At 46.9% G+C, this 57,671-nt stretch carries 50 protein-coding genes and 2 tRNA genes (1 of these 52 running past the window's edge); 26 read left to right on the forward strand and 26 right to left on the reverse strand.

Translation table 11 applies throughout. The annotated features are described in order from the left end of the window. The 7 genes from ACLHG7_RS01690 to ACLHG7_RS01720 form a co-directional block, all read right to left on the reverse strand. On the reverse strand, nucleotides 1-2,454 hold a 2,454-nt coding region (locus ACLHG7_RS01690), incomplete at its 3' end, for an ESPR-type extended signal peptide-containing protein (RefSeq protein ID WP_410209354.1). A gap of 508 nt (nucleotides 2,455-2,962) precedes the next feature. Continuing rightward, on the reverse strand, nucleotides 2,963-3,643 hold the full coding sequence (locus tag ACLHG7_RS01695) for a tetratricopeptide repeat protein (protein ID WP_410209355.1): 681 nt from the start codon (nucleotides 3,641-3,643) through the stop codon (nucleotides 2,963-2,965). A 55-nt stretch (nucleotides 3,644-3,698) separates the two neighbouring features. Continuing rightward, the gene (locus ACLHG7_RS01700; protein ID WP_410209356.1) at nucleotides 3,699-4,124 is read right to left on the reverse strand and encodes a hypothetical protein; all 426 of its coding nucleotides are present in this window, start codon (nucleotides 4,122-4,124) and stop codon (nucleotides 3,699-3,701) included. Nucleotides 4,125-4,150: 26 nt separating this feature from the next. After that, on the reverse strand, nucleotides 4,151-4,984 hold the full coding sequence (locus ACLHG7_RS01705; RefSeq protein WP_114899511.1) for a ParA family protein: 834 nt from the start codon (nucleotides 4,982-4,984) through the stop codon (nucleotides 4,151-4,153). A 68-nt stretch (nucleotides 4,985-5,052) separates the two neighbouring features. Then, nucleotides 5,053-5,517 (reverse strand): SirB2 family protein, encoded by a 465-nt coding sequence (locus tag ACLHG7_RS01710; protein WP_410209357.1) that lies wholly within the window; start codon nucleotides 5,515-5,517, stop codon nucleotides 5,053-5,055. A gap of 105 nt (nucleotides 5,518-5,622) precedes the next feature. Beyond that, entirely contained in the window at nucleotides 5,623-5,940 is a 318-nt protein-coding gene (locus tag ACLHG7_RS01715; protein WP_410209358.1) for a BolA family protein, read from the reverse strand. Beyond that, nucleotides 5,933-6,742, reverse strand: coding sequence for a M48 family metallopeptidase (locus tag ACLHG7_RS01720; protein WP_410209672.1), 810 nt, complete (start codon nucleotides 6,740-6,742; stop codon nucleotides 5,933-5,935). The genes ACLHG7_RS01715 and ACLHG7_RS01720 overlap by 8 nt, the downstream gene beginning before the upstream one ends. Nucleotides 6,743-7,097: 355 nt before the next feature. Between ACLHG7_RS01720 and ACLHG7_RS01725 the strand changes: the two genes are divergently transcribed. The 8 genes from ACLHG7_RS01725 (at nucleotide 7,098) to ACLHG7_RS01760 (ending at nucleotide 13,048) form a co-directional block, all read left to right on the forward strand. Continuing rightward, nucleotides 7,098-7,173: transfer RNA gene (locus tag ACLHG7_RS01725), tRNA-Gly, on the forward strand. A 344-nt stretch (nucleotides 7,174-7,517) separates the two neighbouring features. Then, nucleotides 7,518-8,435 (forward strand): 4-hydroxy-tetrahydrodipicolinate synthase, encoded by a 918-nt coding sequence (gene dapA, locus ACLHG7_RS01730; RefSeq protein WP_410209359.1) that lies wholly within the window; start codon nucleotides 7,518-7,520, stop codon nucleotides 8,433-8,435. 64 nt (nucleotides 8,436-8,499) lie between these two features. Next, entirely contained in the window at nucleotides 8,500-9,144 is a 645-nt protein-coding gene (locus ACLHG7_RS01735; protein WP_410209360.1) for a lipoprotein-34 precursor (NlpB), read from the forward strand. 117 nt (nucleotides 9,145-9,261) lie between these two features. Next, entirely contained in the window at nucleotides 9,262-9,981 is a 720-nt protein-coding gene (purC, locus tag ACLHG7_RS01740; RefSeq protein WP_410209361.1) for a phosphoribosylaminoimidazolesuccinocarboxamide synthase, read from the forward strand. A gap of 97 nt (nucleotides 9,982-10,078) precedes the next feature. Continuing rightward, nucleotides 10,079-10,169: transfer RNA gene (locus ACLHG7_RS01745), tRNA-Ser, on the forward strand. Between the two features lie 355 nt (nucleotides 10,170-10,524). Continuing rightward, nucleotides 10,525-11,250, forward strand: coding sequence for an FKBP-type peptidyl-prolyl cis-trans isomerase (locus ACLHG7_RS01750; protein ID WP_410209362.1), 726 nt, complete (start codon nucleotides 10,525-10,527; stop codon nucleotides 11,248-11,250). Nucleotides 11,251-11,465: 215 nt separating this feature from the next. Beyond that, nucleotides 11,466-12,311, forward strand: a complete 846-nt coding sequence (locus ACLHG7_RS01755) for a metal-dependent hydrolase (RefSeq protein WP_410209363.1) — start codon at nucleotides 11,466-11,468, stop codon at nucleotides 12,309-12,311. 50 nt (nucleotides 12,312-12,361) lie between these two features. Beyond that, nucleotides 12,362-13,048: a hypothetical protein gene (locus ACLHG7_RS01760; RefSeq protein ID WP_410209364.1), complete on the forward strand. Its 687-nt coding sequence runs from the start codon at nucleotides 12,362-12,364 to the stop codon at nucleotides 13,046-13,048. Nucleotides 13,049-13,064: 16 nt separating this feature from the next. On the opposite strand, the gene ACLHG7_RS01765 is transcribed toward ACLHG7_RS01760, so the two are convergent. Then, a complete protein-coding gene (locus tag ACLHG7_RS01765) occupies nucleotides 13,065-14,099 on the reverse strand; it encodes an NAD(P)H-dependent flavin oxidoreductase (protein ID WP_410209365.1) in 1,035 nt (344 codons plus the stop codon). A 262-nt stretch (nucleotides 14,100-14,361) separates the two neighbouring features. On the opposite strand from ACLHG7_RS01765, the gene ACLHG7_RS01770 reads away from it, so the two are divergent. Next, nucleotides 14,362-15,234, forward strand: coding sequence for a class I SAM-dependent methyltransferase (locus ACLHG7_RS01770; RefSeq protein WP_410209366.1), 873 nt, complete (start codon nucleotides 14,362-14,364; stop codon nucleotides 15,232-15,234). Nucleotides 15,235-15,256: 22 nt separating this feature from the next. Here ACLHG7_RS01770 and ACLHG7_RS01775 read toward each other — a convergent pair whose 3' ends face one another. Beyond that, entirely contained in the window at nucleotides 15,257-16,021 is a 765-nt protein-coding gene (locus ACLHG7_RS01775; protein ID WP_410209367.1) for an AraC family transcriptional regulator, read from the reverse strand. A 145-nt stretch (nucleotides 16,022-16,166) separates the two neighbouring features. Here ACLHG7_RS01775 and ACLHG7_RS01780 point away from each other — a divergent pair, with 145 nt between their 5' ends. The 5 genes from ACLHG7_RS01780 to ACLHG7_RS01800 all read left to right on the forward strand — a co-directional run bounded on the left by ACLHG7_RS01780 (nucleotide 16,167) and on the right by ACLHG7_RS01800 (nucleotide 24,227). Continuing rightward, nucleotides 16,167-17,372 carry an MFS transporter gene (locus ACLHG7_RS01780; RefSeq protein WP_410209368.1) on the forward strand — a complete coding sequence of 402 codons (1,206 nt, stop codon included), beginning with the start codon at nucleotides 16,167-16,169 and terminating at the stop codon, nucleotides 17,370-17,372. Nucleotides 17,373-17,526: 154 nt separating this feature from the next. Then, entirely contained in the window at nucleotides 17,527-18,768 is a 1,242-nt protein-coding gene (locus ACLHG7_RS01785; protein WP_410209369.1) for an MFS transporter, read from the forward strand. Nucleotides 18,769-19,002: 234 nt separating this feature from the next. Then, nucleotides 19,003-19,650, forward strand: a complete 648-nt coding sequence (locus ACLHG7_RS01790) for a TetR/AcrR family transcriptional regulator (RefSeq protein ID WP_410209370.1) — start codon at nucleotides 19,003-19,005, stop codon at nucleotides 19,648-19,650. A gap of 148 nt (nucleotides 19,651-19,798) precedes the next feature. After that, entirely contained in the window at nucleotides 19,799-23,047 is a 3,249-nt protein-coding gene (locus tag ACLHG7_RS01795) for an efflux RND transporter permease subunit (RefSeq protein WP_410209371.1), read from the forward strand. After that, nucleotides 23,040-24,227, forward strand: a complete 1,188-nt coding sequence (locus ACLHG7_RS01800; RefSeq protein ID WP_410209372.1) for an efflux RND transporter periplasmic adaptor subunit — start codon at nucleotides 23,040-23,042, stop codon at nucleotides 24,225-24,227. Before ACLHG7_RS01795 ends, ACLHG7_RS01800 begins: the two co-directional genes overlap by 8 nt. Before the next feature lie 77 nt (nucleotides 24,228-24,304). Here ACLHG7_RS01800 and ACLHG7_RS01805 read toward each other — a convergent pair whose 3' ends face one another. From ACLHG7_RS01805 to ACLHG7_RS01815, 3 genes are all read right to left on the reverse strand, one after another. Beyond that, complete coding sequence (locus ACLHG7_RS01805) at nucleotides 24,305-25,804, reverse strand: flavin-containing monooxygenase (RefSeq protein ID WP_410209373.1); 1,500 nt, start codon at nucleotides 25,802-25,804, stop codon at nucleotides 24,305-24,307. A 203-nt stretch (nucleotides 25,805-26,007) separates the two neighbouring features. Next, on the reverse strand, nucleotides 26,008-27,183 hold the full coding sequence (locus tag ACLHG7_RS01810) for a benzoate/H(+) symporter BenE family transporter (RefSeq protein WP_410209374.1): 1,176 nt from the start codon (nucleotides 27,181-27,183) through the stop codon (nucleotides 26,008-26,010). Between the two features lie 36 nt (nucleotides 27,184-27,219). Next, nucleotides 27,220-27,462: a DUF2917 domain-containing protein gene (locus tag ACLHG7_RS01815; protein ID WP_410209375.1), complete on the reverse strand. Its 243-nt coding sequence runs from the start codon at nucleotides 27,460-27,462 to the stop codon at nucleotides 27,220-27,222. A 168-nt stretch (nucleotides 27,463-27,630) separates the two neighbouring features. Between ACLHG7_RS01815 and ACLHG7_RS01820 the strand changes: the two genes are divergently transcribed. Continuing rightward, on the forward strand, nucleotides 27,631-29,127 hold the full coding sequence (locus ACLHG7_RS01820; RefSeq protein WP_410209376.1) for a PLP-dependent aminotransferase family protein: 1,497 nt from the start codon (nucleotides 27,631-27,633) through the stop codon (nucleotides 29,125-29,127). 10 nt (nucleotides 29,128-29,137) lie between these two features. Here the strand turns inward: ACLHG7_RS01820 and ACLHG7_RS01825 are convergent, their stop codons facing one another. After that, nucleotides 29,138-29,911 (reverse strand): TetR/AcrR family transcriptional regulator, encoded by a 774-nt coding sequence (locus ACLHG7_RS01825; RefSeq protein ID WP_410209377.1) that lies wholly within the window; start codon nucleotides 29,909-29,911, stop codon nucleotides 29,138-29,140. Between the two features lie 207 nt (nucleotides 29,912-30,118). On the opposite strand from ACLHG7_RS01825, the gene ACLHG7_RS01830 reads away from it, so the two are divergent. Both ACLHG7_RS01830 and ACLHG7_RS01835 read left to right on the forward strand, forming a co-directional pair. Next, complete coding sequence (locus tag ACLHG7_RS01830; RefSeq protein WP_410209378.1) at nucleotides 30,119-30,994, forward strand: SDR family NAD(P)-dependent oxidoreductase; 876 nt, start codon at nucleotides 30,119-30,121, stop codon at nucleotides 30,992-30,994. A 159-nt stretch (nucleotides 30,995-31,153) separates the two neighbouring features. Beyond that, complete coding sequence (locus ACLHG7_RS01835) at nucleotides 31,154-31,855, forward strand: fatty acid desaturase CarF family protein (protein ID WP_410209379.1); 702 nt, start codon at nucleotides 31,154-31,156, stop codon at nucleotides 31,853-31,855. Between the two features lie 223 nt (nucleotides 31,856-32,078). Here ACLHG7_RS01835 and ACLHG7_RS01840 read toward each other — a convergent pair whose 3' ends face one another. From ACLHG7_RS01840 to grpE, 3 genes are all read right to left on the reverse strand, one after another. Continuing rightward, entirely contained in the window at nucleotides 32,079-33,320 is a 1,242-nt protein-coding gene (locus ACLHG7_RS01840) for an MFS transporter (protein WP_410209380.1), read from the reverse strand. A gap of 169 nt (nucleotides 33,321-33,489) precedes the next feature. Continuing rightward, nucleotides 33,490-35,406: a molecular chaperone DnaK gene (gene dnaK, locus ACLHG7_RS01845; protein WP_410209381.1), complete on the reverse strand. Its 1,917-nt coding sequence runs from the start codon at nucleotides 35,404-35,406 to the stop codon at nucleotides 33,490-33,492. 236 nt (nucleotides 35,407-35,642) lie between these two features. Beyond that, entirely contained in the window at nucleotides 35,643-36,176 is a 534-nt protein-coding gene (grpE, locus tag ACLHG7_RS01850) for a nucleotide exchange factor GrpE (RefSeq protein ID WP_410209382.1), read from the reverse strand. 297 nt (nucleotides 36,177-36,473) lie between these two features. On the opposite strand from grpE, the gene ACLHG7_RS01855 reads away from it, so the two are divergent. After that, the gene (locus ACLHG7_RS01855; RefSeq protein WP_410209383.1) at nucleotides 36,474-37,550 is read left to right on the forward strand and encodes an alpha/beta hydrolase; all 1,077 of its coding nucleotides are present in this window, start codon (nucleotides 36,474-36,476) and stop codon (nucleotides 37,548-37,550) included. A gap of 89 nt (nucleotides 37,551-37,639) precedes the next feature. On the opposite strand, the gene ACLHG7_RS01860 is transcribed toward ACLHG7_RS01855, so the two are convergent. From ACLHG7_RS01860 to ACLHG7_RS01870, 3 genes are read right to left on the reverse strand one after another with little or no spacing between them, the layout of a single operon-like run. Further along, on the reverse strand, nucleotides 37,640-38,959 hold the full coding sequence (locus ACLHG7_RS01860) for a c-type cytochrome (protein WP_410209384.1): 1,320 nt from the start codon (nucleotides 38,957-38,959) through the stop codon (nucleotides 37,640-37,642). Between the two features lie 2 nt (nucleotides 38,960-38,961). Continuing rightward, nucleotides 38,962-40,572, reverse strand: a complete 1,611-nt coding sequence (locus tag ACLHG7_RS01865; protein ID WP_410209385.1) for a GMC family oxidoreductase — start codon at nucleotides 40,570-40,572, stop codon at nucleotides 38,962-38,964. A gap of 2 nt (nucleotides 40,573-40,574) precedes the next feature. Beyond that, on the reverse strand, nucleotides 40,575-41,096 hold the full coding sequence (locus tag ACLHG7_RS01870) for a sugar dehydrogenase complex small subunit (protein WP_410209386.1): 522 nt from the start codon (nucleotides 41,094-41,096) through the stop codon (nucleotides 40,575-40,577). A 303-nt stretch (nucleotides 41,097-41,399) separates the two neighbouring features. On the opposite strand from ACLHG7_RS01870, the gene ACLHG7_RS01875 reads away from it, so the two are divergent. Then, on the forward strand, nucleotides 41,400-42,713 hold the full coding sequence (locus ACLHG7_RS01875) for a carbohydrate porin (protein WP_410209387.1): 1,314 nt from the start codon (nucleotides 41,400-41,402) through the stop codon (nucleotides 42,711-42,713). A 64-nt stretch (nucleotides 42,714-42,777) separates the two neighbouring features. Here ACLHG7_RS01875 and ACLHG7_RS01880 read toward each other — a convergent pair whose 3' ends face one another. The 4 genes from ACLHG7_RS01880 to ACLHG7_RS01895 form a co-directional block, all read right to left on the reverse strand. Continuing rightward, nucleotides 42,778-44,403, reverse strand: a complete 1,626-nt coding sequence (locus ACLHG7_RS01880; protein ID WP_410209388.1) for an acyl-CoA synthetase — start codon at nucleotides 44,401-44,403, stop codon at nucleotides 42,778-42,780. A 177-nt stretch (nucleotides 44,404-44,580) separates the two neighbouring features. Beyond that, nucleotides 44,581-45,165 (reverse strand): L-threonylcarbamoyladenylate synthase, encoded by a 585-nt coding sequence (locus ACLHG7_RS01885; protein ID WP_410209389.1) that lies wholly within the window; start codon nucleotides 45,163-45,165, stop codon nucleotides 44,581-44,583. Further along, nucleotides 45,162-46,391, reverse strand: coding sequence for a DNA-processing protein DprA (gene dprA, locus ACLHG7_RS01890; RefSeq protein WP_410209390.1), 1,230 nt, complete (start codon nucleotides 46,389-46,391; stop codon nucleotides 45,162-45,164). The genes ACLHG7_RS01885 and dprA overlap by 4 nt, the downstream gene beginning before the upstream one ends. A 41-nt stretch (nucleotides 46,392-46,432) precedes the next feature. Then, on the reverse strand, nucleotides 46,433-47,668 hold the full coding sequence (locus tag ACLHG7_RS01895; RefSeq protein ID WP_410209391.1) for a LysM peptidoglycan-binding domain-containing protein: 1,236 nt from the start codon (nucleotides 47,666-47,668) through the stop codon (nucleotides 46,433-46,435). A 303-nt stretch (nucleotides 47,669-47,971) separates the two neighbouring features. On the opposite strand from ACLHG7_RS01895, the gene def reads away from it, so the two are divergent. From def to ACLHG7_RS01930, 7 genes are all read left to right on the forward strand, one after another. Next, on the forward strand, nucleotides 47,972-48,487 hold the full coding sequence (def, locus tag ACLHG7_RS01900; RefSeq protein ID WP_410209392.1) for a peptide deformylase: 516 nt from the start codon (nucleotides 47,972-47,974) through the stop codon (nucleotides 48,485-48,487). Between the two features lie 115 nt (nucleotides 48,488-48,602). After that, the gene (locus tag ACLHG7_RS01905) at nucleotides 48,603-49,037 is read left to right on the forward strand and encodes a hypothetical protein (RefSeq protein WP_410209393.1); all 435 of its coding nucleotides are present in this window, start codon (nucleotides 48,603-48,605) and stop codon (nucleotides 49,035-49,037) included. A gap of 95 nt (nucleotides 49,038-49,132) precedes the next feature. Beyond that, nucleotides 49,133-49,777 carry a carbonate dehydratase gene (gene can / locus ACLHG7_RS01910; RefSeq protein ID WP_410209394.1) on the forward strand — a complete coding sequence of 215 codons (645 nt, stop codon included), beginning with the start codon at nucleotides 49,133-49,135 and terminating at the stop codon, nucleotides 49,775-49,777. Between the two features lie 295 nt (nucleotides 49,778-50,072). Continuing rightward, a complete protein-coding gene (locus ACLHG7_RS01915; protein WP_410209395.1) occupies nucleotides 50,073-51,242 on the forward strand; it encodes a type III PLP-dependent enzyme in 1,170 nt (389 codons plus the stop codon). A 174-nt stretch (nucleotides 51,243-51,416) separates the two neighbouring features. Next, a complete protein-coding gene (locus ACLHG7_RS01920; RefSeq protein WP_410209396.1) occupies nucleotides 51,417-52,052 on the forward strand; it encodes an AAA family ATPase in 636 nt (211 codons plus the stop codon). Nucleotides 52,053-52,163: 111 nt separating this feature from the next. After that, nucleotides 52,164-52,691 carry a DUF4334 domain-containing protein gene (locus ACLHG7_RS01925; protein ID WP_410209397.1) on the forward strand — a complete coding sequence of 176 codons (528 nt, stop codon included), beginning with the start codon at nucleotides 52,164-52,166 and terminating at the stop codon, nucleotides 52,689-52,691. A gap of 172 nt (nucleotides 52,692-52,863) precedes the next feature. After that, nucleotides 52,864-54,498 carry a GMC family oxidoreductase gene (locus ACLHG7_RS01930; RefSeq protein ID WP_410209398.1) on the forward strand — a complete coding sequence of 545 codons (1,635 nt, stop codon included), beginning with the start codon at nucleotides 52,864-52,866 and terminating at the stop codon, nucleotides 54,496-54,498. A gap of 66 nt (nucleotides 54,499-54,564) precedes the next feature. Here ACLHG7_RS01930 and ACLHG7_RS01935 read toward each other — a convergent pair whose 3' ends face one another. The 3 genes from ACLHG7_RS01935 to bioB form a co-directional block, all read right to left on the reverse strand. Continuing rightward, the gene (locus ACLHG7_RS01935; RefSeq protein ID WP_410209399.1) at nucleotides 54,565-55,449 is read right to left on the reverse strand and encodes a LysR family transcriptional regulator; all 885 of its coding nucleotides are present in this window, start codon (nucleotides 55,447-55,449) and stop codon (nucleotides 54,565-54,567) included. Between the two features lie 13 nt (nucleotides 55,450-55,462). Next, nucleotides 55,463-56,608 carry an aminotransferase class I/II-fold pyridoxal phosphate-dependent enzyme gene (locus ACLHG7_RS01940; RefSeq protein ID WP_410209400.1) on the reverse strand — a complete coding sequence of 382 codons (1,146 nt, stop codon included), beginning with the start codon at nucleotides 56,606-56,608 and terminating at the stop codon, nucleotides 55,463-55,465. Nucleotides 56,609-56,722: 114 nt separating this feature from the next. Continuing rightward, a protein-coding gene (gene bioB / locus ACLHG7_RS01945) for a biotin synthase BioB (protein ID WP_410209401.1) crosses the window boundary here: on the reverse strand, nucleotides 56,723-57,671 show its 3' portion. The gene runs 41 nt beyond the window's last position; the window shows 949 of its 990 coding nt (coding positions 42-990); its start codon lies beyond the right edge, outside the window; its stop codon occupies nucleotides 56,723-56,725.

Below are 57,671 nucleotides of genomic sequence, written 5' to 3' on the forward strand. Positions count from 1 at the left end.
GTTTGTGTTGCTTAAGCCACTTGATACTGAAGATACCGCGCTAGTTGTATCTGACAGACCACTGCTAATCGCAGACACCGAGCTGTTTGTGTTGCTTAAGCCACTTGATACTGAAGATACCGCGCTAGTTGTATCTGACAGGCCACTGCTGATCGCAGACACCGAGCTGTTCGTGTTACTTAAGCCACTTGATACTGAAGATACAGCGCTAGTCGTATCTGACAGACCACTGCTAATCGCAGAGACTGAACTATTGGTGTTACTTAAGCCACTTGATACTGAAGATACCGCACTGGTGGTATCTGACAGACCGCTGCTGATTGAAGACACTGAACTGTTCGTGTTGCTTAAGCCACTAGAGACTGAAGATACCGCACTGGTGGTATCTGACAGACCACTGCTAATCGCAGACACCGAACTATTGGTGTTGCTCAAGCCACTTGATACTGAAGATACAGCGCTAGTCGTATCTGACAGACCGCTGCTGATCGCAGACACCGAGCTGTTGGTATTGCTCAAGCCTGTTGAAACGTTGCTTAAGCCTGAAGATACGCTAGAGACCGCGCTTGTTGTATTGCTTAAGCCTGAAGACACGCTAGAGACTGCACTGGTCGTGTTGCTCAAGCCTGTTGAGACATTGCTCAGACCACTGCTAATTGCAGACACCGAGCTGTTGGTATTGCTCAAGCCTGTTGAAACGTTGCTCAAGCCTGAAGATACGCTAGAGACCGCGCTTGTTGTATTGCTTAAGCCTGAAGACACGCTAGAGACTGCACTGGTCGTGTTGCTTAAGCCTGTTGAGACATTGCTCAAGCCACTGCTGATTGCAGACACCGAGCTGTTGGTATTGCTCAAGCCTGTTGAGACATTGCTCAAGCCACTGCTGATTGCAGACACCGAGCTGTTTGTATTGCTCAAGCCTGTTGAAACATTGCTCAAGCCACTGCTGATTGCAGACACCGAGCTGTTGGTATTGCTCAAGCCCGTTGAAACGTTGCTCAAGCCACTGCTGATTGCAGACACCGAGCTGTTGGTATTACTCAAGCCTGTTGAAACGTTGCTCAAGCCTGAAGATACTGAAGAGACTGCACTTGTTGTATTGCTTAAGCCTGAAGACACGCTAGAGACTGCACTTGTCGTGTTGCTTAAGCCTGTTGAGACATTACTCAAGCCTGATGATACTGAAGATACTGCACTTGTCGTATTGCTCAAGCCAGTCGACACATTGCTTAAACCGCTAGAAACACTGGATACTGCGCTGGTTGTTGTGCTGAGACCGCTGCTAACCGCAGAAACTGAACTAGCGACAGTAGAAAGCTGTTGCACGTTTACCGCGTCAGTTAACTGGGTTCCGCCTGCAAGTCCTGTAATCTGACGAAGTGTAGTACCGCCCGCACTTACATCCACATTACCAGTTGTCGTTCGACTAACACCAGAGAACAACTCAGTTATCGTGCCGCCGGCTCGACTAGCAGATGAACCAGTTCCTAGTCCCACACCACCAACAACACTAGTAGCGGCTCCCATACCAATCGCCACACCGTTCGTAGCAGCGGCTGTAGCCGAGGACTTACCACCCAGAGCAATAGAGTCAGTACCTAATGCTTGAGCACCTAACGTTGTAGCTGAAGATGTCTCTGCCGCACCAGAATATCCACCCAATGCCAAACCACCTGTCGCAGCTTGTGTTCCCGTTCCAACTGCTACACCATTAGTAGCAGTTGCACCAACGTAAGCATTACGACCAACCGCAATTGAACGATCTGCTAACCCTTGTGCCGAACTCTGACTAGTTGCAGTTCCGGCATTGCTATTCCCCGCATTGTTACCACCCCCAATCGCAACTGAAGACAGTCCATTTGCAAACGTATCATTACCAATCGCCGTTGCACCTTGCGCCGCGGGGATATAAGTAATACTTGCTCCACTACCATACCCTGTCGCACCAGCGTGAGCGCCAGAACCCATCGCAATAGCACCATTAGCACCAACATGAGAGTCCTGACCAAAAGCTTGGTTGAAGCCAGATGTACCATTTGCGCCAGGAGCAGATCCGGAACCAAATGCTGTCGCATTGCCACCAATCGCAATCGTATTGCTATCCGCATTATTGGTATTACCGGAAGTAGTCGTTCCGCCGGTTCCGTTACCGATTGCAATAGCACCCGTACCGTTTGCCGTAATGTTACCCGAACTACCAGTGTTAGCATTACCTACAGCATATGCCGCAAAAGCCGAATTCCCCTGCAGGAATACTACACTCACCGCAATAGCAATCAACGATCGCTTTAAAAGTCCGCCTGAAGTGTGATTTTGTTCTTGTTCTCCACCTTCGATACGACTGACACTACTTACCGAAGAATGGCTATTTTTTCCTTGAGCCTTTGTAATTTCGGATACTGCGACCCATGTATTATGCGCCTTGCTCCAAATAACACGATAAATCTTATTCATAAGAAAAAATCCACAAAAAAGTCATAGGGTCGGATCGCGACCAAGGCAAAATTAAGGCAAAAATGGATAAACAAAATCGGGTTCGGTTCAAACTCGACTCTTGCTCAGTCCAAAAAATAAAAAACTATAAAAAAAATACAAAAACCAAACAGTAAAACTTCTCAAGCTTCGGCAAATGACGACAAAAAGAGACTCAATTCACAGTTTGGCATAATTCCATAAGGCGAACTTACAGTCAACATGACATTTCTGACATCTGACCAACGGTTAAAAATCAAGATAATCAAACTAATAATATGATTAATAACGTATTTAATGAATAAAACCGATGTTACATAACACCAACGTATTGAAAATAAATTTTCTTTATCTCTTTTTTATATTAAATTTCATATAGTCGGTCTCAAAAGATCAAATTTTCTTGAAAAATTTATGCAAAAAAAAAGCGCACCGATCAGGTGCGCTTTTTTTGATATTATTAAAAAATATTTCAAATTCGAAGAAAAACTTACTCTGTTTTTTTAGCCAACAGATTGCTTTTATTCAACTTATTAAGCAAAGCAAGATTAGATAATGTGTTTTCATCGTCCGCTTGGCGTTCACTGGCTATGTTTAGCCAATGCTGAGCCTGAATCAAATCTCCTTTCATCAAATACGCGCCGCCAAGATTATTCGGTAAATCCAATATGCTGGGCTCTAACGCCCAGGCTTTAAGCAATGCTTCTATAGCATCCAATCGTAGTGCCAAACGACAACTGCCAAGCAGAAACCAAGCTCCGGCCTCATCGGGTCGTTGTTGACTCCAAAACTCAGCAATCGGCATTGCAAGTTGGTACTGAGCAAAAATAAGAACCATCGCATGGCACCAGCCCAAAGAATCTCCCAATACAGGATGGAGATTAAATGCACGGGCATAGCTGACGATTGCATCTGCCACTTGACCCCGAGCACGAAGCACATACGCCATCTGATAATGGGCCGGAGCAAAATTTGGTGACAAACTGAGTGCATGCTGTACGGATGATAATGCGTAGCTAAGTCGCTTCATTTCTAAAAAAACGCGGCTTTGCATGACCCAGTGTTCAGCCGAAGAAGCGTTTTGATCTAAAGCGATCTGAATTTCATCCAGCGCGGCATTCCATTGCTTCGCCTCAATCAAACCACCTACTTTTTCGCTAAACTCAGACATGCACCACATCCGTAAAATTTAAAATCCGTGATCGTAATAACACATCAGTCATGCACTAAGAAGCAGGGGGTGTTGGCGCCCGCAATATAATGGGGCAACCTTTAAACGTTGCTTGCTGAGCAATCGCATCTCTCTGGCCTAAAAGCTGAGCATAGACAGTTCGAGGACTTGAGGAAGATTGACCCGCACTATAGGACACACTTGGGCTCCATCCCCAGCCATAGCGCCCACCGCCAAATGCACCTAAGCCAAAATTAAATCCAGACCAGATGCTCTTTGGCACCTCGACACCATTGCGTAAGTAAGTATCAACACGGATATATTCAGCATTCAGTTGATTACAGTTCATCGACTGGTAGTTAGTTGGAGATACATAAAGCGGCCGAACAGGTCCAGTTTCACAGCCTGTTATAGCCATGACGACACAGCCTATCGCTATAGCGATCACGCCCCGAGTGCGTTTATTAATAGATTGGCTCATCGTCCGTCATCCTTTCTCAATAATGTCTACCGTGTCACCATTTCATCATATAACTGATTGAAAGCCAATGTCAGTTTATGATCGGGTACCAAATGAATAAGCGGTTGGTTTTTCTGATGAGACTCTTTCATAATCACAGAACTCGGCAACATGCTCGCAAACACTGGTAATCCTTGATCTTTTAGTTCCTGTACAACCTGCTGAGGCAATGACGCACGACTTTGGTACTGATTAACCACAATACCCTCTACTTCAAGGCTCGCATTATGGTCACTCTGTGACTCTGCAACATTCTCAAGCAAGGTCATCAGAGCACGGCTTGAAAACACGTCACAGTCAAAAGGGATCACCACACGCTCAACAGCAATCAGTGCTGACAATGTAAAAAAGTTAAATGCCGGCGGGGTATCGATGAAAACTTCATCAAACTGGCCATCGAGCGCTCGGAGTGCATCGCGTAGCTTAAAAATTTTATGCTTACTTTGCAGCGCATGCTCCATGGCACCAAGCTCAGGGCTTGCTGGAATAACTAATAACCGTTCAAAATTAGATGGATGAATAAAAGCATCAAGACCTTTTTCTTTCTGTTTGAGCAGATTTCCTAGGCCACCCATCAATCCTTTATTAGGTGTTGCAGACAAGATTTCTTCGAAGAAGTTACCAATATTCGGCTCTAAAACAGGGTTATTTTGACCATGCGTTGCCTTCTCACCCAGTAAATACTGGCTGGAGTTGCACTGTGGATCAAGATCAATCACGAGTGTACGTTTACCCCGTGCAGCAGCAATCGCAGCTAAATTTACGGTAATACTCGACTTACCGACCCCACCTTTTTGATTAAAGATCACCCGACGCATCACACACTCCCTGACTGATACCGCATAAATGAGAAATTACAAATACATAAGAGATCAAAACAACGAATACTTTAATGAGTCGACTGGATTTCAGTGCTCGCACTACCCACTATAGGTTGATTAATACCGCTCGTGAGCACATATCCCCACGGCTTCATCACCACGAGATAGATAATCAAACCATAGCAAATTGCCGCCCCTGCTAAACCTACATTCTGCAGCGTAACAGAGCTTTTAGCTCGAAAAGCAAGGACAGAAAAAACAATCGCGAAGACAAAGACTGCTATTTTGACCAATAACCAATGCGGATAAAATGACGGAAGTTGTGAAAGCAACCACAGCCCCGTAATAATCAAAACCGTCCATGTCACATGCCCAAGTATCTTGATCAATTTTCCAAGACCCGTGACATTAGTCACCACATCGGCCTCCGCACGACCGGCGATACTGCGTCTTTTAAGTAGCAACATCGCCTGAATCAGAAACAACAATATGGTCAGCGATGCGGCTGTCATATGAATAATTTTGATCAGCACTTCAAAGTCCTCCTCACATCGTGAATGATTGAACCACCTCAATCACATCCCGTGTGAAACATGGGTGTTATAACATGATTATTTAAGGACTTATGAATCCTTTGTTTAATTGTGTGCACAATTCGGACTATCTACAGACTGTCCCTCCCACTCATCAGGCGCATAGGCATGAATTGCTAAAGCATGAATCTTGCCAACCGACAAAAGATCTCCTGCTGCAGCATAGACCTTTTGATGGCGCTGTACTGCACGTAGCCCATCAAAGATAGGACTGACGATGGTTAGCTTAAAGTGACTTTCTTTCCCGGGGTAATAACCGCCATGACCTTGTGATTCATTGACGACATCAAGGAGCAATGGCGTAAGCGTGCCCATACGCTCTTTTAATAATTGCTGCACGGGTGCATCGATGACATCAACCATAACGGCGTCCTGGATTTAATGTAGCTTGATATAAAGGCATAACACGCGGTAACAAGGCCTGAATATGCGCATAGCGCTCTGCTGTCGGGGGGTGAGTGCTTAGGAATTTTGGCGGAGCACTAGTACTTGCCGCACCCATCTTTTGCCACAGTGATAATGCACTTTGAGGATTATACCCTGCGCGTGCCATAAGCTCTAAACCTAAAGTATCCGCTTCCGCTTCTTGCGCACGACTATGCGGTAAATCTAGCCCCACTTGTGCGGCCATGCCCACTGCTTGTGTTGCACCATCAGACAAACCGACAGCAGCAGCCAGAATACCCAAGCCTAAGCCTTGGGCCATATCCCGTGAAGCTTGCTCCCGTCCGTGCTCGCGCAGTGCATGTGACATTTCGTGCCCCATGATCGCTGCAATCTCATCATCCGTTAAATTCAAGCGATTAATAATGCCTGTATAAAACAGAATTTTCCCACCAGGCATACAACTCGCATTGAGTTGATCACTATTGACCAGATGGACTTCCCATTGCCAATTTTTAACATCTGGACGAAAGCGCGGGGTCTGGGCTATCAATCGATTAGCGATATTTCGCAGACGTTGGACCTGTGCAGCATTGGTATCCAGCACACCCTTTTGACGTGCCTCAGCGATGATTTGCTGATACTGCTGACTTGAAGCGGCATTGATTTCATCACTAGAAACCAGCATAAACTGACGACGATCAACACCCGTAGCACCTAACTGTGTCGTACTCGAACAGCCAGTTAAACCCGCTAAACACAGCGCCAAGGTCATATGCATAAGCGTACGATGCTTCGAGTGCTTTTCTTTTGGTGGCAAAAATTTTGTTGGTCGCAACAACATCTATCTCTCCGAAAAACCACATTGGATTGAAAATTTTAATCGACACCAGTATGAGTCGTTGTATTTTCTATATTGCAATGCCCCGATTCTACAGCAAAGCAAACCACACGCGGAATGTCTTAGAACATCAATCAAACAGTATGTTTTAAATCATGAAACTAAAAGACTGAAGAGATTTTGCTTAAAATCCATGCACCCCAACCCTATGCTGATCATTTTTTGAAACATTAGCGCAAGCAAATGTTAACTTTTCTTGACACCGCCTGATTAATCGCTAGAATAGCCACACTTCGCGGGAATAGCTCAGTTGGTAGAGCACAACCTTGCCAAGGTTGGGGTCGAGAGTTCGAGTCTCTTTTCCCGCTCCAAATTATGTAATTTATTGTTTTGTTGTTAAATTAATATATTTTAATAGCAATTCAAAAAAATGATTCATCAAAAAAAGCCAGACTCATGTTCTGGCTTTTTTTGTTTTATTCCGTCGTTTTTAATTAAAAACTATTTTTAAAAATTGCGTATAATCCCGTACCTAATTGCGAATAGACCCCTCGGGTCATATCGTGTCGTGATGGCCATCAACGACATCACTCGCTAAACAAGATAGATCATCGTTATATCGTTTGATATTGCAGCTTTATCTGGCTGCTATTCACCGCATAAAACCGATGAGGCTACAAATCCGTTTTAATTATCAAAATGCAGGAGTGGTGACATGTCATCGCAAGGTAATACATCACGAATTCAAGGCTCAATTGTCGCCATTGTTACACCTATGCACGAAGACGGATCACTCGACTTTGACTCACTGACACGTTTGGTTGAATGGCATATTGCCGAAGGAACAGATGGTATCGTCGCAGTAGGCACAACCGGTGAATCGGCAACACTTGATGTCGTCGAACATGCCAGCGTGATTGAACATGTGATTAAAGTTGCCGCTGGTCGCATCGCGATTATCGCAGGGACTGGCGCGAACTCAACGCGTGAAGCGATTGAACTGACCCAGACTGCAAAGAAATTAGGCGCAGATGCCGCCCTCCTCGTCACTCCTTATTACAACAAACCTACACAAGAAGGCCTCTATCAGCATTATCGCACAATCGCTGAAGCCGTTGATTTACCACAAATGCTTTACAATGTTCCCGGTCGTACTGGCGTTGACATGCATAATGATACGGCGATTCGCTTGGCGACCGTAGATGGCATATTTGCGATCAAAGACGCCACGGGTGATTTAGTGCGCGGGCAAGATCTTATTACCCGTTTGAAAGCACTTCCCAATGGTGGCATTGATGTATTTTCTGGTGATGATGCAACAGCTTGGCGTTTAATTGGCATGGGCGCAAAGGGTAATGTTTCTGTGACAGCCAATGTTGCGCCACGCATCATGCACGAAATTTGTAGCGCTGCATTGACGGGTAATGCCGCGCTTGCAGAGCAGTTGAATGCCCAAATTGCCATTCTTCATCAAGTTTTATTCTGTGAATCCAACCCGATTCCTGTGAAATGGGCGCTCACTGACATGGGTAAAATTCCGCTGGGATTACGTTTACCATTGACCGTTCTAGCAAATGAATTTCAGCCTCGCGTTCACGCAGCACTGCTTGAATCTGGCGTTTTGTCTCGCTAGGATTGCAGTTTGATCGGATCCAAGACGGAACGATCAATCCCACATATATATGAGAGACGCTATTATGCTGCAACGTGGTCTAGGTTTGAATAACAAGTCGAATCGCTTCGCAAAGCTGCTGGCTGTATCAGGTATGGTTGCCATCGCCTGTGCAGGTTGTAGCCGCCTCAGTGTCAGCAATGGTTCGATGGATTACAAAAGTGCACATAGCATTCCACCGATCCAAGTTCCTGCGGCCATTCAAACCAGGCAAATCGCCCCACTCTATCCTGTCCCTGCGATTCCAGAAAACGCTGCATCAGAGAAGCTGGTGCTGAGCAATGCGAAAGGAAATCGTTTTGCATTGCCTAAGCCACAGCCTCTAGACCCAAGTAGCATCCCACCAGATCAACTCGGCGTCGGTGCACCTTCAGCACCAGTATTGGTTGTCGATGGTAACGGCTTCCCGATTCTAAAGATTGAGGGTGATGCACCCAAAATCTGGGACGTCATGAACCGTACCTTGAGTGTGGCAAATGTGAATGTTGCGAACCGTAATACTGCTGCAAATCGTTTTGATGTTGTGATCGACAATACCACCTATCAATTACGTTTAGGTCGGATTGGTAATACCACGACAGTGACACTGCAAAAACCTGATGACTCTCTAGCTGACAAAGCAATTGCTACTGATCTTCTGGACAAAATCACTCAAAATTGGGCAGGATAATCCTTCTGCTCAGTTGATCACTTGAAACTGGTCGGAAAATGAATGTTCGATTTATTTCTTTGATTTAAAATACCGTTACACTACTTCTTAAAACCCGCTTCTATTGGATCATGATTCATGCAAAAACAAGCACTACTGTACACAGGGAAAGCCAAATCCGTCTATGAATCAGCTGACGCTGATCGCTTGATTTTGGTGTTTCGTGACGACACGTCAGCCTTTGATGGCAAACGTGTTGAACAACTAGCACGCAAAGGCCGCGTCAATAACCTGTTCAATGCATTTATTATGCAAAAGCTTGCGGATGCAGGAATTCCGACCCATTTTGAAAAACTGTTAACACCGGACGAAGTTCTGGTAAAGCGCTTGGACATGATTCCGGTCGAATGCGTGATTCGTAACTATGCAGCGGGTAGTCTTTGCCGTCGCCTCGGCATCGAAGAAGGTCGCGAACTCACCCCACCAACTTTCGAATTGTTCTATAAAGATGACTCTTTGGGTGATCCTATTGTTAATGAATCGGTTGCCATTACTTTGGGTTGGGCGACTGCAGAACAGCTTGCTAAGATGAAAGAATTGACCTACCAAGTTAATGAAGTACTCAAAGCACTGTTTGATCAAGGCAATATGATGCTGGTCGACTTCAAACTTGAATTTGGCGTGTTTCATGGTCAGATCGTATTGGGCGATGAGTTCAGTCCCGATGGTTGCCGCCTGTGGGACAAAGACAGCAAGAAGAAACTCGACAAAGATCGCTTCCGCCAAGGTCTAGGCGATGTTGTTGAAGCTTATGAAGAAGTCGCGCAGCGTATTGGTGTTGATTTAAGCGGCATCTAAGCCGCAGCGCTATTCTTTGTTTTCTTAGACTATTCAAATCACCTGTATGGGAATAGTCTTGTGTTTGTGCATTTGGCAGAATAGAATGCACGCCGTCGGAGAGGTGGCAGAGTGGTTGAATGTACCGGACTCGAAATTCGGCGTAGGGTTCGCCCCTACCGAGGGTTCGAATCCCTCCCTCTCCGCCAATAAATTCTAAAATACACAAATATTTGAAAGTACCCTCAAGCCTCCACTGATCGTGGGGGCTTTTTTACATGTAATCGCACAGTTACAACAACCCTTTATTAGATTTGACACAAATCATCACTATACTCGACAGGCTGAACTGCACGACTATACGCCATGCACGTTCAATCGTACGGGCTTAAGGACTACGCCTGTACGACAAGTAGCAGACCCATCAAGCCATGCTTAGGTATCCTTGCTGCGTCACCCCCGAACGACACAGCAAGATCACGTCGTTTTTAATCAATATTCCTACTGCGCACGTCACCGTCTACTTAAGATGGCGCCACGCTAAACTATGCTATGAGATCCATAATGCAAAAGAAAATCGTTGCTCTAACCACACTCACCACTGCCCTATTTCTGACCGCCTGTAATGACAAGAAGCCAGCGACGCTGGATACCGACAACGCAAAATTTAGCTATGCCGTCGGAACTCAGTTGGGCGAAAAGATGACCACAACCAAAACCCATATTGATCTGAATGCGCTTAACGCCGGGATTGACGATGCCTTTAACGGTAAGCCACAAAAACTGGATGAGGCAGCTAAGCAGGCGATCTTTACCAAAGTGATGCAGCAAATTTCACAAGAACAAGTTGCCGATCAACAAAAGAAATCGGAAAAAAATAAAACCGATGGTACGGCTTTCCTCGCTGACAATGCAAAAAAACCAGGTGTGAAAGTCACGGCAAGTGGTTTGCAATATCTTGTTGAAAAAGAAGGGACTGGAGCCCACCCGACCGCGAATGATGAAGTCACCATCAACTATCGTGGTTCATTGATCGATGGTACCGAATTCGACAGCTCATACGCACGTCATGAACCAGCCACATTCCCTGTGGGCAGTGTGATTCCTGGCTTCTCTGAAGGACTCAAACTCATGACACCGGGCGCGAAGTACAAGTTCTTTATCCCTTCATCCATTGCTTATGGTGAAGCGGGTGCAGGTCCAAAAGTAGGTCCAGATTCAACGTTGATTTTTGAAGTAGAGTTGATCTCTGCTAAACCTGCTGGCGCACAGGCATTGCCGCCGCACTAAGTGAGTCTCTCTGCTCTCACTTGGGCGACATAGAGATGCGTACGAAAACATAAAGCCGAGCCTAAGACTCGGCTTTATGTTTTTCATCACAAGCTCATCAAGCGTGGACTGGCAAAAATGACAAGTGCTTTTGATACATACTGACAACGTATTATGTCAGTTTTTAGGTATGATAAAGCATATGCATCTCAACGATGCACAAGGAGGATCTGGTCGTGAATACTGTCGTACATGATATTACTGTCAGACATCAAAAATTTTCTTTTGATGGACTCAAGAAATACTACTTTAGCAAGAATCCCTTCTTGACCCATTATCTCTCTGTGCTATCACTCACCTTTCCTGAAGGCGAACGAATGTTTGTTCATAGCGTACGTGCTGTCCGCGATCGCATCACCGATCCAATCTTACAAAAAGAAGTCTCTGCGTTTATCGGACAAGAGGCGATTCACGGCAATGTGCATGAAGCCTTTAACACTTATGTCCAGAAAAATCTGGGTGTAAAAACCCAAAAATATCAGAAAGAGATCTTTAACCAGATTAAACAGGCTAAAGAAAAAATTCCGAAAAAGCACCTTCTGGCCATGACCTGTGGCTTTGAACATTTAACTGCAATTCTGGGCGAGCATATGCTGGCTCATCCCGAAGAGTTTGATGATCTAGATCCTATTGTTCGCCCGATGTGGTTTTGGCATGCGCTTGAAGAAACGGAGCATAAGGCTGTCGCTTTTGATGTCTACCAGCACGTCTATCATGATGAAGAAACTCGCCTGCGTATGATGAAAATCATTACCCGTATTTTCATTGTTCGTATCCTGATGATGACCGTCATGATTTCACTCAAAGACAAGAATGCCCGCTTTAATGTGCGTAAGAATGCCATTGCCCTGAAACGTTTAGGCAGTATTGTTCGCAGCATCACGCCGGCCTATAAAGCTTATTTCGCACCCACGTTTCACCCCAATGATCGTGATACGACGGCCTTGACTAAAGCATGGCGGGCGCGCTTATTTCCGAGTGGCAATGAGCAAATGACTGCGATCTATGACAGAGCCTCATAAGATGCTTAAGCGACAACGATCTACCCCAAACGAACGACTATTGAGCTACTATGAGTATTGCCCCACCATTTTTTGCTAGCGCACTCCAAGCCCGAATTCCCTTGGAGCTCGAAATCCTGTATCAATCTTCAAGAACTGGGGTTACTGATGCCGATAAGCTGTTAGGGATTGAGCTGTTAATCGAAGCCTATTGTGATCTGATTGATACGTGCTTTGTGGGTTTGATTAATGAGATCCAGCGTCACCATGACTCCAAAGACTTAAACGAAGCGCATCGTATTCTGGATGAGATTAAAGACAAAGCTCGCCATTATTTACGCTGGATTGCAGCGTTTATTGCGAAAGACCGCCTGCCTCCTGTGATCAAACATTTTTATCAATTGATGCATCAATTGGATATCAATGGCTCGAAACAAGCGTTTATGGCATTCAACTTGACGCCCAGCTTAGCCGCAGAGATTAAACAGGTCGTCGCTGCGCTTGAGGATGACAGCGCAACTGATTTTAACAATGCAATAGAAATGTTGATTCGCGTCATTGACGAGGCTCTAATCCCACTGGTGATCGAACCTAAAAATCTGATGAAATTTAACTTCATCGTGAATAAAACACTCGATGGCGTGATCGCTCTGGTCCGTGCGCTCTTTAAACGCATGCTGCGTAAATTGGCTCCCAAATTGCCACAACAGTTATATCCGCAGATTGCGACTCATTTAAAAACTTTTTTAATCGTTTAATAAAGTTTTAAAGCGATTATAGATTCAGGCGCCCGATGGCTTCCCACCCTGCCCGTGCATCGGATACAGTTCGTTCGATCAAAGCACTTACCGTAGGCATATCATGAATCAGACCTTGTGACTGCCCAATAAACTGCATACCTTGGTTAAGATTACCTTGCTGAGTGGCGGCCTTTAACCGAGGTACCGCAGCACCAAAGCATGCCAGTAAGCGGATCTGCTTGGGTTCCATGATTAAACCTGCAAAGATCTTCCACAAGGAAATATTCAATTGCAACGCCGCCCGGCATGCTTGCCATGCCGTCATCACAAAGGGCATCGGACTTTTCGTCAATCGCTCAGCAGTCGACGTTTGCATATAGCGCGCTGGTAGGCCATCAAAATGTGGGGAATAAATCGTGTCATGCTGATCGCGCTCCAGCACCGCTTGTTTGGTCGCCGCATGCAAAGGACTTTCCTGACAGGTTGCAAAGCGGGAACCCATAGCAATCGCATCCGCCCCTAAAGCCAAAGCGGCAAGTAAACCTCGATGATCGGCAAAACCACCACAGCCAATCAGCGGAATTTTGATCTGATCGGCTAATGCAGGAATGAGTACCAATGTACTCACCGCACCACCATGTGCCGCAGCTTCATGCCCTGTCACGAGTAAGGCATCTACCCCTTGCGCCTCTGCCGCTAATGCATGCTTGGCCGTGGTCACGGTCGCAATCACTTTTCCCCCATAGGCATGACAGCGCTCAATGAGCCAATCACCTTTCCCTAATGAAAAATTAATCACTGGTACCTTAAGTTCGACCGCAACCTTGGCATTATCCGTCGCACCGGGCATCAGTAATGCACAGTTCACCCCAAAAGGCTTATCAGTCAACTCGCGCACCCGCTGTATGGCCTGCCGTGTTTCTTCAACTGACAATGAACCCAAGGCCAGGATGCCCAAGCCTCCCGCATTGCTCACAGCAGCGACAAGCTCGGGAGTTGAAATCCAGCTCATTCCAGGCAGAATAATGGGATAGCGAATATTGAGTAATGTCGTAATGCGTGTATTCATAAATATTTGCCAAGGTTAAAAGTATTGACGATACGAAAGGTCGGTGGCACCCGGTTCTTGACTGAGCAGAATGATGTAACCATAACGCTATTCTCATCGATATCCATTTGCAGATTGCATCAATTGACACCTTCTTTTGTTGCAAGATGCACTGTACAACGCGCAATCCCTCCTGTAAAACAAAGCAGCCATTAAGCAATTGATATTTCAAATATCGATTGCCTATTCACAAACAGCCAAATGATGATAAGAGTGTATCGCGATGAAAGCAGGACAACGCAGTCGAACAGCAGATGGCGCCGCCGCTTTGCGCGCCAGCCATACCTTATATGCCAAAGAGCCCTTATTTTCTGATCCTTATGCGCTAGCGCTCACAAGCTCGGGCTGGCAAAAAATTATTCGCCACCCACTCCTGCACCGCTTCACTTTACCTCGTCGCTTAAACCCTGTAGGCCTTCTGATTGGACAAGTCGTGGGACGTGCACGTTTTGCCGAGGATCAACTGGAACTCGCGATTAAACACGGTGTAAAGCAGTTTGTTCTCGTCGGTGCAGGCTTGGATTCTTTTGTACTGCGTAAGGGGCATGACTTCCCCGAACTACAGGTTTTTGAAGTCGATCACCCTGATACGCAAGCAGGTAAGAAATCCCAATTGGCAAAGCTGGGTGATATTCCCAATAATGTAGAGTTTGTACCAATTAACTTTGAGCAGGAGTCGATTGCGCATGCTTTAAATCGAAGTACGTATCAGCGCGATCAGATTGGATTTTTTTCTTGGCTAGGAACGACACACTACCTCGAACCACAAACAACGCTCAATACCCTCAAAGCCATCGCCGAATATGCTGCTGCGGGTAGTGAAGTGGTGTTTGATTACTCAATCCCCTATCAACGCCTTAAAGGCTTTGAAAGATTGGGGAGTTATGCGCTGTCTCATTTCACCGACTCCATGAGCGAACCCTTGATCGGGCAGTTTATTCCTGAAATCCTGCACCAGACTCTAGACTTAATGGGCTTTGAAGTATTGGAAGACCTATCTGGAAGTGAACAGGATGCACGTTACTTTCAGCAGCGCACCGACTATGTCCGGGCAACGGCGGCGACCCATCTCATTCACATCCGCCTCAGAGCTTAAAAATAAATAGTTGGGGACTGTATCAATCAAAGAACTGACTGGGCGGCATGCCAAATTGCCGCTTAAACATCGCCGCGAAAGCACTCTGACTGCTATAGCCGAGTCCCAAAGCCACCGTCAGCACTTTTTCACCTTGTGCTAAGCGCTCCAGTGCAGCAAGCAAACGAATTTGCTGGCGCCATTGCCCAAATGTCATACCGGTTTCTTTGCTAAATAATCGGTGGATGGTTTTTGGGGTGATATGCAAACGTTCCGCCCAGATTTCGACTGTTGTCGCATCATCGGGGTTCAGGGTCAGCGCCGTCGTTATAACTTTCAGCCTAGTATCATGTGGATTAGGCAGTTGTAGTGTCAGCGATTGAACATCTTTAATCTCATCAAGCAATAACTGCATCAGATGCCCAGCACGAGAGTCTGGCTCATAAGGCAAAGACACCTCAATCGCGCTCAACAATAACTCGCGTAACAAAGGTGATATTCCCACCACCTTACAAGCACCAAACAAGTCCGGTGCAGCATCTGGACGGATATATGCGGTACGCATCTGCACTTCACCGATCATCCGCACCCAATGCTCGACATGCGGTGGCATCCATACGCCTCGGGTAGGTGGCACAATCCATTGTCCCTGATCAGTTCCGATCAACATCACGCCACGCACAGCATGGATAAGCTGTGCATGGGGATGATGGTGACGGTGAGTCATATAGCCATGGGGATAATCCATAGCCATCGCAGTAACCGGCAGACTGCTTTGATGAAATAATTTATATCGCTCATTGATCACTGATGACTCCAGACACCCAATAGTTTTGTAACCAGTAGTTCGATTTTATGTATAAATAAAGTAATATCTTTATTGTTGGCATGGATTCCTAAAATTAAGTCTAACGGATATTTCTGATTAATCCGATGCTACTGATTGAGATTCTATGAAAGTTGTTGACGGTGTACCTACCGTATCTAATAAGCACAAAAGCTTTCCCTTTCAAATTCTTGGTGTAGTCTGTACAGCTCACTTTATTAATGATGTTCTTCAATCCCTATTATTGGCAATCTACCCGGTTTTGAAGGGAACCTTTCATTTGAGCTTCGCACAAATGGGGTGGCTAACGCTCATTCACCAAATGACGACTTCACTGCTTCAACCCATGGTCGGCATCTATACCGATAAGCACCCAAAACAATATGCAATGGCATTTGGTCTTGCAATTACGATTATCGGTATCTGTGTCTTATCTGTTGCCAATAGCTATGACCTGTTGATTATTGCCGCAGTATTGATGGCGATGGGTTCATCGATTCTACATCCTATTGCCGCTCATGCAGCGTCGTTGGCATCTGGAAAAAGACAAGGTCTGGCTCACTCTGTTTTCCAAGTTGGCGGTAATATTGGAACCGCAATAGGCCCCTTATTTGCCGCTGCGATTATTGTCAGCCATGGCCAAACCAGCCTCATATGGTTTGGGCTCATAGCGGTGCTGATCCTGCCGCTCTTACTCAAAGTCGGTTCATGGTATAAAGAAACTCAGCTCTTTCATACCACCAAGCCGCCTGTAATTAACAAAGTATCCGGATTACCAAAACGCTCCGTACAGATCGGATTATTTATTTTAGTGTTAATGATCTTTTCAAAGTTCTTTTATATCAGTAGTTTTACCAGTTACTACACCTTCTATCTGATAGCCAAATTTCAGATTCCTGTTGCACTCTCGCAGGTCTATCTGTTTGCCTTTTTATTTGCTGTCGCCATTGGCATTCTCTGTGGTGGACCTCTCGGTGATAAAATTGGCCGCAAAAACCTCATTTGTTTATCGATCTTAGGCGCAGGTCCCTTTACCTTGATGCTGCCTTATGCCAGCCTCTTTTGGACAGGCATTTTAAGTGTCATCATCGGTTTTACCATCTCCTGTGCATTCCCGACGATTATTGCTTTTGCACAAGAATTGGTTCCCAATAAAACAGGTGCGGTACTGGGCATCATGTATGGACTTGCATTTGGGATGGGGGGTGTCAGCGCGGCGCTTTTAGGTGAACTCGCCGATCATTGCGGCATTATTTATGTCTACTCCCTCTGCTCATTTCTCCCCATACTCGGGTTATTTGCACTCAGACTCCCAGACCTCAAAAATCGATAACCCAGCCATCGCTAGCAGAACGCTAAAGTGATAACCAAGAATCCCCTTATATTACTGCATTAAACCATGTCACTTTCTCGATATATATAGCCATATTCTCTCAAGAATGGCGAAGACTGGCAGCGTATGATTCAGTCACGAATCCATTACTGCCTTGTTTAAAGCTATTGAGATGTTTATGAACATGATGAACACCGCACAGAGTCAGCCTCAAACCGCGAATCAGACGGGATTTCGCGTGCTGGGTGCTATCAGTTTTACCCACTTTCTCAATGATATGTTGCAATCCTTGTTGCTTGCGATTTATCCAATTTTGAAGGGGTCATTTCATCTCAGCTTTGCCCAAATTGGTCTGGTGACCTTTACCTATCAGATTACCGCATCCCTGCTGCAACCGATTGTGGGTGCCTATACGGATAAACATCCAAAGCCATATTCTCTGGCTTTCGGGATGACCTCAACCATGACTGGCATTCTGCTCTTGGCCTTTGCCCAGAACTTTGCCATGTTGCTGGTTGCGGCGGTTTTTATGGGAACGGGTTCTTCGATTTTCCACCCCGAGTCTTCACGCGTTGCACGTCTGGCTTCGGGTGGTCAGCATGGTTTGGCGCAGTCAATCTTTCAAGTCGGTGGTAACGTCGGTAGTGCGGTCGGTCCACTGTTAGCTGCTCTGTTGGTCGTTCCTCATGGGCAAAGCAGTGTCGGCTGGTTTGCGTTTGCTGCACTTACAGGCATAGCCATCTTGTGGAAAATCGGTGATTGGTACAAAGAAAAACAGCGCGTGCTTGCCTCTAAGCCAAAAGCGATTGCCCCTGTATCGACGCTACCCAAACGCACAGTCATGATTGCTATGACTACTCTAATGTTCTTGGTATTTTCTAAATACTTTTACTTAAGCAGCTTAACCAGTTATTACACCTTCTACTTGATTGAGAAGTTTCATTTGTCTGTCCAGAGTGCTCAGATCTATCTGTTTGTGTTCTTAGGTGCGGTCGCTGCTGGAACTATTCTGGGTGGTCCAATTGGGGATCGGATTGGACGCAAGCAGGTTATTTGGGTCTCCATTCTTGGCGTTGCGCCCTTTACGATGATGCTGCCTTATGCAGACTTGATGTGGACAGGTATCCTGAGTGTAATTATCGGATTTACACTAGCTTCTGCTTTCCCCGCCATTATTGTTTATGCCCAAGAGCTGATGCCCAATAAAGTTGGACTGGTCTCAGGACTATTCTTTGGCTTTGCCTTTGGCATGGGTGGGATCAGTGCGGCGGTATTAGGCAAGTTTGCAGACCTTTACGGCATTGAATATGTCTATCGCCTGTGTGCGTTCTTGCCTTTCATTGGCTTACTCGCGATTTTCTTGCCCAATATGCATCGCACAAGATCAAAAGCTTAATAGATAAGCTAGCACTCTTGCTTGTGCAAATTTGCACAGCAAGGGTGAAAGATTGGGGAGTTTAAAAGCCCCTTTAAATCCTCTAGTCTTACGAATAATTTTTGGCGCTATATCACTTTGAATCAAACTGATAGCTAATCTACTTGGTTCAGAATTGAATGTTTTTGTGATTTTTTGTAATACGACTGATTCGTGATATTGTACCTACTAGTATGTATGCTAGAGTATTTTTTGATGAAATCCACAGTATCTGATCACCCCGCAAAACCTGATTTAAATAGTAAAGAAGGTGATTCCCGCGAGCGCCTGATTGCCAGTACACGAGAACTGCTCTGGAGTCGCGGTTATATCGGAACGAGCCCAAGCGCGATTCAAGAGCGCTCAGGTGTAGGTCAAGGCAGTATGTACCATCATTTCAAAGGGAAACCTGAGCTAGCGCTTGCGGCTATTGAACGAAATGTTGAAGAATTGATGCATGTTGCCGAATCGCGATTTGCAAGTCAGGGAACTGCCATTGAACGGATTAGCGCTTATCTCCATGCACCACGTGATGCGATGCGCGGTTGCCAAGCAGGACGTCTCGTTCAAGATCCGGATGTGATTGCCAGTCCCGAATTACGCAAGCCTTTAACTGACTTATTTGAATTTGTACGTGTGCAATTGGCCAAGATACTCAGTACAGGCATAGAAGGCGGTGAGTTTGATCCAGGTTTAGACCCCATCGCTACCGCAGACATGATTGCTGCCGTTATACAGGGCGGCTATGTCCTAGCCCGAGTTTCAGGTGATGCGGCACCGTTTAATCGAGCCATTGCTGCCGCCATCGACATGCTGAAAAATCGTGCCGAACTTGCGCAATTGCAACGTGCGGCAACAATTTAAACAGCGTTAAAAGCCATTGAACTATTTCTCTATCGGGCGATTTCAGAGGGATCTGATCAGCCAGTCATTGCTTTACATCAATGTCATTGTTCAGTTCATGGACTGATTTTTTTGCTTTACATATCCTGCTGTGCTGGAGTCTTCGTTTATGCTCGGAATTGTTCGTATCGCACTCCACCGCCCCTACACTTTTGTTGTATTGGCTATTCTTTTACTCATTATTGGCCCGTTGGTCGCGGTTCGCACCCCGACCGATATCTTTCCTGATATCAAGATTCCGGTTATTGCTGTGGTATGGAACTACACTGGTCTGCCACCGGATCAAATGAGCGGTCGCATCCTGCTACCCTATCAACGGGTACTCACGACAACCGTGAATGATATCGAGCATATCGAAGCGAGCTCCTATACAGGTACGGGTATCGTCAAGATTTTCTTCCAACCGAATGTGAATATTCAAACAGCCAATGCACAGGTGACGGCAATTTCACAAACCATCGTCAAGCAAATGCCTGCTGGCACCACTCCACCGCTCGTCATCAACTACAGTGCATCCACAGTACCAATCATTCAATTGGCGCTCTCCGGCGTGGGATTGACTGAGCAAAATCTGGGTGACTTAGGCTTAAATACCATACGTACCAAGCTGGTGACCATTGCAGGGGCATCGGTGCCTTATCCTTTTGGTGGCAAAACGCGTCAAGTGCAAATCGATCTAGATCCCAAAGCCTTACAGGCACGCGGGCTATCGGGTCAGGATGTGGCCAATGCGCTGGCGGCACAAAATCTGATTACGCCTGTCGGCACGCAAAAGATTGATAGCATGGAGTATGCCGTTCAGCTCAATAACGCGCCGTCAGAACTGGAAGGACTCGCCAACTTACCGATTAAAAACGTCAATGGCGCCATGGTCTATATGCGTGATGTGGCGAACGTACGCGATGGTAATCCGCCACAAACCAACATTGTACATGTCGATGGTGGACGGTCGGTCTTGATGTCGGTATTGAAAAACGGATCAGCATCAACCCTTGCCGTAATCGACGGTGTGAAGCAACAAGTCATTGCACTTAAAAGCATCGTCCCTGAGAATCTTAAGATTGCACTTGTCGGCGACCAGTCCGTGTTTGTGCGCGGTGCGATTAGCGGCGTGGTACTCGAAGGTGCGATTGCGGCCCTGCTGACCAGTCTCATGATCTTATTGTTCTTGGGAAGCTGGCGCTCTACGCTAATCATTGCAACCTCTATTCCGCTTTCGATTCTGGGTGCGCTGATTCTTTTGGCAACCGTGGGTGAAACGCTTAATATTATGACTTTGGGCGGACTGGCACTTGCTGTCGGGATTTTGGTGGATGATGCAACGGTCACCATTGAAAACATCAACTGGCATCTTGAGCAAGGCAAGCAAACAGAAGAGGCTATCTTGGATGGTGCCGCGCAGATCGTAACACCCGCATTTGTTTCGCTCCTCTGTATCTGTATCGTGTTTGTGCCAATGTTCTTCTTGGATGGGGTCGCACGCTTCCTGTTTGTGCCGATGGCTGAGTCCGTCATGTTTGCGATGATTTGCTCATTCATTTTATCGCGTACCCTCGTTCCAACGATGGCAAAGTATTTACTCAAACCGCATGAACCGTATACCGATGAACACGGCCATGGCTTAACCCTACCGCGCAGCAAGAATCCTTTGGTTCGCTTTCAACGCAACTTTGAAAAACGCTTTGAAGCCGTGCGTGATGTTTACCATGGCTTATTGGCCTTGGCACTGCGTAACTGCAGACTCTTTATCACTGGCTTTATGGTCTTTGTACTTGCGTCTTTCTTGCTCATCCCATTCTTAGGTCGAAACTTCTTCCCAACAGTAGATTCAGGGCAAATTCTGATCCATGCGCGCTTACCCGTCGGTACCCGTGTTGAAGATGGCGCAAGTCAGTTTGCACAAATCCAAAAGACTATTCGTCAAATCATTCCTGCTAAAGAGCTGGAGACGATGACAGATAACATTGGTTTCCCTGTATCTGGGATCAATATGGTCTATAACAATACGGGGATCATTGGCTCATCGGATGGCGACATCCAGATTGCCTTAAATGAAAAGCATAAACCAACGGCTGACTACATTCAGAAGCTGCGCGAAGAATTGCCTCGGCTCTATCCCGGAGTGACCTTCTCGTTTGTGCCTGCCGACATTATCAGTCAGATTCTAAACTTTGGTGCACCGGCCCCGATTAATCTACAAATTCGTGGTCCGAAGCTGGATGCAAACTTTGTTTACGCCAATAATTTACTTGCAAAGCTTAAGCATATTCCAGGCATTGCAGATGTGCGTATTCAGCAATCGCAGAAGAACCCCTCGCTGAATATCAACGTGGATCGTACCCGTGCGCAATTGATCGGCTTGACTGAAAAAGATGTCACCAACAGCTTGGTTGTCAATCTTGCAGGCTCAAGTCAGGTGGCACCGACCTTCTGGTTAAGCCCGCAAAATGGCGTGCAATATCCAATCGTGATTCAAACGCCGCAATATCAAATTGACACCCTGAACAGTTTGAAGAGTTTACCCATTACCTCCAGCAGTCCATCCGCCACAACCTCCCCACAAGTTTTGGGCAGTGTGGCTGATATTGAGCGGACCAGCAGTAATGCAGTGGTCTCACAATACGACATTCAGCCGCTGGTGCAAATCTATGCCACAACACAAGGGCGTGATCTGGGTGCAGTTGCAGCCGATATTCAAAAGGTTGTTGATGCCACGAAAAAAGAGCTTCCGAAAGGTGCCAATGTCTACCTGTTAGGTCAGGTTCAAACCATGAACAGCGCCTTCTCGGGCCTACTGTTTGGTTTGCTTGGTGCCATCGTGCTGATCTACCTTTTAATCGTGGTGAACTTCCAGTCGTGGAGCGATCCGTTCGTCATCATCACCGCTCTACCTGCTGCCCTTGCGGGGATCGTATGGATGCTCTTTGCCACCCATACTACCCTCTCTGTGCCAGCACTGACTGGAGCGATTATGTGTATGGGGGTTGCGACTGCAAACAGCGTCTTGGTCATCAGCTTTGCCCGTGAGCGACTCGCCGAGATCGGTGATCCAATTAAGGCCGCGCTTGAAGCTGGATTCGTCCGTTTCCGTCCGGTCCTCATGACTGCACTGGCCATGATGATCGGCATGGCACCCATGGCATTAGGACTCGGTGAAGGTGGTGAGCAAAATGCACCTCTCGGACGTGCCGTAATCGGTGGTCTCTTTTTCGCCACTATCGCAACCCTACTCTTTGTACCCGTCGTATTCAGTCTCGTGCATCGCAATCACGGTAAAGATAAACACGGAAAGCCTCATAATGCGTCGAAAGACGACGATAGCAACGCTATTCCTACCCAAGGAGAATCTCATGTCTGAACAATCACCACAGGACATCCCGCAAATTTCATCGAAAAAACTCGGGGTTGTTGGCGCAGGTGCAGGAATTGTACTGGCGCTCGTCGTCGCCATTGGCTTGGTCTCTCGTGCATCAAGTAGCACGCAGTTGAAAGACTGGACCGAAGCCCAAACGATTCCAACTGTATCGATCACAGCGCCTACCGACAGTCACTCCAAAGCGACGCTGGATCTGCCTGGTCAACTCTCCGCCTACTCTCAAGCACAGATTTACGCACGCGCCAGCGGCTACCTGAAAAGCTGGAAAGTCGATATCGGTGATCATGTCAAAGCAGGACAAGTGATTGCTGAGATTGAGACACCAGATCTTGATCAACAGCTTGCACAGGCCAAAGCGGATATGGCCAATACGCAAGCCGCGCTGACCCTTGCAAAAGCGACTGCGAGTCGCTGGAAAGCACTGCCTGCGGAGGCAACCTCTCCGCAAGAAGTTGATGAGAAGAACAGCGCGCTCGCGGCGCAATTGGCACAACTTAAATCAGCACAAGCTAATGTTGATCGTCTGCAAACCTTGCAGAAATTCAAATACATCACAGCGCCCTTTGATGGCATCGTGACAGCAAGGAATACCGACATCGGCGCGCTGATCAATGCCAATGGTTCAAGTAACAATGGTTTGCCGTTATTTGAAGTTTCGGATACACGCAAACTTCGCGTCTCCGTAAACATCCCGCAAAGCGATGTTGCAGGGATCAAGGTAGGGACCGAAGCGACATTGACGACGCCGACGCATCAAGGTCAAACCTTCACAGCGAAAGTGAGTGCTTTCTCACAATCTGTGAATGCCAATGCGGGAACGACGCTGGTGCAGTTTGAAGTCAATAATGCAGATGGCTTATTGCTCCCCGGTGGTTTCGTCAACGCCAGTATCGATCAGCACAGCACACCTGGGGCGGCACGTTTGCAAGTGCCTTCTAGTGCATTGCTCTTTGACAAAAATGGTCTACGTGTTGCCACAGTTGATCAGAATAACCATGTTGTGTTCAAGACCATCACCATTGCGCGTGATGCCGGTAAATTCATTGAAGTGGGCTCAGGATTGGCAACTACGGATCGCGTGATCAGCAATCCACCCGACGGCCTCTCTGCAGGTGATACGGTCAAAATTGCGGCTACACCAAAGCCTGAAACGAAAGCCTAATCACAGTACTCTTGACTCTAGTCCATAAAAAAAACAGCACCTATTGGTGCTGTTTTTTTATTTCTCGTGTAAGAAGATTACTTACCCAAGAATTTAAACAAACCTTTTTTTGCTTTTGGCACACGACCATCAAAGCTCAAGATACCGTCTTCAAACGTGCTCTTACGCAGTGTGACACGGTCAGCAAGGTAGTTGTTTAAGACGATCCACGGTGCTTGTGAGCCCTGACGCGGTAGAGTGCTTGCAGCACGGCGAATGTAACCAGCATGGATACTGCCCATGACGGTATCTTCCGTTTGATAACCGACAAGATCACGTGCAATCACTTCTTTATAGTCTTTCTTGTCCATAAAGTTGATCAGACGGCACAGATACTCTGCAGCGATATCCACTTTCAGTGTCCATGATGCATTGGTATAGCCAACAATCAATGCAGCATTCGGCACGCCTTCAACCATAATGCTTTGATACATCAAATGATCATTCGGATTCAGTTTCTCGCCATCGACCAGAACTTCTGTACCACCGAGCATCTGTACATTCAAACCCGTCGCAGACACGATGATATCTGCGTCCAGTGTTTTACCTGATTTCAGCAAAATACCGGTTTCTGTGAAGCGTTCGATATGATCAGTTTCGATACTGGCTGAACCATTTTTCAGCACTTTGAACAAGTCGCCATCTGGCACCACACACAAGCGTTCATCCCACGGATTGTAGCTTGGTGAGAAATGGCGCATATCAACGTCTTTCCCGACTTGGTGCTTAACCGCAGCCAGTAATAAACGACGTACCGCTTTTGGATTCTTTTGTGACAAACGATAGATCGCACGTTGTAGACCGATATTACGTGCACGTGTCAAACCAAAAGCGACTTTTGATGGCAATACTTTTTTCATCGCATCGTATGCAAAATCGATCGATGGTACTGCGGCAATATAAGTTGGTGAACGCTGAAGCATGGTCACATGTCCAGCAGTACCCGCCATAGAAGGCACCAGAGTAATCGCTGTCGCCCCACTACCAATAATCACGACACGCTTTCCGGCGTAATCAAGATTCTCTGGCCAGTGCTGTGGGTGAATGAGCTGACCCTTGAATTTATCTTGATCTGGGAACTCTGGGCTATAACCAGCGTCATAGTTATAGTAGCCAGTACAACCGAGTAAGAAGTTCGCAGTCCATTTCTCAGTCTTGTTCGTCGCTTCGTTATGAACCGTTAAGGTCCACAGCTTTTGCTTTGATGACCAAGACGCTTGCTTGACTTGACGACCAAAGTGAACTTTCTTTTTGATGCCGTACTCTTCAGCAGTTTCATTGACGTAGTTACGGATTGATTCACCATCAGCCAAAACTTTAGATTCTGTCCACGGTTTAAAATGATAACCAAAGGTCGACATATCAGAGTCTGAGCGAATACCTGGGTAACGGAACAAGTCCCAAGTTCCGCCAATCGCTTGACGGCGTTCCAAAATGGCAATACTCTTTTTTGGACATTCGCGTGATAAATGACACGCAACACCAATCCCCGAAATGCCTGCGCCTACGATTAAAATGTCAAAATGCTGCTGGCTCATGAGTCACCCGAAATCTGTATATTTAAAAACGAGCCGCTAACATAGCCACAAAGTTGACAATAGTCAATGTCAATTAGAGTAAAAACTCCAATTTCATCGCCATTTGACATCAAACTTGATCTAAATCAAATTTTTAAATTATTTAAATTTCTAAGACTTATTTCCATCGCCGGCCTAGTCAATCATATTGACTCTCATCTTTTCTAAGCAATCTGGATCACTTTGCGATAACGACTAATCACCAGCGCAATAATTCCCGCCAATAATCCCCAAAATGCAGCACCAATTCCCCACAGGGTCACACCTGATGCGGTCACAAGAAACGTAATCAGTGCAGCTTCACGCTCTGCCTCTTGATCCAGTGCCGTCGCAAGACCACTGGCAACCGTACCAAATAGCGCAAGACCTGCAATCGCCAAAATCAGCTCACGAGGAAACGCGAGAAATAACGAGGTAATCGTTGCCCCAAAGATGCCAATCAAGCAATACAGGATTCCAGCTGAAAGCGCTGCGGTATAGCGTTTATGCGAATCTTCGTGGGCTTCACGCCCTGTACAAATTGCAGCGGTGATTGCTGCCAAATTCAACGCAAAAGCACCCAGAGGTGCCAGCACGGCATTCACGATACCAATCCAGCCCACGATTGGTGAAATCGGCGCATGATAGCCAGAAGCGCGCAGTACTGAAACACCGGGAATATTCTGTGAGGTCATGGTCACGATAAATAGAGGCAATCCGATCGCCAATGAATGCACACTAAATACTGGCATGATCCAAATCGGCGATGCGACCTGAAATTGCACGACATTAAAAGTCAATAGATTGGCAAAACCCGCATAAATGACACCGACGAGTAAAGTCAGCACGACGGCATAACGCGGCTGAAAACGTCTGGCAAACAGATAGACCAAGAACATGCCAAACACCATCACGAATTGTGATGTCATGGCAATAAAAACATTCATGCCGAATTTAATTAGAATCCCTGCAAGCATGGCAGACGCAATCGAAATCGGGATTTTGCGCATGGTACGCTCAAAGAGCCCCGAAAACCCAGTCAGAATAATCAGCCCTGCTGAAATCAAAAAACCACCGATGGCTTCAGCCATACTCAGTCCACTGGCACTACTAATCAGGAGTGCTGCACCTGGCGTGGACCACGCCGTCACAATCGGCATCTTGTAGTAAAGAGATAGACCAATGGAGGTTAAGCCGATACCGATGCCAAGTGCCCAAATCCATGAGGCGATTTCAGCGGGACTCGCACCTAGTGCTTGCGCCGCCTGAAAAATAATGACCGCTGAACTGGTAAAGCCGACAAGTACCGTTACAAATCCTGCTGCGACAGTTGAAACTGAGAAATCTTTAAGGATGGACATAACAGGGTGACGCTCTTTCATAAATGAACCAGATGGTTAGACAATAGCGTACTCAGGAATCACAGCCAAGTCTTGCAAGTCAGCAACAGTATTTTTTTCGATACCAGAAAGCACAACCCCTTCACAGCACCTCAAATTTAAAGACTCACCTGCAGTCAGGAAGTAATCATGATCATCGTTTGCACACGTTAGCCACACCGTGCCGCCTAGACACTGAATAGACTGGTATTGACCGTTTTCGATGCGGATTGGCTGCTGACTTAATGCGTGCTGCATCATCGTCACTCCTTATTGTATTGAAGGTGCTATTGTCTAATTTACAAAACAATAGAAACAGATATAGATAATTTTTTTTGTACCTAGTACAGTTATAAGAATAATATATCTGTTACTGTCACTTAAGGTGACTACTGTATTTCATCCTGTACTTCAACCAGAGCAATCGTGATGAACGCATTCAATAAGCCGACTCAAACCCTCCCCGCTACACTTGATCTGGGTGAGAGCGCAACGGCTATAGAAGATGCGACCCCACGTTACCGGCAACTGGCGGCACGATTGCAGCAACTGATTGAACAGGGTGCCTTTCCCAGTGGTAGCCGCTTGCCGTCGGTACGTATGTTGGCGGAGCAAGAGCAATCCAGCCCAGTGACCGCATTGACGGCGCTACGTTATCTAGAGAACTTGGGCTTAATCGAAGCGCGCCCAAAATCTGGCTATTACGTCCGAGCCAAATCGGTCCTCTTAAAAGAACCACAGAATACGACAGTGACCGAAGCGGCCAGTGAAGTGACGTTGAGCAAGACCATCATGCGTGTGATCAGCGCAGCGAGCCGTCCTAATCTGGTGCAACTCGGGGCCGCCTCCCCCAATCACGTGCTGTTTCCCGTCAGTCGCTTGCGTAAGTTATTGACCGCCAATAACCGAACCATGCTTGAAGCGATCGGCAATTACGACATGAGTATGGGTCATCCAGAGCTTCGCACCCAGATCATCAGGCGTTACGCACATTATTCTGTATTGCTCAAACCCGAAGAGATTATCGTGACCGTAGGTGCCATGGAGGCGCTCAATCTATGCTTGCGAGCAGTGACCCAGCGCGGAGATACGGTTGCTGTTGAGTCACCGATTTATTTTGGCATCTTGCAGATTATTGAAAGTCTGGGACTTAAAGCACTTGAAATCCCAACCAGTGCGCGCGATGGCATTTCGGTTGATGCGCTGGAACTCGCAACTCGGCTTAAAGGACAAGTCAAAGCGCTGATCATCATGCCGACGATTCAAAATCCGCTCAGCAGTGTGATGTCCGATAGTGATAAACAATATGTCGCGGAATTAATGGAGGAACGGGGGATTCCTATCATTGAGGATGATATTTACGGAGAATTGTACTTTGAGCATCACCGTCCAAGACCGCTCAAAGCATGGGATAAAACTGGAAACGTCATGCTCTGTAGTTCCTTTACCAAGACCATTGCCCCGGGTTTTCGTATCGGCTGGGTGGCTGCTGGGCGCTGGCAACAGGAAATTACCCATCTGAAATTTACCAGCAGTGTCGCCACCACAGCGCTTTATCAAATTACTCTTGCGCGCTTTATGGAAACAGGCGGTTATGACCATCATTTACGTCATCTCCGCGAAGCTTTCCAGTTGCAGATTCGCCGCGTCTCTGAAGCGATAGAGCGTTACTTCCCAAGAGGAACCTGTCTCTCTCGCCCACGCGGGGGATACCTGCTCTGGGTCGAGCTACCCAAACCCTGTAATACCTTAAAGCTGTTTGATTTGGCTTTGGCCGCAGGCATCTTCACTATGCCCGGCTGTTTATTCTCAACCAGTGAACGGTTTGATCATCACCTACGCATCAACTGCGGTGACTTATGGACACCACAGATTGAACACGCGTTAAAGCAACTGGGGGAACTCAGTCAGCGCTGTATGGAATAAGCGTGGCTAATTATGATTTCGCCTTATAGCTGGTTTGCTTTTGCATCCTCCAGAAGTCGGTCGCATTTTTGCCGGACTGTTCGATGCTGAGCAACAGCGCCTCATAGATCACCATACAGGCATTCAATACATCATCCATCGGTTCTTTGAATCCACCGATCGCCCAACGTGTAGCAAGGTGAGAGACATAGCCTGTCAGTCCTGTCGAAATCAATGACACGAGCGCCATATACTCTTGAGCGCGCGGCACCATGAGGGCAATAAACGATTGGGTCATGACATCAAAGCGCTTGACGGCTTTATAGATGCTGGCGCCATCATTCTCATGCACGAGAATCGCATCAATGAACAAAATACGCGTCACACGTTGCTCATCACGCAGCAATTGGAAGAATGCGGTCAATCCCAACTGAATCATCATGCGTGGATCTGGCGCGGCTTGCATGACCGCGGTCATGATGCGCTGCTGCAACTCTTCAATCAGACGCATATAAATCGCATCAAAGAGCGCTTCGCTGTTTTTGAAGGACTCATAGAAATAGCGCTCGGTCAGCTTTGCTTCGATGCAAATATCACGCACGGTTACCGAGAAGAAGCCCTGCGTGCCATAAGCTTGCAGTCCCGCCTCCATCAAACGCTCACGACGTTCTGCCTGACGCTCTTCCAAGCTCATGCCTTTAAAACTGCGACGCTTGGTCGTTGTTGTGACGTCTTTCGTTTCCGTAGCTTCCGTGGATAAATCAGTCACAGTGGTTTGCTCATTTTCTGCAGCAGAATGACTCATGCCCGCACCTTCTATCGGTAAAGTAGTCCTATTAAAATGGGTCTGATGTTAGACATCGTTTTTTAATTGTATCATGCCCGCACAAAGAACAAATATTGATATTGACAATAAGAGTTGTCAAATCTATAGTGGCGACCAGCGAAAATAACCGCCGCATACCAACTTAAGCATCAATCTTAAGCATCAATACACTCAGGATTTTAGGCTATGAAAAATTTTAAAGGTAAAGTTGCCGCAATCACCGGCGCAGGCTCAGGTATTGGACAACAACTGGCGGTTCTTCTCGCAAAAGAAGGCTGTAACCTTTCTCTGTCTGATGTCAGTGAAGCAGGTCTTGCCGCTACTGTAGAATTGGTTAAGCCATTTAAAATCAATGTTACCACACAAAAAGTTGATGTGTCAGATCAGGCACAAGTTGCTGCTTGGGCGAAAGAAACCGTCGCAAAACACGGTCAAGTTAACTTGATCTTCAACAATGCAGGCGTTGCCATGGGCAGCACTGTGGAAGGCATGAGCTATAAAGACCTCGAGTGGATGATGGACATCAACTTCTGGGGCGTGGTTTACGGCACCAAAGAATTCTTACCACTGCTGAAACAAAGTGGTGATGGTCATATCATCAATATTTCAAGCCTGTTCGGTCTGACTGCCCAGCCAACGCAAAGTGCATACAACGCCAGTAAATTTGCGGTTCGCGGCTTTACCGAATCCTTACGCCAAGAATTGGACATGCAAAACCTCGGTGTGAGCTCAACCTGTGTTCACCCCGGTGGTATCCGTACCAATATCGCAAAATCAGCACGGATGAGTGACAGCTTAAGCTCTCTCGGCATGAATGCGCAAAAAAGCATTAAAGACTTTGACAAAATGCTGCGTATCCTTCCAGAAGAAGCCGCACGTCAAATCCTCAATGCAGTTCGTCATAATCAACGCCGCTTGCTCATCGGCAACGATGCAAAAATCCTTGATCTGATGCAACGTATCATGCCACAAGGCTATCAAAAGGTATTTGGCACCGTTACCAAACTCCAAGCGCGCCTCAGTGCCTCTAAAAAAGCCAAAGCAAAAAAACTCTCTTCGTAATATTTGCTCAATAAAAGCACTAAAAACTGAATAAAGCCGAACACTCTGTTCGGCTTTATTCGTTTATACTAAAACAAGAAGTGGCAATATGAGCCACCATTAGGTTTCAATGTTTTTTTTAGCGCTTCATAAACCTTTCTACACCAGAGCCATAAAGCCATGTTAAGACGCATCGCTTTTGTGATTTTTTTTAGCAGTGTTGCGCTCAATTTTGCGTGGCTGGGCTTTATGTCGTTTGATTGGAAGATCATCCCTGCGGCTCTGATTGCATGGTATCTGGCTGATGCCTTATCGGGGGTGATCCATATGTATATGGATTATCGTCCATGCACAGAGAATGTCGGACTCGGTCAGTTATTCTTCTACGAAGGATCACGGGAATCAGAAGAGTACCTCTCCATGCGCCGCGCAGCGATGGCTCGTATCAGCTTCTTTGAACGCGTCGTGTTTGATTTCAAAAACCATCACCCTCGCCCACTGGCACTGGGTCGGCGTAGTTTTATCTATCAAACCACCTCGATTATGGTCTTCGTCTTTCCATTGTCCGTGCTGCTTAATATCGTCTGCTCACTATGGACATTACCCAGTTGGTTGTTGGTGGGCTTGGATATCTTGCTGCTGGGGATGATTTTGACGCAGTATTTCCACGGTACGCTGCATCGTGATGATAATCCATGGATCATCCATGCTATGCGTAAGACCACCCTCCTCATGACTCCCACTATGCATGATATCCATCATGCAACTTTGGATCGTGACTTTGCGACCATCAATGGCTGGTCCAATCCCGCAGTCAATATCATCTTTAATTACTTCAAACAACAAGGGAAGATGGATCGCTCTGGACTTGAGCCCAACTAGCAGCAAGCCGAAATCTAAACCTCAGATGCACAAAAGCCGAACATTGCTGTTCGGCTTTTGGCATTCTAACGTCTAGGCGTAGTGGTTTCCCACCCCAACCAAGATCCTCGCCTGATGACTCTATAAAATAAAGCCCGCAGAATTAGAATATACGAGTCGGCTCAAGGACTCGGGGCGAAGACTAGAAGCAATGCCCCTCGAAGTCAAGATAATTCGTCTTTGCTTAATGCGTAATATCAGTTGGCTCACGTTGCAGTACCGCCCGCTTGATCACGCCCGGCAACAGGATAAAGAAGAATATCGAGAAAATCAGTAACATAACAAAGAGCCCTTGCCCCGCATAGCGGTAGTATAGCCATGCTGCAAGCTCAAGCTCGAGCGCGTAACCCGCCATCAAGACCATGCCTACTGCCGCCCCCATGACACCCGCTCCTTGCGGTGATGACGTCATGACGAAGCGATACACTACTGCAAAGGCAAAGCCTTGTGCAAATGCAAAACAGGTCATCCCCAGCGTAATAAACAGTGCCGCATGTTGTGGTAAAACAAAAACAGGCGCCGTCAGTACCAATCCCAACGCCACAAAATAAGGGGACCACTGCACGGGACGTGCAATCGGCCAACGATCCGTGACTTTCATCAGCAGCACATTACCCACCACCAATGCCCCAATCACAGGGATCTGGCAAAGACCGTATTCCATTGGCGTCATGCCTGCATCTTTGATCAGGATGACTGGCGATAATCCTATCCAAACGATGAGTGGTACACCAAACAATGACATACAGGCTGCCGCTTTGACAAAGGCAGGCTCGGCCAAGAGTGTACGATAGTCAGCCCAGATCGCTTTAAAGGAGATTGGAGACGCTGGTTTAGCCTTATCCACGATCATGGTTTCTGGCATATGAAAGTAGAGCGCGACAACGCTCAGTGCAGCGACAACGGCTATGAGCACAAAACTAACTTGCCATGACCAGACCGATACCACTGCCGCACCTAATACAGGTCCTACCAGCGGTGCAAGTAGTGCAACGTTTGCCATCATCGCCATGACTTTCACGGCAGCCTTTTCTTCAAAGCCTTCCTGAATGGCCGCATAACCCACTGCCAAGATATAGCACAGCCCCATGCCCTGCACGATGCGCCACAACATAAACGTTTCGATATTCCACGAGAACAAAATGAGCAGTAAGGAAAGCGAAAAAACTGCTGCACCGAAGATCATCACAGAACGACGCCCTACCCGATCAGACAAAGGACCCAGTAGCCATGTAATTAACGTACCGCCGATCAGATATGCTGTGAGCGAACGCGCCACCCACTCAACGCCTGCATGATACTCCGTAATCACCGCAATCATGCCGGGTTGGATCATGTCATTAGCGATATAGACGCAGAATTCGAAAAGCACAATCGCAAGCGGAAACATCAGCGTTTTGCGATTGAGGATGGATATTTTTTGCATGGAGGACTTCTAATAATGATTTTAAATTTTACTATTTGGTCGGCATTATAGTCTGTTCAAATTACAGCTTGTATAAGCCCTATAAAAACACATGGATATTTAACCCGTATTTTCTACAATAAAAAAACGCCCCTCACGGAGCGTTTTTTTCAGTTAAAGAACTTAAGAATTACTTCTTGTCTTCTTTCACTTCAGTAAACTCAGCATCGACTACACCGTCATCATGCGCTTGGCCTGCTGGAGCCGCGCCTTCTTGTGGTTGTGCTGCTTCAGCTTCTTGATACACACGTTGCATCAATGGCATAGAGACGGCAGACAGCGCTTCGATTTTTGCTTTGATCGCATCGATATCATTGTCTTTGGTCGCTGCTTCAAGTTCATCGATTGCAGCATCGATTGCTTTTTTCTCATCTTCGGTAACTTTGTCACCCAAGTCTTTCACCGCTTTTTGAGTGCCGTGAACGAGTTGGTCTGCTTCGTTGCGTGATGCAGCCAGATCAACAAATTTCTTGTCTTCTTCTGCATTTGCTTCTGCGTCACGAATCATTTGTTGGATTTCTTCATCCGACAAACCTGAGTTGGCTTTGATCTGGATACTTTGCGCTTTGCCAGTACCTTTATCTTTTGCCGACACGTTCAAGATACCGTTCGCATCAATGTCGAAGGTCACTTCGATTTGTGGCAGACCGCGTGGTGCTGGTGGAATGTCGGTCAGATCGAAACGACCGAGTGACTTGTTCTGCGCAGCCATTTTACGTTCACCTTGGTAAACTTGAATGGTTACTGCAGGCTGGTTGTCATCCGCAGTCGAGAACACTTGTGATTTCTTGGTTGGAATCATGGTGTTCTTTTCAATGATCGGGGTCAATACACCGCCCATGGTTTCGATACCAAGGGTCAATGGGGTCACGTCAAGGAGCAACACGTCTTTCTTGTCACCTGACAGAACCGCACCTTGAATCGCAGCACCAATTGCCACCGCTTCATCAGGGTTCACGTCTTTACGTGGCTCTTTGCCGAAGAACTCTTTAACTTTGTCGATCACTTTCGGCATACGGGTTTGACCACCGACCAAAATCACGTCAGCGATGTCATTTGCAGAGAGGCCAGCATCTTTCAATGCAATTTTACATGGCTCAATGGTACGTGCGATCAGATCTTCAACCAAACCTTCCAGTTTTGCACGGGTGATGGTCACGACCAAATGTTTTGGACCGGTTGCATCAGCAGTGATGTAAGGCAAGTTGACTTCAGTGCTTTGTGCTGAAGAGAGTTCGATCTTGGCTTTCTCAGCAGCTTCTTTCAAACGTTGCAATGCGAGTGGATCATTTTTCAGATTCACGCCTTGCTCAGTTTTGAAAGTATCAACCAAGAAGTCGATCAGACGTAAGTCAAAGTCTTCACCACCAAGGAATGTATCACCGTTGGTTGCCAAAACTTCAAATTGTTGATCGCCATCAACATCCGCAATCTCAATGATCGATACGTCAAAAGTACCACCACCCAAGTCATAAATCGCGATTTTACGGTCGCCTTCACGCTTGTCCATACCGAATGCAAGTGCTGCAGCAGTAGGTTCGTTGATAATACGTTTAACATCCAGACCAGCAATTAGACCTGCGTCTTTAGTTGCTTGGCGCTGTGCGTCGTTGAAGTATGCTGGAACAGTAATAACCGCTTCAGTTACTGGCTCACCCAAGTACTCTTCTGCAGTTTTCTTCATCTTTTTCAAGATTTCAGCAGAAACTTGTTGTGGTGCCAATTTTTTACCATTGACATCTACCCATGCGTCGCCGTTTTCAGCTTGCACGATTTTGTATGGCACCATGCCGATATCTTTTTGAACCACGTCATCGCTATAACGACGACCAATCAAACGTTTGATCGCGAACAAGGTATTTTTTGGGTTGGTGACCGCTTGGCGCTTGGCGCTTTGACCCACCAGAATTTCTGAATCTTTGTATGCAACGATCGATGGCGTTGTACGTGCGCCTTCAACGTTATCAATAACTTTTACTTTGTCGCCTTCCATCACAGCGACACATGAGTTGGTTGTACCTAAGTCAATACCAATAATTCTACCCACGTTATTGCTCCTTCTCTAAAATTGTTTGGTTAACAATAGTTAGCCTGGCTAAACCATTGTTAAATTCATTTGTTTGGCAGCAGCGCTGCATGTGCTATTGAATATGCGTCTCTTGCATTCTTTTTCAAGGCTAATCAATAAATATTATTAAAAAATTGATCAACTTTAGAAACTTAAACCAATACGACCTGTCACACTTTTCTAGCAAAAACTGACGTTAATCAACACCTAAAACCTTACTGACCAACAGTGACCATCGCAGGGCGGAGTAATCGACCCGACAAGCTATAGCCTTTTTGCAATACATTTCCGACTTGGCCTTCAGGTGCATTTGGATCAATACCCACGGCTTGATGCTGATCAGCATTGAATGCTTGACCTGCTGGATCAATGACGCTGATATGGTGTTTTTCAAGGGTGGTTAACAACGCTTTATGGGTCAATTGCACGCCATCCAATAAACCTTGATTACTATCTGCAGGCGCAGCAGCGATAGCCCGCTCTAGGTTATCCACCACATCCAGCAAACTGCCAGCAAATTTCTCTAATGCATATTTCTTGGCATTATCGGTTTCGCGCTCGACACGCTTCTGGAAGTTATACATATCGGCATTGGCACGTGCCTGTACATCTTTGACTTGTGCTTCAAGTTCAGCAACCTTTGCAAGCAGTGCTTCAGGATCTTGCTGAACATTTGTATCTTCAACTGCAGCCTGTTCCGCTGCAACATCAACATCTACTATGCTTTCGGGAGTTTGTGACTGAGACATAACAAACCTCTTAAATAAAAAACTAAAATAATAAAAACAACGTAAGCGTGCGGTGCGAAGTGCCGTGCGCACGGTGTGATATGAAATCATGTCAAATGGGTTGGGTTTGATACGTATAATTCAAGGCAAATAATGCATAAATCATCAATTTTTACCCTAAAAACGAACGAAAATTGACTACAGCGTGCAAATTGTTTGTCAAAACCTATCAATCAAGCGCAATATACTGCCGCTTCATATTTGAAAAATTCAATGTCGGTGAGCAATGCACACCACCCAAAATTGCGGGAGAGCAAAGTGGCAAAACTAATCAATCAAGTTATCGCGCGTGCGGAAAAATTACAGGGCACCACCGCTCGACTGACCGCGCGATTGCCAGCATTTAGTCAACGTGCACTGGCAAAAGTCTTAGGTTTTGATAACCAGCACCCGACCCTCGATTCACATCTACAGATGCTTCTTGCCGTACGTAACCTAATCAACAATGCCGACTTGATTGGTCATAACCCAGAAAAAAGCCGCCGCCACTTCCGTAAAGAAATGGCCTCTATCGTTGGCACACCGACTCCAGTCGGCAGCACCAAAGACTTCACGATACCAAGCCGTAGCGGTGAGTTAAAGGTCCGCCACTATATCCCTGCCGGCAAAAATACTTCTCCACAACCCCTGTTGGTATTTTTCCACGGCGGTGGTTTCGTCGTCGGTGATCTTGATACCCATGACGAACCTTGTCGTTTGTTCTGTAAGGAAGCGAATGTCCATGTCTTGAGCATTGACTATCGATTGGCACCAGAACACCCAGCCCCAGCCGCGATTGAAGACTGTGTGGATGCTTTAAAATGGGCTTATGAACACGCCAAAGAATTAGGCGTCGATGCCACGAAAATCGGCGTAGGCGGTGACAGTGCTGGCGGTAATATTTCAACCGTCGTCAATCAGGAAACCGTAGGCAAACCCTATGCACCTGCTGCTCAGCTCCTGATTTATCCAGTGGTGGACTTGCTCCACCACTATCCAAGCCACGACACCTATGGGGCAGGTTTATTTCTATCCCGCACAGATATGGATAATGCAAAAGAGTCTTATCTCAGAAACAGCAAATATAGTTTAAAAGATGCGCTGGTCACGCCAATGGCTGGTCATCTGGCGGGACTTGCACCTGCACTTTTGATCACCGCTGAACTCGATACCTTACGTGATGAAGGTGAAATGTACGCGGTCAGATTGAACGAAGCCGGCTCTCACTGTGTCGCCCATCGTATTGAAGGTCAAGGGCATGGCTTTATCAATATCACTTCAATTAATAAAGCCGCCTATCAAGCGACTGTGAAAATGGCTAAAGATTTCCGTGCATTATTGGATGGCAAAATTTAATCCCCCGTACCTTCGTATCAGTAAACCGTAGATGTAAAAAAAGCCCAATCATATGATTGGGCTTTTTAATTAAACGCTACTTCAAACTTTTACTCCAAGCTTCTCAGTTTCTTCACATCCTTTTCCGTCGCCTGTTTTGCATTAGGATTGCCAAATTGCTTGGTCAGATAATTGGTCAGCGATGCAACCTGCGCATCGGACAAATCATTTTTAAAGGCAGGCATACCGATATCATCTTGTGTATTGGTCTTGCGCTGTAATCCATGCAAGATGATCTGAATCAGATTATTCGGATTGGATGCACCGACTGTCGTGTTATGCACCAGTGATGGGTAATAATGATCGAGTGTCCCCAAACCATTCGCCTGATGGCAACTGGCACAGGCCCCCAAATAAATACTGGCAGGATCACTCACGACTTTCAAAGCCACGCCGCGAAGTGCGACATCATCTTTATTCGCAATTCCCCAAGCGTAGCGTGGTCGAGTACTACCATCACCCACGGCAGGGACGCTATGAATATATGTCGCAATCGCAGCAATATCGGCATCTGACAATTTAGAAAAACTATGCTCGACAGCTTCTCCCATCGGGCCGCCTGCTTGAGCGATATTCGGGACATTCCCCGTTTGCAGATATTGGGTCAGCTGTGGATGTGTCCAGCCTCCAACACCAGCATTGGTATCCCCAGTGATATTGGGTGCATCCCAACCCGCAAGGATTGAACCGGTGAGAAAGTCATGCCCTGTCTCATCCATGGCTTTTTCTTGCATGAATAGACCGCGCGGCGTATGACAAGTTCCGCAATGCGCTAAACCTTGAACCAGATACGCACCCCGATTCCACTCAGGGCTTTGGTTGGTTTTAACCTCATAGGATTTGGTCGGCGCAAACAATACGTTCCAAAACTGTACAGGCCAGCGAATGCTAAACGGCCAAGGAATCGTACTCTTCGGAATAGCCTGATTGACCGCTGGCACGCCGTATTTAAAGTAAGCGTACAAGGCCTTAGCATCATCATCTGTGATCTTGGCGTAAGACGCATACGGCATCGCAGGATAAAGACGCTTACCATCTTTCCCCACCCCATACCGCAAAGCGCGATCAAACTCAGCCAGAGTCCAGTTGCCAATCCCAGTTTTTGGATCAGGGGTGATATTACTGGAATAAATATTGCCAAGCATTGGAATAGGCATCTTTAAGCCACCCGCAAAGGGCTGACCTTTGGCGGTACTATGACAGGCCACACAGTCACCTGCCACAGCCAAGTAAGCCCCGCGTTGAACCAAGGCAGAATCATTAGGAACGTCACCAGTGAGAGGACTGGCTTTGGCAGTGAGTAGCACCACAGCAATCACCACCAACCCTAGAATGACCAAGAAAAAGATGTACGTCAGAATTTTCTTCATGATCAGACCTCCTGCTTGATGGTATCAGCAATACGGATCGCAAGCGCCGCGATGGTCAAGGTGACATTCACCGTCCCAACACTCGCCATGGTCGAGCTACTGGAAATAAACAGATTCGGGTGATCATGGGTACGGCATTGCCCATCTACCACAGAATCTTTAGGATCACTCCCCATAATGGTCGCGCCGGTAATATGATTATTCGGCTGAAATTCATCATTGAATTTGACTTCGGTACCACCCATCACTTTGGCCGCCGTCGCATAAAACTCACGTGTTTTAGCCGCGCCTTTTTTGACGTAATCATCAATCTGGTAATAGATTTCTGGATGCGGAATCCCGAGCGAGTCCTTCTCAGTTTTACTCGGCACCAGTCGATTGGCAGGATTGGGCAGAATTTCGTGAAAGGCATCAAACTCTACAAATCGCGCGGCGCGATCGCGGATACGGGCATCTAGTTCAGCAGGTTTCAATAGTTTGCCTTGCTCAAAGGCAAACTGTGCTTCCTGTTGAATCCTATTCATATTGGACATATGAATCTTCTTGGCGGACTCCTGCGAGCGAAAAGCACCGTCACGGTATCCGATCAGAGAAGTCATCTCTTGTGGACCACGCCCCGGCCAGAGCTCCTGATTCGCATAGAAGGAAACACCCGTCCCCGGATGATCCATCAGGTTGCGTCCGACCATATCCGAGCTATTCGCTACACCATTCGGGAAGTCGTGGCTGGTAGAGATCAAGAGTAGTTTCGGGGTTTCAATGCCATTGGCCGCAACCACAAAATATTTACCTTCGACACGATGCTCACCACCTTGTGGGTCTTTATACAACGCTGCCACAATCTTATTTTTCGCACCAACTTCAAGTTTATAAACCACCGCTTCTGCGATCAGCTTTGCGCCAGCCTGTTCGGCTTTTTCCGCATGGACGATACCGCTGTACATCGCCCCAATCGGACAGATCGGCATACAGTTATTGTTGCCACAGCATGTTGGACGACCATCATAAGGTCGGCTATTGCGAGCTACTGGTTCCACCACGATGTTATAGGCAGGATCGTGGCTATTTAAAATATCCATCGCCGTTTTTTCATTGTACGACAGCGGTAAAGGTGCCATCGGATAAGGCTTTGAGCGCGGGGAACCATAGTCATAGTCCTGACGTCCCCACACCCCCAGTTCAACTTCGGCTTGATAATAATATGGCTCGATGTCTTCATATTGAATCGGCCAATCGCGCCCGACCCCATAAACACTCTTTTCTTTAAAATCATTCGGCATGAAGCGCCAAGCAGAACCAGCCCAATGCCATGTTGTACCACCGACAATCCTTAAGTATTGCTGATAAAACGGATCGGGACCTTTTTGAATCAGGTAGTTGTTCGGAGGGTCATATTCAGGATGAGGCGCTGCGGGGTGGGAGGGATAGCATTGGGTATTATCATATTTATTGGGTTGATTACGGAATCGCTCGACCGTCTGCCAGCGCGGCACACGCGGTCCCGCTTCAAGCAAAATCACAGATTTCCCTGCTTGTGCCAGCCTGTGCGCGACCAAGGAACCACCCACCCCAGAACCAATCACCACCACATCCGCTTGTAAAGTATCACTCATGATTAGACACTCCGTGTGGCTGGTTTTTCAGCCCAAAAGCCGGGTTTATTAGGACAATAACTGCGAATCACCAGTATGTCGCTTGCAACAGTGAACATCAGTGCTTGCTCATAAGTGATCACTTGTTTGTTGACCGTACCGAGATACCATGCTTCCAGGATTTGTAGGGCAAGCTCTTGTTGTGCAGCATCGAGCGTACCGCCAGCAAGTGCGGCACTTAAAGGCTGGAGCTGACTTTGGAAACTTAGGTTATTCTGCGTGAATGCAGTGAGAAAGCGCTGACCGACTTCTGGATCAAGCTGTTGCCGTTCCGTTAGTGCTTTGGAGAGTGTCATAAAAGCGCTCAATCCGTCGGTATTGATAGACTCGGCGAGGGACTGAAGCGTCACCGAACCTGATAAACCACCCACAACCAGCAACAATGTCGCTTGTAACCACTGTCGTCGATTCAGCTTCGGCTCAAGGGATGGAGAGGCAATGTCGTGAGCGTTTTCTACGTCTCCAGAAGCATCGAGTTTTTTCATCTGGGTATCCTTTTTCACAATGGCGGTTAGCTTGTTATGTTTGAGAACCGTTGAACAAAATCTCCACTTACAAATAACCATAAAAGATAATCAGAATCTACAAAAGGTTTGTAATAAATTAAATATGAAAAATACAAACGAAACAGCACAATGATAACCATTCTTATTAAGAACATTAATGCTCAATAATATCGCCACAACCACTACTTATTATGATATTAATAATCGGAACAGCCCTAATCACGCGTATAAAAATTTCAATCAAACGTCGTTATTAATCCATTTGAAATATTGGAGTCCGCCATGAAATCATCCTTCACTCTTTTGGCGACCATCGTAGGGCTATTGACGGCAACAGCCCATGCACAGGATATCAAGCTTGCGGATGATATTCAGACCCGCCCCTATTTATTAGGCGACTGGGGTGGATATCGGTCGCACCTCGCCGAGGAAGGTGTCCAATTCAACCTTGGCTACACCAGTGAAGTCGCCCATAATTTCAGCGGGGGGAAACAGCATGACACCCGCTACACCGATCAGTTTGCCTTAGGTACCACCCTTGATCTCAATCGGTTATTGGGCTGGAATGGCGGGACATTTCAACTCACCTACTCGCATCGTAATGGCCGTAACTTAAGCGGCGATGCTGATCTCGGGACACTACAACAAGTGCAGGAAGTCTATGGTCGCGGGCAGACATGGCGTCTGACTCAATTCTGGCTGAATCAAGATTTTATGGATGGGTTAGTTCAGTGGAAAATCGGCCGTGTCACCGTCGGTGAGGATTTTGCCAACTTCTCGTGTGACTTTCAAAATCTCACTTTTTGTGGCTCGCAGCCCGGCAATATCGTTGGCAGCTATTGGCTCAACTGGCCCGTCAGCCAATGGGGCTCACGTCTGAAAGTTAAAACCACACCGGACACTTATATTCAACTCGGCGTCTATCAAGTGAACCCTACCTACGCAAGTGACGATTATGCGGTAAAAGATGGCTGGAAACTGGATAATCCCGATGGCACTAAAGGAGCTCTTATTCCTTTGGAGTTTGGCTGGCTCCCTAAAGTGAATCAGCTTTCCGGCAGCTACAAACTTGGTTTTTGGTATAACAATGCTGGCGGTCCTGATCTTTATCTCAATCAAGCCGATCAGCCACTTGGGCTCAATGGTGGGGACACATTACAGCGCGATAGCCGCTCAGGCGCTTATATTAACTTTTCCCAGCAAGTGACGGGGAAATCAGAAAATGAGGGTGCAACAATCTTTTTGAATGCTACGGCAGCAGATCGTGAGACCTCCGCAAATGACCATCAGATCGCACTAGGCTTAGAATATAAAGCACCATTTAATCGAGTCGATGATATGGTGGGCGCAGCACTCGGCGCAACGCATATTAATGGCCGACAAACCGCTTATCAGCAGGAATATAATACGACTCATCTAAATACAGGCGCAGATGTAGGACGTGGTTATGAATATGCAACAGAGTTCTTTTATAGCTGGGCACCGCTTCATTCCGTCGCATTTAGACCTAATTTACAATATGTTATAAATCCAGGTGGTATTGCTGATAATAAAAATGTATTTGTGCTGGGTTTAAAAACGATTATCACCTTATAAGGTGATCTATCTTGGTATATTACTTTACGGATTATCATCATTTTAAAATGACGGACTCATGCATTTAGACTTCTTGCTTGAGTCGATCACGTAAAATAAATTTCTGTAGTTTCCCTGTCGATGTTTTTGGAATTTCTCCGAACTCATAACGCTTGGGCACCTTAAAACGTGCAAGATGTGCATAGCAATGCTCACGGATCGCATCGACACTCAAGGAACTTCCTTGCTTTAACTCAATAAAGGCGCAAGGCACCTCGCCCCATTTGTCATCATCCATCGCAACCACTGCTGCAGCAAGTACTGCTGGATGGCGATACAGAGCTTCTTCGACTTCAAGTGACGAGATGTTCTCACCGCCTGAAATGATCACGTCTTTTGCACGATCTTTAATCTTGGCATAGCCATCTGGCTGGCATACCGCTAAATCCCCAGAATGGAACCATCCACCTGAGAATGCCTCTGCCGTGGCTGCGGGATTCTTCAAGTAACCTTTCATGACGAGATTACCCCGAAACATGATTTCGCCCATGGTTTCTCCATCGGCTGGCACAGGATGTAACTCTGGATCTAAAACGGTCATCGCCTCCTGAAGTGGCGAGTTGAATCCCTGCCTGCCATGTTTATCCGCTTGCTCGGCTATCGGTAAATCATCCCAGCCCGGCTGAGCAGCGCAGAGTGCGGATGGGCCGTAAGTTTCAGTCAAACCATAAGTATGCGTAATCCCGAACCCAAGTTCTCGCATCCCCGCAATAATGGCTGCTGGCGGTGCAGCTCCGGCAATCATCGCCTCTACAGGATGCTCTATGTGGACTCGGTCTTCAGGGCGCGTATTAATCAGCATCGTATGCACGGTCGGCGCACCACAAAAATAACCGACCTGATGAGTTTTAATTAGTTTAAAAATCAAGATGGGCTCAACCTTGCGCAAGCAGATACTTGTGCCACCATTCGCCGCAATACTCCATGGAAAGCACCAGCCATTGCAATGAAACAGCGGCAAAGTCCAAAGAAACACAGCGCGCGCGGGCATACTCCATGCCACAATATTTCCTACCGCGTTCAAGTAAGCCCCGCGATGATGTGAGACGACCCCTTTAGGATTGCCCGTTGTACCCGAGGTATAATTGAGGCTTATGGCTTGCCACTCATCCTCAGGCAATTGCCATGCGAACTCAGAATCACCATGTTCAACCAGCGCTTCGTATTCATCGGAATCAGTGTCTATCAGTCCTGAAATAGCAACCGCAGGATCTGCAACACTGATCACCCAGATATCTCGCTTGATCAACTTAAGGGCATCCAAAGCCAGCCCTGCAAACTCAGGGTCGACCAGAAGCACTTTGCTGTCAGCATGTTCTAAAATAAACGCGACGGTTTGACTATCCAAACGGGTATTGATGGTATTTAAAACGGCGCCCGTCATAGGGACGGCAAAGTGCAACTCCAACATGGCAGGCACATTGGGGAGCAAACAAGAAACCGTATCGTTATGCCCGACTCCACGGGCCGCCAGCTGACTTGCAAACTGACGACAGCGTTGGTAGGTGGCGGCCCAAGTGATGCGCCGCTCACCATAGACGATGGCTGCTTGATCCGCATAAACCCGCGCAGCGCGGGGTAAAAAACTTAAAGGAGAAAGTGCCACAAAATTAGCGGGAGTCTTGGGAAAGTCATCGTAGGGGTGCGTCATAACACGGTCCTGTTTTTTTACTTCGTACTTCAAAAAAATCCATTTTCAACAAACTTATTCCATATCCACGATGGCATAAGTTGCGGCTAAAGCATGACTCACTTTTAACCGCAGACTGTAGGTGTTTTTTTATAATGTGTTGAACATCATGTAGAGATTAAGCTCAGCAGTAAAGACTTAACCACGCAATACTTCGCCCGTAATCGCATCACGAATCACGCTCGGCTGGGTCGCCCCATCCGTTTCACCATCCAGAATAAAAACGTGTTGATTGAAATACTGCTGAACCATGGCGGCATCCAAAGCCGCAGGCTCACCACTCGGATTAGCGCTGGTCGATACAATCGGGTGACCAAAAGCCCGACATAAATCACGGGTTTGAACATGGCGCGTCACACGAACCGCCACACGATCATGCGCACCACTGATCCAGATCGGCACATCGTCTGTCAACGGCACCAGCCAAGTCGTAGCACGGGATTCACGGTCAAGCCAGCTTTCGATCACGACTTTACGCTGTTCACCCGTGAGTTTCTCCAAAAAAGGATTCACTTGAGCTTCGTCTGCTGCGACAAGAATCAATCCTTTGCTGACAGGTCGATCCTTTAACTTTAGAAGCGCCAGCACCGCAGTTTCATTCCACGGGTCGCAGCCTATGCCCCATACAGATTCTGTGGGATAAGCAATGACTTCCCCCTGCTCTAAAGCAGAAACAGCAGATGCGATGGCTGATGCAGAAGTGATTGCAGAATGATTTGTCATACTCGGCACCGTTGATAAAGACCATTGACTTGGACGACTTGCCCCATCAGTTCAAGCTCCATCAGAAAACCTGACAGGGTTGCAACATCAATTCCTGAACTGTCCACTAAACTATCGATACTTTGACCCTGCCAATCTAAATGAGCCATCAGCGGTTGTAAATGAACATCAAGTGGCTGAGCAGGTTCAACGGGTTGCGCTACAGCCGACTCAAGCGAGCTTGATAACAGTGGATTTCGCGATAGATTTAAATCTTCTAGAATATCAGCCACACTCGTGACCAGTCGTGCGCCATCACGAATCAGTTGATGACAGCCAGCTGCTTGTTCATTGGCGATATGACCTGGGATGACCAAGACATCGCGCCCCTGCTCTGCTGCCAGCCGTGCGGTGATCAGGGAGCCACTTTTTAATGCGGCTTCAACGACCAAGACTCCCAGTGAGAGTCCACTGACAATTCGATTGCGTCTCGGGAAATGGTGCGCCAGTGGTTCTGTTTTTGGCGTAAATTCAGAAAGAATTAGTCCGCCCTCAGCCACAATCTGATTGAGAAGCGACTGATGCGCTGAAGGGTAACAAAGATCAATCCCTGTCCCCAGTACTGCAATCGTTCTGCCGCCGCCAGCTGCCAGTGCACCGCGATGACAATCCGCATCAACACCATGGGCCAGACCGCTCGTAATCCAAATCCCAGACTGTGCAAGCTCACACGCAAAATCAAATGCAATCTTGCGTGCAGAGGGTGATGGCTTACGTGTACCCACCAGTGCCAATTGGGGTTGGTTTAAGCAACCAATATTGCCTTGGTAAAATAAAAATGGCGGGGGGTCAGTAATCGTCGCCAAAAGCTTCGGGTATTCAGGCATTTGCTCATAGAGCAAATGATAGTCACCTTGTTCTATGGCTCGAACGGCCTGATTATATTGCTGACGAATCGCACCGTTTATCTTCCAATCAGATAAACGCTTTAAATGCGAGGCATGGACAGAAAGCGCCTTCCAATCACTTGCAGGTGCGGCCAATGCTTGCTCAGCCGTGTGAAAATGGGCAATGAGACCACGCCAGGTCACGATAGAATGGTTGACCACATACCACAAAGCCAGCTCATAGAGCCAGCTTTGGGATGAATGCGAGAAATTGATCTCAGTCTGTAGATTGGACAGGTTGTGCGTAGAAATAAGCTTTTTTCCGTAAAGTGCAGTCGTTGTAAACTTCAGCCACGGCAAAGTCTACAACGTTCAAGTTTCTAATCAGTTTTGCGACTCGCTTAGTCGCCTGTCGATACAGGTGGACGCAGCTCATCGCCGGTCTTAATCGGACCACTCGCTTCAAGTACGATAGCATAGCTCAGTTTATTAAATGTACGAAAAACCATGGCAAGACCTGAACGTTCACTCGGTAAGCGGACGAGCTGACCATCATGTGAATCCTGTACCAATGCGCCGCGGCGATAAATTGCAAACACTTGGCCCACCGCAACACCTTCACGGTCACCACGATTCAGCGCAATCGTGCTGTTAACCGCAGCGGTGTCTATACCATCCATAACCCGAATTAAACGTCCAGGAGCAATATTTTCAGAATTGGTTGGATAGAAAACACCAGGCTCGTTACTTTCTGGCTCTGGTAAAACTTTATCATCGGCACGGACTTCTTGCTGAACACTTTCAGTCAATTCAACCGTTGAAACATCGTTATTCAAGCCTGTTGCAGTACCGCGAGCAATTAAACGTGCCTCATAGCCCAATATTTCTTTGGTCTCTGGATCCACATAGGCATCCCCTGCACGATAGATACCATAACTGTCACCCACTACAAGATTACCACCGCGTACATAGACAGTATCACCACGGCCAGCAACGACATGACGATCTTTGGTTGCAAGGATATAAGGTGCTTTTTTCAGCGTATTTGCACTGACCACATTGGCATTAATCAACCAACCTTTGATCGCATTTAAAGGCACTGCAGGCACGGCAACATTTAAGGGATCAATATGGATCTTCGGCTGTAACTTAACAGTATTCAGATCGTCTTCAGGCGAACCATTCATGCGACGCTCTACGCCCACACAACCATCGCCCATGTCCACGCCAACCACTTTATGTCCTTTGATCACGCACAGAATCAAACGGTCACCTGGATAGATCCAATGTGGGTTTTTCACTTGAGGATTGACCGCCCAGATTTCTTTCCAGCGCCACGCATCTTTTAGATACTTGCCAGAAATATCCCATAGGGTATCGCCTTTTTTGACAATATAGGTATCAGGTGCATCAGCACGTACGCTCGGTACTGGATTGTTCTTAGCAGAAGCCAGCATCGGCATGCCTAGACCTAAGGTCAATGCTAAGACGATTTTTGTCAGTCGGCTTTTGGTTATAAAAGTCGAACCGGATAGCAGTGTTTGTGTGTGATAAGATGCTGGGCCAGCAAGAGGTGTAACTTGTGTAGATAAACCTTGTATAGAATCCTGCGCACATGCAGATGTAAACACGCTCATTATCATTTCCCTATAAAATAGATCGCACGTTCAGGCTATACTGCCTGTCAGTCCCCTGTCAGTATTTACAATAAGCGTTTATACATCTTAAGTCTAGTGTGCATACACGGTTAATTGCAGATCAGGACAGAATTTTTTCGTTTCATCTGAGAGACACGTCACACAATCAATCCTTCGCATAAACTCTGCGAAGTTTTCACCAAAATGTACATTTCATCTAGCGTGGGAAAGCGCTAAAATATCGCAATATTATAGATAGCACATTAACTTGCCGTTATCACCGCAAGAGGAACACAATTCATCATGGCACTACTCCCTATTTTACATTTTCCTGATCCTAGGCTAAGGACTAAGGCAAAGCCCATTCTTGAGGTGACCGATCAAATCCGTACCCTCGCAGCAGACATGCTGGAGACGATGTACGCTGCACCAGGAGTTGGTTTGGCTGCGACTCAGGTGAATCATCACATTGAGCTAATCGTCATCGACGTCTCTGAGACTAAAGATCAGCCAATGGTTTTCATCAATGCCAAAATCACACCGCTGACTGAAGAACTGGTGCCTTACGAAGAAGGCTGCCTATCGGTACCGGAAATCACGGATAGTGTGAACCGCCCTGCCCGTATCCGTATTGAAGCCATCGATCTTGACGGTAAAGCCGTCAAGATCGATGCAGATGGTTTACTTGCCGTATGTATCCAACATGAAATGGATCATTTAAGCGGTAAACTGTTTGTAGACTACTTATCTCCGCTTAAGCGCCAACGCATCAAAGACAAACTGGTTAAACGTGAACGTGAAAAAGTGCGTGTGCGCTAATCCAACCTTGCCAGTAATCCATCCGATAGAACGGTTACGTTGTCATTTAGAGTCGTGTATGATCAACATATACGCTTAAAAACAAGAGCCTATCCGTTTATAAGGAAGATTGACGATGGACCACGATGCCATAATAACTGACCCCAAAGAGAAACTTGCTCGCCAAAGAGAAGCCTATATCCGCCAGCGAATGCGTCAGATTAAAGTCTGGAACATGGTGGGTTGGTTGTTTTGGGTGTTCCTTGCAGTGATCTGTTATTGGTTGTATCAGCAAAAACCTTTGTACCTAAACCCGTCGCTATTGGCGAACCAAGTACAAGTGGGCAAGATGCCCAGTAACGAGATGGCACAACTTGCAGCTTTGGGTGGACTCTTGTTTTGGGCATTCATTGCGTTATTGGCTGGGTTTATCTTTCAAATCTACACAGCCATGTACAGTGAGCGCAAATTGATACGTCTCTTTTCTGCGCTTCATACCGATGATCTCAAACAATATGAACCCCGTGTAGAAATCAGTGATGTCGCGTCGCCAAATGACTCACAATCTTAATGGTCATTGATGACTAAAATCTCGTATCATAGAGACTGTCGTCATCCATCAGATTCATTTTATTCAGCCTTTTCATTTATTGAGTTTTAGTTGTCATGCCTTTAGATAACTTATTAGACAGTAACCGTGTTTGGGCTTCCGATACCGTCGCCCGTGACCCTGAATTCTTTAGTCGTCTCGTCAATCAGCAAACCCCAAAATATTTGTGGATTGGCTGCTCCGATAGCCGAGTCCCAGCCACTGAACTGGTGGGACTGGCACCCGGTGAAATGTTTGTTCACCGTAATGTTGCAAATCAGGTAATTTGTACCGACTTTAACTGCCTATCCGTCCTGCAATTTGCCGTGGATGTTTTAAAGGTGGAGCACATTATTATTGTCGGTCATTATGGCTGCGGCGGTATTCAAGCTGCACTGGCCAATACTCGCTTGGGACTCATCGATAATTGGCTGCAGCATATTCAAGACACCGCACGCAAATACGCAGAAGTGCTGGCTGCATTACCTGAATCTGAGCGCGTATCTCGACTTTGCGAACTCAACGTCCGTGAACAAGTCTTGAGTGTCGGGCAAACCACGATTGTTGAAGACGCATGGGCCCGCGGGCAAAAACTTGAAGTCCATGGCTGGGTGTATAGCCTAGAAAATGGCTTGCTGCAGGATCTCAAACTCACGTTGACTCATCCCGAACAGCTCGAAGCAGCCAACTTGGAAGCACGTCGTTTGGCTGCACCCGACTAATGTGACCGAAGTAACAACACCTGTCACATTCCTACATTAAACTGACCTAAAAATAGTAGCATGAACCCCGATCAACGGGATTTGTGCGCTGTTCGTCAATTAATGTTTTAGATTGTCGATTTTTTAGCAAATTGACATACAGTTATGCTTGAATCTCATCGTCTATAACTATATCTTTGGCGAACTTAGCAAGACCTGCAAAACGGTGCTATTTACACCATAGCAAACGTGCAGCAAAAAGGTGTTTCTGAGCCATCCTCAGGACTATTTTTTCATTTTATTGAGTTGATCCACCATGAACCTGAATAACTATTGCTCCCCCGCCGAGTGGACCAAAATTCAAGAGTTTTCCCAAGGTAAAGAAACGCCTTTTTTGGTGGTCGACTTGGAAATTATTCGTCAAAAATACAAAGAGCTCACCACCTGCTTCCCAAGTGCAAAAGTGCACTATGCGCTGAAAGCCAACCCAGGTGCACCCGTTGTTAAATTGCTGAATGAACTCGGTTCAAGTTTTGATATCGCCTCAATTTTTGAATTAAACCGTGTCCTTGAGTGCGGTGTGACTCCTGATCGCATTTCTTATGGCAACACCATCAAGAAAGCTGCACATGTAAAATATGCCTATGAAAAAGGCGTGCGCTTGTTCGTCACCGACTCGAAAAACGATCTGCAAAGCATCGCGGACAATGCACCGGGTTCTAAAGTATTCGTACGTATTTTGGTAGAAGGCGGCGAAACTGCTGAATGGCCACTTTCGCGTAAATTCGGCTGTCACCCAGACATGGCTCTCGACCTGCTGGTCCAAGCCAAATTGCTCGGCCTGATTCCTTACGGTATTTCATTCCACGTGGGCAGTCAGCAAAAAGACATCGCGGTTTGGGATGCGGCACTGTCTAAAGTAAAATACATGTTTGACTGGATGAAGTACGAAGAAAACGTCACCCTAAAAATGATTAACATGGGCGGTGGTTTCCCTGCTAACTATATCTCTGAGGTTAACCCGATTCAGACCTATGCAGAAGAAATTGCGCGTTACTTGCATGACGACCATGGTGATGAAGTGCCAGAAATCATTCTGGAACCAGGTCGCTCACTCGTTGGTGAGTCAGGTGTACTCGTTTCTGAAGTAGTCTTGATCTCTCGCAAATCACGTACTGACTTGAAACGTTGGGTCTACCTCGATGTTGGTCTGTTCCAAGGGTTGATCGAAACACTGGGTGAATCGATTAAATACCCGATCTACACGCCAAAAATGGAAGACAAAGAGAAAGAAGGCGGCGTTGTGCTCGCAGGCCCAACTTGTGACTCAACTGACATCATGTATGAAAACGTCGACTACCAATTGCCATTGAATCTGGCTGTCGGTGACAAAATCTACTGGTTGACCACAGGTGCCTACACCAACTCGTACTCATCTGTTGAATTTAATGGCTTCCCACCTCTTGCAACCTACTACTTAGACTAATCCTCTACTAGAAAGTGTGTTGCCTAAAGATCAGACAGTGCGTTTAAACGGCTGTCTGATTTTTTTTATACAAAAACCCTGCGTACAAATTGACAAAACAGCCATTACGCTTGAGCCAAACTTTGTTATGCTCAGGTTTTGCCCTGCTGTAAAAGCACTTGAATGGACGCACTGATGAAGACAATTTTAATCGCTAATCAAAAAGGTGGCTGTGGCAAGACCATGACTGCCATTACCCTCGCCTCTGCCCTTGCAGCCCGTGGTGAGAAAGTTTCTCTGGCCGATGCCGACCCGCAAAAATCTTCCCTACAGTGGCTCAAGCGCAGACCTGAAAGTGCTCATCCAATTACCAGTCTGGATTGGCGTAACGACAAAAGTATCGGTGAAGTCCCCAAGCGTACTGATTGGCTCATCATTGATGCGCCCGGTGCTCTAAATGGCGACCATGCTGAGCAGTTAATCGCAGAAAGTCATGCGATCATTACACCGATCCAGCCGTCATTCTTTGATATCGACAGTACCCAGCGCTTTTTAAAGAATATCGACGACATCAAACGCGTACGTAAAGGAAAAGTCCAAATTCATCTACTGGCCAATCGCGTACGGGCGCAATCAGCAACCAACAAGCAACTGCAGGAGTTCTTTAAGTTACTGGGTCAAGATCCCATCGCATGGATCACTGAACGTAGTGCGTATCCACAGCTTGCAGGTCAAGGGCTAACCATTTTTGATCATCAACAAAAACTCTATCAAACTATGCAGGCTCAATGGCATCCAGTTCTTGCAACCATCAGTCACTCTTATGCCTGAGTGACTGATCTTCCCGATCTCAATGTCTCTTCTTGCCATAGATCAGTCGCGTCTTTTTCTCTATTTTGTTGCATGGATACCTTAACCCGTGCAACACCATAGAGTCTTCCCATGAATACATTTGAATCTTTGCGGAAAGGAACAACAACGGAGCAAGCTCTGGCACTCTATGACTCACTGGAGCCTGTTGATCTGAATTTTATGCTGGGTCGCTGGCATGGTTCAGGTTTTCCAACTCAGCATCGTATGGATGGCTTATTAGAAGCCTATGGCTGGTATGGTAAGGCGTTTCACGACAAAGACCAAGTCGATCCCATGCTCTTTAAAAACAGCGCTGATCAAATCATACGAATCAATCCTGAGCACATCCCGTTATGGCTACTCACATCTGACTTCCCAACCCCGAAGTCTGCACTGGCTGGACGTTTCTTTTCGGTGCTGATGCCCCTGTTAAAAACACAAAAGCCCAAAGCACACCTGCGTATGACCGAATTTCGTGGCAAAGTCTCTGCCACCATGATCTATAATGGTCACCCGATCCACGATGTCTTTCGTAAGGTCGATGACAATACACTCTTGGGCATCATGGATCTGATCGGTATGACCCAACCTTTCTTTTTTGTATTAGAAAAATATTGAAAAATATCACCTTTTTAAATTATGGATCGGTATGATTCAAGGACAAGATTTCACTCAAACTCTGGTTGAAGATGAAACTCGCTAATAACCAAACAAAATTCGCCACAAACCCTCTTTTGGCATAGCTTTTCAATATAATCAAGGGTACTAAACCCTCTATGGATAGAGCGATATGAACAACACTGATCACACAACAGCAGCGGCATCGCGGGATACTGAATACGACTATATCGTCATTGGAGGCGGTTCTGCAGGTAGTGTACTGGCAGGACGTTTGACCGAAGACCCAAGCTTATCGTTATGTCTTCTTGAAGCAGGCGGCGGCGGTAACAGCTGGATGGTGAATACACCTGTCGGCGCCGTAGTCATCATGCCGACTAAAATGAATAACTGGGCCCTCGAAACGGTCCCGCAATCAGGCTTGAATGGTCGCAAAGGCTATCAACCGCGTGGTAAATGCTTGGGTGGTTCTTCTGCAACCAATGCGATGGCTTATATCCGCGGTAACCGTAAAGACTATGATCAGTGGGCGGCTCTGGGAAATACAGGCTGGTCTTATGATGAAGTGCTGCCCTACTTTAAAAAAGCTGAAAATAACGAACGCATCCACAATGAATTTCACGGTCAAGGCGGCCCACTCAACGTCAGTGAACTGAGAACAGATAATCCCCTACAACAAACTTACCTTGCCGCAGCCCGTGAAGTCGGCTATCCACTCAATGACGATTTCAATGGTGCTGAGCAAGAAGGTTTAGGCATTTACCAAGTCACTCAGATCAATGGTGAACGCTGTAGTGCCGCCAAAGGCTATCTATTTCCACACATGGATAAACGCCCCAATCTGCACATAGAGATCAATGCCCTCGCCCAACGCATTATTTTTGAAAATGGTCGTGCCGTCGGCGTTGAATTTAAGCAAAATGGCATAAAGAAAACTATCCGAGCAACCCGAGAAGTCATCGTGTCAGCTGGTGCTTTTCAATCTCCACAACTGCTGATGGTTTCAGGAGTTGGCGATCGTGCTGAACTTGAAGCACAAGGGATTCCCGTGATTCACCACTTGCCAGGTGTGGGTAAAAATCTGCATGACCACCCTGACTTTGTCTTCGGCTACAAATCAAACAATACTCAAGATAGCTTTGGTCTCTCTGTTGCTGGTTCTTTCCGGGTGCTCGGTCAGATCCAGCAGTACCGCAAGAACCATACGGGTATGATCTCCAGTAACTTCGCAGAATGCGGCGGTTTTCTGAAGACTAAACCCAGTCTCGACATCCCCAATATTCAGCTCCACTTTGTCATTGCGCTCGTCGATAACCATGCCCGTACCATGCACTTGGGTCATGGTATTTCTTGCCATGTGTGTCTGCTCAATCCACGCAGCCGCGGTACGGTGAAACTCAGTGGTCCGACAATGGATGATCCGCTACTGATTGATCCTAACTTCCTCGGTGATCCTGCTGATGTTGAAGATATGGTCGATGGCTTTAAGATGACCAAGAAGCTGATGGATGCCAATGCGTTTAAAGACACCATCACCAAAGATCTCTTTACGGCCGATGTGAAAACCGATGATGACATTCGTGCCGTGCTGCGTGCACGGGTCGATACGGTCTACCATCCAGTGGGCAGCTGTAAAATGGGTACTGATGAGATGGCTGTGGTCAGTCCAACCCTCAAAGTCTATGGCGTTGCAGGCTTACGCGTGATTGATGCCTCGATCATGCCTGCGGTAGTCAATGGCAACACCAACGCCCCAACCATCATGATTGCCGAAAAAGCGGTCGATATGATTCGCGCAGGGCTCTAAAAGCCATCAGAAAAAAGCCTTCTTTCGAGAAGGCTTTTTTACTTCAAAAGAATACGATTTGTTTACTCAAGCCACATCCATAAATTTGCCAATCTCCGCCTGACAAAAATCTAAGTAAGCACGCACAACACTTGAGAGATACCGCCGCGATGGATAGAGCAAATTTAACTGTTGCTCAGGCATCGGATAGTCGATAAGCAAGGGTACAAGCTGCCTCGCTTGGATGGACTCTTTCGCAATAAAAGGCGGTAGCTCTGTTATCACATCGCCACTGAGTGCTACCTGATGTAAATGCTGATAGTTATTGGTCAGTAACGTCGATCGTGGCGTCAGTAAGTCGCCACCCAAGTTCCAGTGCAGCTCATCATCCATCTTAGACCAACCCGCACAAGGCAGTGATAAAATATCTTCCGGCGCCGTCGGCACACCATGCTTGGCAAGAAACGCAGGACTCGCCACCAGCACATGCCTGTAGCTCAGCAAGCGTCTTGCGATCATTTGTTCATGGACAACATCACCGACACGTAGTGCCACATCAATGCTATCGTTGGTTAAATTCATCCGCTGATCAGTACTAAAAATTTTGAGGTCGATAAGCGGGTAAGTCTGCTGAAAGGCTTGTAGTAGTGACCACCACGGCGTAAAACTAGGTGGGATAGACAACCGCAGTAGTCCTTGGATTTTCTTCTCATCGGCATGCAGTTGATGAATGCCATCGTGCAATGTTTCAACGCCTTGCACCGCATACTCAAAGAAACGTGAACCTTGCTCAGTGAGTTTTACCCCTTGTGATCCACGCTCAAATAAGCGGACTTGGAGTTGTTTCTCCAGTGCAATAATTCTGCGACTCAGCGTTGCCAGCGGGACATGTGTGCGCCGCGAGGCTTCAGATAAACTACCCGCTTGCACCGTCCTGACAAAAATCTCAATGGCATTGAAATCCAGAATCATGGCTCACATCCCTTTAAGGAAAAACAATTCTTGCTTGCTGTAAACACTCAATCAATCGATCAATATCTTCATCCAAATGCGCAGCAGAGAGCGTAATGCGTAGCCGACTGGTGCCCACTGGCACTGTGGGTGGACGGATGGCAACGGCCAATACCCCTTGCTTCTCCAACCATTTGGAGATCGCTAACGTCCGATCCGCCGCACCAATGATGATCGGTTGGATTGCCGTCTGACTATCCGTCAACTGCCAACCTTGCTCGATGAGTGCAGTACGTAGCCGTACGATATGTGCTACCAGCCTTGTACGGCGCCAACTTTCACTTTCACTTTCAATCACGTCCAGTGCCGCTAACGTCGCTGCCGCAAGCAAAGGGGGTGTTGCCGTGGTAAAACAGAATGTTCGAGCTCGGCTCTGCAAGAATTCAATGAGTTCGTCAGAACCCGCCACAAATGCACCAAAGGTACCGACCGCTTTGCCCAATGTCGCCATATAGACATCGACCTTTGGCAGCGGCGTAGCACGTACCGCAAAACCATGTGCATCATCAATCATCAGCGCCGCTTGATATTGATCGGCAAGTTGTCGAAGTGGCTCCAGTTGGGCTTCAGTGCCTTCCATACTAAAAACTTGATCAGTCGCAATGAGCTTTAAAGGCGAGGTATCACTTGCTAACCAATGTTCAAGTGCCGCCAAGTCCTGATGCGGATAACGACGATGCACAGCACCCGCTAAGCGGGCACCATCAATCAGTGAAGCATGATTCAGCTTATCCTGATAGACCGTGCTTTTGGGCGTCAAAAGCGCTTCCAGCACGCCCATATTCGCCATATAACCGGTAGAAAACAGCAAAGCACGCGGATAGCCACTCATCAAGGCCAATCGGCGCTCCAATTGCTCATGGAGTTCAGTATGACCCGTGATCAAATGTGCAGCGCCTGCACCAATGCCGTGTTGGTTAAGTGTCTCCACCACGGCATCGCGCAGGGCATAATGACCAGCAATGCCGAGATAATCATTGCTGGAAAAATTCAGGAACTCTTTACCATCTCGCCAGATACTCGGCGTGACCCCATGAGAGAGTGCACGCGGAGTACGCTTGAGAGACTGTGCTTGTAGACTAGCCAGTTGTTCAGAGAGATTAAAAGCATTGAGCGTCATATCAAGTTCTACAGGCTGATGAATACTGACTCAACAATCAATATGTGATCTTGAGCGACTAAAACAAAAATCCCCCTGTGATGAAGGGGGATTTTTTATACATCAAGATTGCAATTACGCACTCATCGCATCAAGCGCCGTCAACTTCACATCAACACGAGCGGCTTCACGGTGTAAGCCGAGCGTCTCAAATAACCGGTCATCACGTGATGAATCGGCATTGGGTGTCGTCAATAGCTTCTCACCATAAAACAGTGAATTCGCGCCAGCTAAGAATGCTAATGCTTGTTCAGAATCTGTGAGCCCTTCACGACCTGCCGACAAGCGCACATAGCTCTTTGGCATCAAAATACGCGCAACAGCGATAGTTTTAATCCACTCAATCACCGGCAGTTGCGGGGTATCGCCTAGGGGGGTTCCTTCTACAGCAACCAGCAGATTTAGCGGCACGGATTCAGGATGCAAAGGTAAGGTCGATAACTCATGCAGCAGACCCACACGATCCTGACGCGACTCACCCAATCCAACGATTCCGCCACTACAGACTTTCATGCCTGAGGCACGGACATGAGACAAGGTATCCAAGCGGTCATCAAAGGTACGAGTACGGATGATATGTGCGTAGTGCTCGCGAGAGGTATCCAGATTATGATTGTAATAATCCAGCCCAGCTTCCGCCAAACGCTCTGCTTGGTTGGAGGACAACATGCCCAAAGTCATACAGGTCTCAAGCCCCATGGCTTTGACTTCTTTGACCAGTTCCAGCACATAAGGCATATCACGCTCATGTGGATTACGCCATGCTGCACCCATACAGAAACGTGAAGCACCGGTATCACGTGCGGCCTTGGCCGCTTCTAAAACTTTTTCAATCGCAATTTTCTTTTCAGGAACGAGTGCAGTCTGGTGATGAGCGGATTGTGAGCAATAATCGCAATCTTCGGGGCAATTGCCAGTCTTGATTGAAAGCAGGGTGCTGACCTGAATTGCATTGGCATCAAAATGCTGACGATGGACAGTCTGCGCCTGAAACATCAAATCATTGAAGGGTAAATCAAAGAGT

It is taken from the genome of Aquirhabdus sp., assembly GCF_046462495.1.
Taxonomy (GTDB): domain Bacteria; phylum Pseudomonadota; class Gammaproteobacteria; order Pseudomonadales; family Moraxellaceae; genus Aquirhabdus.

What these genes read in the sequence shown, in the direction of transcription:
- ACLHG7_RS01695 (WP_410209355.1), bottom strand. Translation starts at nt 3,643, where the DNA reads ATGTCTGAGTTTAGCGAAAAAGTAGGTGGTTTGATTGAGGCGAAGCAA.
- ACLHG7_RS01700 (WP_410209356.1), bottom strand. Translation starts at nt 4,124, where the DNA reads ATGAGCCAATCTATTAATAAACGCACTCGGGGCGTGATCGCTATAGCG.
- ACLHG7_RS01715 (WP_410209358.1), bottom strand. Translation starts at nt 5,940, where the DNA reads ATGGTTGATGTCATCGATGCACCCGTGCAGCAATTATTAAAAGAGCGT.
- ACLHG7_RS01720 (WP_410209672.1), bottom strand. Translation starts at nt 6,742, where the DNA reads ATGCATATGACCTTGGCGCTGTGTTTAGCGGGTTTAACTGGCTGTTCG.
- dapA (WP_410209359.1), top strand. Translation starts at nt 7,518, where the DNA reads ATGTCATCGCAAGGTAATACATCACGAATTCAAGGCTCAATTGTCGCC.
- ACLHG7_RS01735 (WP_410209360.1), top strand. Translation starts at nt 8,500, where the DNA reads ATGCTGCAACGTGGTCTAGGTTTGAATAACAAGTCGAATCGCTTCGCA.
- purC (WP_410209361.1), top strand. Translation starts at nt 9,262, where the DNA reads ATGCAAAAACAAGCACTACTGTACACAGGGAAAGCCAAATCCGTCTAT.
- ACLHG7_RS01750 (WP_410209362.1), top strand. Translation starts at nt 10,525, where the DNA reads ATGCAAAAGAAAATCGTTGCTCTAACCACACTCACCACTGCCCTATTT.
- ACLHG7_RS01760 (WP_410209364.1), top strand. Translation starts at nt 12,362, where the DNA reads ATGAGTATTGCCCCACCATTTTTTGCTAGCGCACTCCAAGCCCGAATT.
- ACLHG7_RS01765 (WP_410209365.1), bottom strand. Translation starts at nt 14,099, where the DNA reads ATGAATACACGCATTACGACATTACTCAATATTCGCTATCCCATTATT.
- ACLHG7_RS01770 (WP_410209366.1), top strand. Translation starts at nt 14,362, where the DNA reads ATGAAAGCAGGACAACGCAGTCGAACAGCAGATGGCGCCGCCGCTTTG.
- ACLHG7_RS01780 (WP_410209368.1), top strand. Translation starts at nt 16,167, where the DNA reads ATGAAAGTTGTTGACGGTGTACCTACCGTATCTAATAAGCACAAAAGC.
- ACLHG7_RS01790 (WP_410209370.1), top strand. Translation starts at nt 19,003, where the DNA reads ATGAAATCCACAGTATCTGATCACCCCGCAAAACCTGATTTAAATAGT.
- ACLHG7_RS01795 (WP_410209371.1), top strand. Translation starts at nt 19,799, where the DNA reads ATGCTCGGAATTGTTCGTATCGCACTCCACCGCCCCTACACTTTTGTT.
- ACLHG7_RS01800 (WP_410209372.1), top strand. Translation starts at nt 23,040, where the DNA reads ATGTCTGAACAATCACCACAGGACATCCCGCAAATTTCATCGAAAAAA.
- ACLHG7_RS01805 (WP_410209373.1), bottom strand. Translation starts at nt 25,804, where the DNA reads ATGAGCCAGCAGCATTTTGACATTTTAATCGTAGGCGCAGGCATTTCG.
- ACLHG7_RS01810 (WP_410209374.1), bottom strand. Translation starts at nt 27,183, where the DNA reads ATGTCCATCCTTAAAGATTTCTCAGTTTCAACTGTCGCAGCAGGATTT.
- ACLHG7_RS01815 (WP_410209375.1), bottom strand. Translation starts at nt 27,462, where the DNA reads ATGATGCAGCACGCATTAAGTCAGCAGCCAATCCGCATCGAAAACGGT.
- ACLHG7_RS01820 (WP_410209376.1), top strand. Translation starts at nt 27,631, where the DNA reads ATGAACGCATTCAATAAGCCGACTCAAACCCTCCCCGCTACACTTGAT.
- ACLHG7_RS01825 (WP_410209377.1), bottom strand. Translation starts at nt 29,911, where the DNA reads ATGAGTCATTCTGCTGCAGAAAATGAGCAAACCACTGTGACTGATTTA.
- ACLHG7_RS01830 (WP_410209378.1), top strand. Translation starts at nt 30,119, where the DNA reads ATGAAAAATTTTAAAGGTAAAGTTGCCGCAATCACCGGCGCAGGCTCA.
- ACLHG7_RS01835 (WP_410209379.1), top strand. Translation starts at nt 31,154, where the DNA reads ATGTTAAGACGCATCGCTTTTGTGATTTTTTTTAGCAGTGTTGCGCTC.
- ACLHG7_RS01840 (WP_410209380.1), bottom strand. Translation starts at nt 33,320, where the DNA reads ATGCAAAAAATATCCATCCTCAATCGCAAAACGCTGATGTTTCCGCTT.
- grpE (WP_410209382.1), bottom strand. Translation starts at nt 36,176, where the DNA reads ATGTCTCAGTCACAAACTCCCGAAAGCATAGTAGATGTTGATGTTGCA.
- ACLHG7_RS01860 (WP_410209384.1), bottom strand. Translation starts at nt 38,959, where the DNA reads ATGAAGAAAATTCTGACGTACATCTTTTTCTTGGTCATTCTAGGGTTG.
- ACLHG7_RS01865 (WP_410209385.1), bottom strand. Translation starts at nt 40,572, where the DNA reads ATGAGTGATACTTTACAAGCGGATGTGGTGGTGATTGGTTCTGGGGTG.
- ACLHG7_RS01870 (WP_410209386.1), bottom strand. Translation starts at nt 41,096, where the DNA reads ATGAAAAAACTCGATGCTTCTGGAGACGTAGAAAACGCTCACGACATT.
- ACLHG7_RS01875 (WP_410209387.1), top strand. Translation starts at nt 41,400, where the DNA reads ATGAAATCATCCTTCACTCTTTTGGCGACCATCGTAGGGCTATTGACG.
- ACLHG7_RS01880 (WP_410209388.1), bottom strand. Translation starts at nt 44,403, where the DNA reads ATGACGCACCCCTACGATGACTTTCCCAAGACTCCCGCTAATTTTGTG.
- ACLHG7_RS01885 (WP_410209389.1), bottom strand. Translation starts at nt 45,165, where the DNA reads ATGACAAATCATTCTGCAATCACTTCTGCATCAGCCATCGCATCTGCT.
- ACLHG7_RS01895 (WP_410209391.1), bottom strand. Translation starts at nt 47,668, where the DNA reads ATGAGCGTGTTTACATCTGCATGTGCGCAGGATTCTATACAAGGTTTA.
- def (WP_410209392.1), top strand. Translation starts at nt 47,972, where the DNA reads ATGGCACTACTCCCTATTTTACATTTTCCTGATCCTAGGCTAAGGACT.
- ACLHG7_RS01905 (WP_410209393.1), top strand. Translation starts at nt 48,603, where the DNA reads ATGGACCACGATGCCATAATAACTGACCCCAAAGAGAAACTTGCTCGC.
- can (WP_410209394.1), top strand. Translation starts at nt 49,133, where the DNA reads ATGCCTTTAGATAACTTATTAGACAGTAACCGTGTTTGGGCTTCCGAT.
- ACLHG7_RS01915 (WP_410209395.1), top strand. Translation starts at nt 50,073, where the DNA reads ATGAACCTGAATAACTATTGCTCCCCCGCCGAGTGGACCAAAATTCAA.
- ACLHG7_RS01920 (WP_410209396.1), top strand. Translation starts at nt 51,417, where the DNA reads ATGAAGACAATTTTAATCGCTAATCAAAAAGGTGGCTGTGGCAAGACC.
- ACLHG7_RS01925 (WP_410209397.1), top strand. Translation starts at nt 52,164, where the DNA reads ATGAATACATTTGAATCTTTGCGGAAAGGAACAACAACGGAGCAAGCT.
- ACLHG7_RS01930 (WP_410209398.1), top strand. Translation starts at nt 52,864, where the DNA reads ATGAACAACACTGATCACACAACAGCAGCGGCATCGCGGGATACTGAA.
- ACLHG7_RS01935 (WP_410209399.1), bottom strand. Translation starts at nt 55,449, where the DNA reads ATGATTCTGGATTTCAATGCCATTGAGATTTTTGTCAGGACGGTGCAA.
- ACLHG7_RS01940 (WP_410209400.1), bottom strand. Translation starts at nt 56,608, where the DNA reads ATGACGCTCAATGCTTTTAATCTCTCTGAACAACTGGCTAGTCTACAA.